At 70.2% G+C, this 51,799-nt stretch carries 45 protein-coding genes; 24 read left to right on the forward strand and 21 right to left on the reverse strand.

The window, feature by feature from the left end; translation table 11 throughout:
• Positions 1-272: 272 nt before the first annotated feature.
• A complete protein-coding gene (locus tag E1294_RS21515; RefSeq protein WP_132510805.1) occupies positions 273-1,679 on the forward strand; it encodes a dihydrolipoyl dehydrogenase family protein in 1,407 nt (468 codons plus the stop codon).
• 48 nt (positions 1,680-1,727) lie between these two features.
• Here the strand turns inward: E1294_RS21515 and E1294_RS21520 are convergent, their stop codons facing one another.
• The 3 genes from E1294_RS21520 to E1294_RS21530 form a co-directional block, all read right to left on the reverse strand.
• Positions 1,728-2,168 (reverse strand): STAS domain-containing protein, encoded by a 441-nt coding sequence (locus E1294_RS21520; protein WP_132510807.1) that lies wholly within the window; start codon positions 2,166-2,168, stop codon positions 1,728-1,730.
• A gap of 63 nt (positions 2,169-2,231) precedes the next feature.
• Positions 2,232-3,233 carry a hypothetical protein gene (locus E1294_RS21525; protein ID WP_132510809.1) on the reverse strand — a complete coding sequence of 334 codons (1,002 nt, stop codon included), beginning with the start codon at positions 3,231-3,233 and terminating at the stop codon, positions 2,232-2,234.
• A complete protein-coding gene (locus E1294_RS21530) occupies positions 3,230-4,441 on the reverse strand; it encodes a hypothetical protein (protein ID WP_132510811.1) in 1,212 nt (403 codons plus the stop codon). Before E1294_RS21530 ends, E1294_RS21525 begins: the two co-directional genes overlap by 4 nt.
• Positions 4,442-4,760: 319 nt before the next feature.
• Here E1294_RS21530 and E1294_RS21535 point away from each other — a divergent pair, with 319 nt between their 5' ends.
• From E1294_RS21535 to E1294_RS21555, 5 genes are all read left to right on the forward strand, one after another.
• Positions 4,761-6,908, forward strand: coding sequence for a transglycosylase domain-containing protein (locus E1294_RS21535; protein WP_132510813.1), 2,148 nt, complete (start codon positions 4,761-4,763; stop codon positions 6,906-6,908).
• Between the two features lie 214 nt (positions 6,909-7,122).
• Positions 7,123-8,094, forward strand: coding sequence for a LacI family DNA-binding transcriptional regulator (locus tag E1294_RS21540; RefSeq protein WP_132510815.1), 972 nt, complete (start codon positions 7,123-7,125; stop codon positions 8,092-8,094).
• Positions 8,095-8,104: 10 nt separating this feature from the next.
• Positions 8,105-9,325: a serine/threonine-protein kinase gene (locus E1294_RS21545; protein ID WP_220447859.1), complete on the forward strand. Its 1,221-nt coding sequence runs from the start codon at positions 8,105-8,107 to the stop codon at positions 9,323-9,325.
• Between the two features lie 480 nt (positions 9,326-9,805).
• Positions 9,806-10,870, forward strand: coding sequence for a lytic polysaccharide monooxygenase auxiliary activity family 9 protein (locus E1294_RS21550; RefSeq protein WP_132510819.1), 1,065 nt, complete (start codon positions 9,806-9,808; stop codon positions 10,868-10,870).
• Entirely contained in the window at positions 10,867-11,388 is a 522-nt protein-coding gene (locus tag E1294_RS21555) for a hypothetical protein (RefSeq protein ID WP_132510821.1), read from the forward strand. Before E1294_RS21550 ends, E1294_RS21555 begins: the two co-directional genes overlap by 4 nt.
• A gap of 167 nt (positions 11,389-11,555) precedes the next feature.
• Here E1294_RS21555 and E1294_RS21560 read toward each other — a convergent pair whose 3' ends face one another.
• Positions 11,556-14,060 carry a glycoside hydrolase family 9 protein gene (locus tag E1294_RS21560; protein ID WP_132510823.1) on the reverse strand — a complete coding sequence of 835 codons (2,505 nt, stop codon included), beginning with the start codon at positions 14,058-14,060 and terminating at the stop codon, positions 11,556-11,558.
• A complete protein-coding gene (locus E1294_RS21565) occupies positions 14,057-16,954 on the reverse strand; it encodes a glycoside hydrolase family 48 protein (RefSeq protein ID WP_246083172.1) in 2,898 nt (965 codons plus the stop codon). Before E1294_RS21565 ends, E1294_RS21560 begins: the two co-directional genes overlap by 4 nt.
• Before the next feature lie 319 nt (positions 16,955-17,273).
• On the opposite strand from E1294_RS21565, the gene E1294_RS21570 reads away from it, so the two are divergent.
• On the forward strand, positions 17,274-19,628 hold the full coding sequence (locus tag E1294_RS21570; protein WP_132510825.1) for a glycoside hydrolase family 6 protein: 2,355 nt from the start codon (positions 17,274-17,276) through the stop codon (positions 19,626-19,628).
• Between the two features lie 90 nt (positions 19,629-19,718).
• On the opposite strand, the gene E1294_RS21575 is transcribed toward E1294_RS21570, so the two are convergent.
• The 4 genes from E1294_RS21575 to E1294_RS21590 form a co-directional block, all read right to left on the reverse strand.
• Positions 19,719-20,126 carry a DnaJ family domain-containing protein gene (locus E1294_RS21575; RefSeq protein ID WP_132510827.1) on the reverse strand — a complete coding sequence of 136 codons (408 nt, stop codon included), beginning with the start codon at positions 20,124-20,126 and terminating at the stop codon, positions 19,719-19,721.
• 13 nt (positions 20,127-20,139) lie between these two features.
• Positions 20,140-21,039, reverse strand: a complete 900-nt coding sequence (gene folP / locus E1294_RS21580; RefSeq protein ID WP_220447861.1) for a dihydropteroate synthase — start codon at positions 21,037-21,039, stop codon at positions 20,140-20,142.
• A 28-nt stretch (positions 21,040-21,067) separates the two neighbouring features.
• Positions 21,068-21,574, reverse strand: coding sequence for an ATP-binding protein (locus tag E1294_RS21585; protein ID WP_132510829.1), 507 nt, complete (start codon positions 21,572-21,574; stop codon positions 21,068-21,070).
• Between the two features lie 101 nt (positions 21,575-21,675).
• Complete coding sequence (locus E1294_RS21590) at positions 21,676-22,725, reverse strand: NAD-dependent epimerase/dehydratase family protein (protein WP_132510831.1); 1,050 nt, start codon at positions 22,723-22,725, stop codon at positions 21,676-21,678.
• Between the two features lie 287 nt (positions 22,726-23,012).
• On the opposite strand from E1294_RS21590, the gene E1294_RS21595 reads away from it, so the two are divergent.
• From E1294_RS21595 to E1294_RS21615, 5 genes are read left to right on the forward strand one after another with little or no spacing between them, the layout of a single operon-like run.
• Positions 23,013-24,062: a polyprenyl synthetase family protein gene (locus E1294_RS21595; protein WP_132510833.1), complete on the forward strand. Its 1,050-nt coding sequence runs from the start codon at positions 23,013-23,015 to the stop codon at positions 24,060-24,062.
• A gap of 20 nt (positions 24,063-24,082) precedes the next feature.
• Entirely contained in the window at positions 24,083-25,021 is a 939-nt protein-coding gene (locus E1294_RS21600) for a 4-hydroxy-3-methylbut-2-enyl diphosphate reductase (protein ID WP_132510835.1), read from the forward strand.
• Positions 25,022-25,040: 19 nt separating this feature from the next.
• On the forward strand, positions 25,041-26,450 hold the full coding sequence (locus E1294_RS21605; RefSeq protein ID WP_132510837.1) for a family 2B encapsulin nanocompartment shell protein: 1,410 nt from the start codon (positions 25,041-25,043) through the stop codon (positions 26,448-26,450).
• Between the two features lie 35 nt (positions 26,451-26,485).
• Complete coding sequence (locus tag E1294_RS21610) at positions 26,486-27,847, forward strand: family 2B encapsulin nanocompartment shell protein (protein ID WP_132510885.1); 1,362 nt, start codon at positions 26,486-26,488, stop codon at positions 27,845-27,847.
• Positions 27,848-27,860: 13 nt separating this feature from the next.
• Entirely contained in the window at positions 27,861-30,038 is a 2,178-nt protein-coding gene (locus E1294_RS21615) for a terpene synthase family protein (protein ID WP_132510839.1), read from the forward strand.
• 5 nt (positions 30,039-30,043) lie between these two features.
• Here the strand turns inward: E1294_RS21615 and E1294_RS21620 are convergent, their stop codons facing one another.
• A complete protein-coding gene (locus E1294_RS21620) occupies positions 30,044-30,385 on the reverse strand; it encodes an STAS domain-containing protein (protein ID WP_132510841.1) in 342 nt (113 codons plus the stop codon).
• Positions 30,386-30,758: 373 nt separating this feature from the next.
• The gene (locus tag E1294_RS21625) at positions 30,759-31,022 is read right to left on the reverse strand and encodes a hypothetical protein (protein WP_132510843.1); all 264 of its coding nucleotides are present in this window, start codon (positions 31,020-31,022) and stop codon (positions 30,759-30,761) included.
• A 363-nt stretch (positions 31,023-31,385) separates the two neighbouring features.
• Here E1294_RS21625 and E1294_RS21630 point away from each other — a divergent pair, with 363 nt between their 5' ends.
• Positions 31,386-31,973, forward strand: a complete 588-nt coding sequence (locus E1294_RS21630) for a C40 family peptidase (RefSeq protein WP_165977409.1) — start codon at positions 31,386-31,388, stop codon at positions 31,971-31,973.
• Positions 31,974-32,229: 256 nt separating this feature from the next.
• Here E1294_RS21630 and E1294_RS21635 read toward each other — a convergent pair whose 3' ends face one another.
• Positions 32,230-32,493: a hypothetical protein gene (locus E1294_RS21635; protein WP_132510847.1), complete on the reverse strand. Its 264-nt coding sequence runs from the start codon at positions 32,491-32,493 to the stop codon at positions 32,230-32,232.
• A 409-nt stretch (positions 32,494-32,902) separates the two neighbouring features.
• Between E1294_RS21635 and E1294_RS21640 the strand changes: the two genes are divergently transcribed.
• Complete coding sequence (locus tag E1294_RS21640; protein WP_132510849.1) at positions 32,903-33,391, forward strand: hypothetical protein; 489 nt, start codon at positions 32,903-32,905, stop codon at positions 33,389-33,391.
• A 110-nt stretch (positions 33,392-33,501) separates the two neighbouring features.
• Here the strand turns inward: E1294_RS21640 and E1294_RS21645 are convergent, their stop codons facing one another.
• Positions 33,502-33,948 carry a MarR family winged helix-turn-helix transcriptional regulator gene (locus E1294_RS21645; protein ID WP_132510851.1) on the reverse strand — a complete coding sequence of 149 codons (447 nt, stop codon included), beginning with the start codon at positions 33,946-33,948 and terminating at the stop codon, positions 33,502-33,504.
• Entirely contained in the window at positions 33,945-34,562 is a 618-nt protein-coding gene (locus E1294_RS21650; RefSeq protein ID WP_220447862.1) for a type 1 glutamine amidotransferase family protein, read from the reverse strand. The genes E1294_RS21645 and E1294_RS21650 overlap by 4 nt, the downstream gene beginning before the upstream one ends.
• Positions 34,563-34,623: 61 nt before the next feature.
• Between E1294_RS21650 and mads6 the strand changes: the two genes are divergently transcribed.
• Both mads6 and E1294_RS54630 read left to right on the forward strand, forming a co-directional pair.
• Positions 34,624-35,970: a methylation-associated defense system protein kinase MAD6 gene (gene mads6, locus E1294_RS21655; RefSeq protein ID WP_132510853.1), complete on the forward strand. Its 1,347-nt coding sequence runs from the start codon at positions 34,624-34,626 to the stop codon at positions 35,968-35,970.
• A gap of 169 nt (positions 35,971-36,139) precedes the next feature.
• Positions 36,140-36,271: a GNAT family N-acetyltransferase gene (locus E1294_RS54630; RefSeq protein WP_220447863.1), complete on the forward strand. Its 132-nt coding sequence runs from the start codon at positions 36,140-36,142 to the stop codon at positions 36,269-36,271.
• A gap of 5 nt (positions 36,272-36,276) precedes the next feature.
• Here the strand turns inward: E1294_RS54630 and E1294_RS21665 are convergent, their stop codons facing one another.
• Positions 36,277-38,982: an AfsR/SARP family transcriptional regulator gene (locus E1294_RS21665; protein WP_246083173.1), complete on the reverse strand. Its 2,706-nt coding sequence runs from the start codon at positions 38,980-38,982 to the stop codon at positions 36,277-36,279.
• 110 nt (positions 38,983-39,092) lie between these two features.
• Between E1294_RS21665 and E1294_RS21670 the strand changes: the two genes are divergently transcribed.
• Positions 39,093-40,001 (forward strand): M23 family metallopeptidase, encoded by a 909-nt coding sequence (locus E1294_RS21670; RefSeq protein ID WP_132510857.1) that lies wholly within the window; start codon positions 39,093-39,095, stop codon positions 39,999-40,001.
• Positions 40,002-40,045: 44 nt separating this feature from the next.
• Here the strand turns inward: E1294_RS21670 and E1294_RS21675 are convergent, their stop codons facing one another.
• Positions 40,046-40,849 carry an FKBP-type peptidyl-prolyl cis-trans isomerase gene (locus E1294_RS21675; protein ID WP_132510859.1) on the reverse strand — a complete coding sequence of 268 codons (804 nt, stop codon included), beginning with the start codon at positions 40,847-40,849 and terminating at the stop codon, positions 40,046-40,048.
• A 106-nt stretch (positions 40,850-40,955) separates the two neighbouring features.
• Here E1294_RS21675 and E1294_RS21680 point away from each other — a divergent pair, with 106 nt between their 5' ends.
• Together E1294_RS21680 and E1294_RS21685 are read left to right on the forward strand one after the other, a co-directional pair.
• Positions 40,956-42,023, forward strand: coding sequence for a DUF2293 domain-containing protein (locus E1294_RS21680; RefSeq protein ID WP_246083174.1), 1,068 nt, complete (start codon positions 40,956-40,958; stop codon positions 42,021-42,023).
• Positions 42,020-42,391, forward strand: a complete 372-nt coding sequence (locus E1294_RS21685) for an MmcQ/YjbR family DNA-binding protein (RefSeq protein WP_132510863.1) — start codon at positions 42,020-42,022, stop codon at positions 42,389-42,391. The genes E1294_RS21680 and E1294_RS21685 overlap by 4 nt, the downstream gene beginning before the upstream one ends.
• Here the strand turns inward: E1294_RS21685 and kynU are convergent.
• Genes kynU through E1294_RS21700 form a run of 3 tightly spaced genes read right to left on the reverse strand, consistent with a single transcriptional unit; the run spans position 42,388 to position 45,819 of the window.
• Positions 42,388-43,623 carry a kynureninase gene (kynU, locus tag E1294_RS21690; protein WP_246083175.1) on the reverse strand — a complete coding sequence of 412 codons (1,236 nt, stop codon included), beginning with the start codon at positions 43,621-43,623 and terminating at the stop codon, positions 42,388-42,390. The genes E1294_RS21685 and kynU overlap by 4 nt on opposite strands.
• Positions 43,620-44,417: a 2-keto-4-pentenoate hydratase gene (locus E1294_RS21695; protein WP_132510865.1), complete on the reverse strand. Its 798-nt coding sequence runs from the start codon at positions 44,415-44,417 to the stop codon at positions 43,620-43,622. Before E1294_RS21695 ends, kynU begins: the two co-directional genes overlap by 4 nt.
• Positions 44,410-45,819, reverse strand: coding sequence for an aldehyde dehydrogenase family protein (locus tag E1294_RS21700; protein WP_132510867.1), 1,410 nt, complete (start codon positions 45,817-45,819; stop codon positions 44,410-44,412). The genes E1294_RS21695 and E1294_RS21700 overlap by 8 nt, the downstream gene beginning before the upstream one ends.
• A gap of 101 nt (positions 45,820-45,920) precedes the next feature.
• On the opposite strand from E1294_RS21700, the gene E1294_RS21705 reads away from it, so the two are divergent.
• The 3 genes from E1294_RS21705 to E1294_RS21715 all read left to right on the forward strand — a co-directional run bounded on the left by E1294_RS21705 (position 45,921) and on the right by E1294_RS21715 (position 47,734).
• Positions 45,921-46,463 (forward strand): VanZ family protein, encoded by a 543-nt coding sequence (locus tag E1294_RS21705; RefSeq protein WP_132510869.1) that lies wholly within the window; start codon positions 45,921-45,923, stop codon positions 46,461-46,463.
• A gap of 152 nt (positions 46,464-46,615) precedes the next feature.
• Positions 46,616-47,368 carry a GntR family transcriptional regulator gene (locus tag E1294_RS21710; protein ID WP_132510871.1) on the forward strand — a complete coding sequence of 251 codons (753 nt, stop codon included), beginning with the start codon at positions 46,616-46,618 and terminating at the stop codon, positions 47,366-47,368.
• A gap of 123 nt (positions 47,369-47,491) precedes the next feature.
• Complete coding sequence (locus tag E1294_RS21715; protein ID WP_132510873.1) at positions 47,492-47,734, forward strand: hypothetical protein; 243 nt, start codon at positions 47,492-47,494, stop codon at positions 47,732-47,734.
• Between the two features lie 179 nt (positions 47,735-47,913).
• On the opposite strand, the gene E1294_RS52845 is transcribed toward E1294_RS21715, so the two are convergent.
• Positions 47,914-48,942, reverse strand: coding sequence for a hypothetical protein (locus E1294_RS52845; protein ID WP_165977410.1), 1,029 nt, complete (start codon positions 48,940-48,942; stop codon positions 47,914-47,916).
• 150 nt (positions 48,943-49,092) lie between these two features.
• Here E1294_RS52845 and E1294_RS21725 point away from each other — a divergent pair, with 150 nt between their 5' ends.
• A complete protein-coding gene (locus E1294_RS21725) occupies positions 49,093-49,614 on the forward strand; it encodes a gamma carbonic anhydrase family protein (protein ID WP_132510875.1) in 522 nt (173 codons plus the stop codon).
• Here the strand turns inward: E1294_RS21725 and E1294_RS21730 are convergent.
• Positions 49,586-50,467: a DUF1349 domain-containing protein gene (locus E1294_RS21730; RefSeq protein ID WP_132510877.1), complete on the reverse strand. Its 882-nt coding sequence runs from the start codon at positions 50,465-50,467 to the stop codon at positions 49,586-49,588. The two genes, E1294_RS21725 and E1294_RS21730, sit on opposite strands and share 29 nt — an antisense overlap.
• Before the next feature lie 132 nt (positions 50,468-50,599).
• On the opposite strand from E1294_RS21730, the gene E1294_RS21735 reads away from it, so the two are divergent.
• The coding region (locus tag E1294_RS21735) for a hypothetical protein (protein ID WP_132510879.1) at positions 50,600-51,799 on the forward strand (1,200 nt) is incomplete at its 3' end.

Below are 51,799 nucleotides of genomic sequence, written 5' to 3' on the forward strand. Positions count from 1 at the left end.
ATAAGAGACAGCACGACGATCGTGCCGGCGCCCAGTCCGAGCGTGAGTGCGCTCGCGAGCAGCACCCGCCGTAATTCCTGAGCCATGGGAAAGCCTCCTGAAGTGCTCCCGCGGTTCCTCCGCGGCTGCGTTCAGGCTCTCGGCCGGCGGTTGGACCACCATGAGCACGAGATGAAAGGGCTCTCACCCGGCGACGGGCCGGGAGGTTCCCGGTAAAAGGCGCACGGGCGTGAAAGAGTTTCTCACGTCCGAACGAGTGCTTGGGAGGCAAGGTGGCTGACGAGTTCGACGTGGTCGTGATCGGCGCCGGTCCCACCGGTGAGAACGTCGTGGACCGGGCCGTGCGTGGCGGTCTGACGGCCGCGATCGTCGAGGAACGGCTGGCGGGCGGCGAATGCTCCTACTGGGCGTGCGTGCCGAGCAAGGCGCTGCTGCGGCCGGTCGATCTGGCGGGCGAGGTGGCGCGGGTGCCCGGCCTGGAGCTCGCGCCCATTGACGTGGCGGCGGTGCTGGCCCGTCGTGACGAAGCCGTCGGCCATTTCGACGACTCCGGCCAGGTGGGGTGGATCGAGAGCGTACCGGCCGAGTTCGTCCGCGGGCGCGGCAGGCTCGACGGTCCCAGGCGGGTGCGCGTCACCTTGGCGGACGGCGGCGAGCGGATGCTGACGGCCCACCAGGCCGTCGTCGTGGCGACGGGCAGCACGCCGGCCGTGCCTCCCGTGCCGGGGCTAACCGAGGCGAACGCGTGGACCAGCCACGAGGTGACCGCGACCAGCGTGGTCCCTGAGCGGCTCGTGGTGCTCGGTGGCGGGGTGGTGGCCTGTGAGATGGCGCAGGCCATGCACGGTCTGGGCACGCGGCAGACCACGATGCTGGTGCGCGGCGACGGGCTGCTGAGCAGGATGGAGCCGTTCGCCGGTGAGCTGCTCGCCCAGTCGTTCGCGGACGCGGGGATCGCCGTGCGCACCGGCACCCAGGTCAGCCGGGTCGAGCGGCCGGAGCCGGGCGGGAAGGTGACGGTGCACCTGCCCGAGGGGCCCGTGCTGGAGGCGGACGAGCTGCTGGTGGCCACGGGACGCCGGCCCGCCGTCCGCGATGTCGGGCTCGGCACGGTCGGCCTGCCCGACAACGTCCCGATCGAGGTCGACGACAGCATGCGGGCGACGGGGGTCTCCGGCGGCTGGCTGTACGCCGTGGGCGACGTCAACGGGCGCGCGCTGCTCACGCACATGGGCAAATACCAGGCCAGGGTCTGCGGCGACGTGATCGCCGCGCGGGCCCGCGGTGAGGAGCCGCCCGCGCTGCGCGACCTGGCCGATGGTTACGGTGCGCCGCAGGTGGTGTTCACCGATCCGCAGATCTGCGCGGTCGGCCGCACCGAGGCCGTGGCCCGCGCGGACGGCTTCCGGGTGCGCGTCGTCGACTACGACATGGGCGCGGTCACCGGGGCCTACCTCATGGGCGACGGCTACCGCGGCCGGGCCAGGGCCGTCGTCGACGAGGACAGGAAAGTGCTGCTCGGCGTCACGTTCGCCGGGCCGGGGACGGCCGAGCTGCTGCACTCCGCCACGATCGCCGTCACCGCCGAGGTGCCGCTCGACCGCCTCTGGCACGCCGTGCCGTCCTTCCCGACGGCCAGCGAGGTGTGGCTGCGGCTCCTGGAGACGTACGGGCTCTGACCGCGACGCATGAGGCGAGCTCTGCCGTCCGCGCGGAGCCCGTCGCGCTCAGCGGCGATCACCTCGCCTGCCGTCTTTTGTGATCACGCCTGACGGAGACCGCCCTGACCACTCGTCCTCCGCCTGCACCATCAGCTCCGCCACGACCTGCTCGACGCTGTCGCCCAGTTCCACGTGCGACAGCAGGTCCGTCAGCCGCAGCACCGATAGCAGGTGATGGTCCGGCTGGACGAGGATGATCCGGCCGCCGCTGCGCTCCTCCTCTATCCGCTGCATGGCCATCGCGAGCACCCCGATGACCGACGAGTCGTAGAAGTCCAGGTCGTGCAGGTCGAACACGAGCACGGGCCCCTGCGACCAGTCCCACACGGACGTGATGCAGGCACTGAACCTGACCCTGCCTTCGTGGTCGAGCTCACCGCTGGCGCGTATGACCGTGCAGTGCACATATCGTGTGGCTTCGATTCGCAATCCGCGCTCGGTCACCATCCATACAGACTGCCCTCAGCGCGGGGTTCTCACGGATGACCGCGGATTTTCCCGCTGGTCCGCTTAGTGCGAGGTGCCCGACTCCAGGGTCGCCAGCACGCCGCGGCCGGAGGCGACGAAGACCAGCAGCGGTGAGGTCGTCGGACTGGCCAGCTCCAGCTCCGTCACATTTCCGCGGGGCCGCTGGACGAACTCCACCGCCTCGCCGTCCCTGACGCTGAGCACCCGCTCCACCCTGGGCGCCGCCGTGCCGAGGAGCTTCTTGGTGGCGTGCCGCAGCCAGCGCAGCTCGCTGTTCACCCGCCGCCACGACGCGGGAATGAGGCTGGCCGGCTCCGCCTTGGTGCCGAGCCTCAGCGTGACGCGGCCGGTCGCGCCGAAGGTGTCCTTCAGCACGGGGTTGACGACGAACATGCCCGACCGCAGCGCGCGTACGCCCTGCCGGTTGAGGTTGGCCAGCCCGCCGGCGCTGATCAGCGTCGACAGCTCGCAGCGCGAGCCGTCGAGCGTGTCCGGATCGAAGTCCACCTCCGGCGGCTCGTCGAACACGACCTTGTCGAGGCGCACGCCGGCCACCCCGTCGGGGGCGACGCGCCCGGACACGATGCGGCGCACCTCCTCGCCGACGCCGTCGCCCTCCATGATGTCGAGCGCCTCGATGCAGACGAGGCCGTCGTCGGGGATCTCCTCGGCCGCGAGGTCGAAGGCCACCTTGGCGTGCGACCGCCGGCCTTTCAGCAGGAGGCACTGGCGCAGCCGCCCCTGGGAGCGGATCTGCACGAGCCGCGTCAGCGGGCCGCCTGGCGCGGGTCTTCCTGTGTGCCAGCCGCTCACCGACCGGTCGTCGGCCGACAGCGTCAGCAGTACCCGCAGCGGGCGTCCCTGCGCGGCCACCTTGAAACCGGCCAGCCCCGAGGTCTCGAATCTGCCGACGATGTGGCTGCCCCTGTGCAGCCGGTCGGTCACCTGAAGCGAGGGGACCTGCCCGCTGAGCAGGTGCACGGGTGGTATCGCGGGCAGGATCACCTGGTCGAGGTCGGTGTCGGATCCTGTGCTGCTGGTCATCGGATGCTCCTCTCGGGGGTGATGGTGGTGGCCAGCGCTGCCGGGTCGTGGAAGTCGAATCGGGTGAGCAGCGGCTCGCGCCGATCCCACATGCGGGCGACGGCGCGGTAGAGGGGGTCGCCGTCGCGCTCGACGTACCGGAGGTTGACGGCGAGGGAGCGCGCGTAGTCTTCCGTGCCGTGCTCCCAGTGCGGCAGGAGCTGGGTGGGGACGTCGGCGCCGCAGCGGCGCAGCCAGAGCCACAGGCGGGCGCGCTCGCGCTGCTCGGGGCCGAGGAACGACTCGCCCTTGGCGTGCCTGCCGATGGCCTCGTCCAGCAGGCCGCGGTGGTCCGCGGGCGAGCGGGCCAGGTAGGTGGCGCCGCAGGCGCTGCCCTCCGACCAGCCGGCCTGGATGACGGGGATGCCGAAGGCGGGCAGGTCGCTGTCCCTGAAGGTGACGCCCACGTCCGTCACGCTCCACAGAATGTTGGTGGACAGGGCGCCGGTCACGCATTTCATCCGGGAATGACCGTTCGCGACGGGGTCGAGGAACAACCAGTTCGCGGACTCGTCGGACGCGGCGAACTCCGCCGTCGCGTCGTACAGCTCGGTGTCCTGGCCGGGGGTGTGGCCGAACACGGCGATCGTCGGCCGGTCGGCGTCGATGCCCAGTCGGGCGCAGCCGTAGTAGCGGAGCTGGCGGCGCTCGGTGTCCGTACGGAGCTGGTATCCGCTTTTCGCCCGCCAGGCGACCCGCTCAGACCCTGGTCTGATCGTCTTCCTGTGCGGCCACACGTGCCGCTCGAAGAACGCGCCGACCCTGGCGGGCAACTCGTCGAAGAAGGAGCACGGGCCCTGGTCGGGGAACATCGTGTACGCCTTCAGCGATCCGGTGCCGTGGACGTGCACGACCGGGATCTCCCTGGGCACCGCGCGGTCCGCGCGGCTGGTGACGAGCGCGACGGGCGGCAGCTCCGGCTGGACGTCGCCGGCGGCGCCGAACGCCTCGGCGAGGCGCCGCCATTCGGGGCCGGCCAGCACGACCAGCCGCGCCGAGACCAGGTCGCACACGACCCTGGCGACCAGCAGCGTGCGCGCCACGACCCTGATGTCGTCGTCGTACGCCTCCGCCACGACGCAGCCGTCGCCGCCGGGAATGTCCCCCCAATATGATCTGGCGGCCGAGAGCAGACGGTCGAAGTCCGCGCCATGTCCGAGACCACGCATAAGACCCCTCCACCAAGGCCAGCAGGAAACGCCCTGGCCGACGTTGCCAGACGGGTGGCCGGGGACCCGCCAGACAACACGCTTCTTTGCCCTCGGCTGGGGGAAATCGGCCGATCGCGAGGAGAAAGATCGCCACAGCCCGCACAGGGGCCACATGCAGCACGAACGTCAGATATGCCTACAGACACGGGAAAACCGGCCGCCTCGCGCGAACAAACTCCCGTCGCAGGTGGTCCAAGTTTTTACAGAGAACAGGTCATGGCTGGGTCTAGGATGCACCCGAATGCCAAGAGGGGGAGGTATTACCAGCATGTCCCGTATGTCGAGTATCGCGCGCCTAACCGGTGCGGCGGTGGCTGCAGGCGTGGTGACGGCGGCCATCGCACTGCCCGCGGTCGGGGGGACGGGAGCGGTGTTCGTCTCGGCATCGGAGGAGCTCGGCATCAAACCTGAGCAGCTCAAGGAGCCCCCGCTCGCGGAGAAGACGACGGTGCTCGACGCCAAGGGCAACCAGATCGCGCAGTTCTACGAGGAATATCGCGAGAACGTCAAGCTCGCCGACGTGGCCGAGATCATGAAGACGGCCATCATCTCGATCGAGGACTACCGCTTCTACGAGCACGGCGCGATCGACATCGAGGGCACCATACGGGCGCTGGCCAAGAACCTCAGCTCGGGCGGCATCGCCCAGGGCGGCTCGTCCATCACCCAGCAGTACGTCAAGCAGGTGCTGCTCAACTCGGCGACCACCGAGAAGGAGAAGAACGCGGCGCTCGAGGCCAGCTACGCGCGCAAGCTCAGGGAGCTGCGCTACGCGATGGCGGTCGAGGAGAAGTACACCAAGAACGAGATCCTCGAGAAGTACCTCAACATCGCCTACTTCGGGGCCGGCGCCTACGGCGTCGAGGCGGCGGCCAAGCGCTTCTTCGGGGTCGACGCGGCCAGCCTGAACCTGGTGCAGTCCGCGACCCTGGCCGGCGCGGTGCAGGACCCCAACGCGACCGACCCCAACCTCGGCAGGGCGCAGCGGGACCGGCTGCTGCACCGGCGCAACGTGGTGCTCGACAGGATGGCCCAGCTGGGCAAGATCACCCCCGCGCAGGCCAAGGAGGCCAAGGCCGAGAAGCTCGGCTTCGACAAGGGCAAGCCGCTGCCCGGCGGCTGCGGGGCCAGCTCGTACCCGTACTTCTGCATGTACGTGCGCAACGAGATCCTCAGCAACAAGATCTTCGGTGCGACGAAGAAGGCCAGGACCCAGTTCCTCAACCGGGGCGGCCTGACGATCCAGACGACGCTCGACCCGAAGATGCAGAAGGCCGCAGAGCGGGCCATCAAGAAGCACGTGTACGCGTCGGACAAGGCGGTCGCCTCCGAAGCCCTGGTGGAGCCGGGCACGGGCGCGATCAAGGCCATGGCCGCCAGCCGCAAGTACGGCAACAACAAGCGCAAGAACGAGATGTCGTACAACGTGGTCGCCGACGCGGTGCACGGCGGCGGCACCGGCTTCCAGGCGGGCTCGACGTTCAAGGTCTTCACGCTGCTCACCGCGCTCAACGAGGGCATGAAGATCCACGACGGGGTCTCCACCGGCAGCGGTTACCGCGCGCCCTACTACTCCTCGTTCAAGAACTGCAAGGGCGAGAACATCGGCGACCCCTCCCACACCGTCACGAACGCCGAGGGGGGTGGCGGCGGCTTCAAGTCGCTGGCCACCGGCACCTGGGGCTCGGTGAACACCTTCTTCGTCGCGTTGGAGCAGAAGGTCGGGTTGTGCGACACGGTCAGGACGGCCAAGTCGCTGGGCATCAAGCGCTCCGACGGGCTGCCGCTGACGGAGTTCGAGACGTTCACGCTCGGCACCAACGAGATGGACCCGGTGACCGTGGCCACCGCCTACGCCGCGATCGGCGCCCGGGGCAAATACTGCAAGCCCATGGCCATCGACAAGATTACCGACCGTTACGGCAAGGTGAAGACGTACAAGCCCGAGTGCAAGCAGGCGTTCGATCCCGAGGTCGCGGACGCCGCTTCGTACATCCTGGAGGGGGTCTTCACCAAGGGCACGATGCGCGGCGTCGGCGGCATCGGCCGCCCCGCGGGCGGTAAGACCGGCACCACGGACGACCAGGCCGCCGCCTGGTTCGCCGGGTTCACCCCGGATCTGGCGGGTGCGGTCAGCATCGGCGACACGCGCGGCGCGCAGGATCACAAACTCAACGGCGTGACCATCGGCGGCCGCTATTACAGCTCGGTCTTCGGCGCCTCGATCCCGGGGCCGATCTGGAAGGACACCATGATCTCGGCGCTGAAGGGCGTGCCGGAGACCGATTTCCGCCCGTTGAACACCTCCCGCTTCGGCGGTTGTGGCTCAAGCTGCCAGCCCTCGCAGCCCGACCGGTCGGAGCCGGACGAGGCCGAGGCCGAGGCCGATCCGGAGCTGGAGGACTCGGACGTGGGCCTCGGGTGACAAAATCGGATAACCGGATATGCGGGATCGGGCCGAGGGAAAAAACTTGATCCATCCGCGGCCCGGAAGCATCTGACAACTACCGGCATCGCTAGCCTGAGCAAATTCGGAGTGCGTCCGTACAGCAGGACGCACTCCTTGCAAAGGCCCTATTAACAGCGACGAAACATTGGTAACGTGGGAGCGCTCCCAGGATCTTTCCGCGAGGTGCTCCATGACCGAGCAGCCCACACTGGCACAGGTGGCGGCCGCTGCAGGGGTTTCCCCCGCGACCGCATCACGAGTCCTCACTGGCTCGGTGCGGGTCAGTACCTCGACCCGCCGCCAAGTCTACGACGCCGTCTCCCGAATGGGCTACGTACGGCAACGCGCACCACGGGGAACGGCCGCCAAAACCCTGGCCGACGGCGTCACAGCGGTGATCTGTGACCACCTTCCCCGCCTCTTCTCCGAACCGTACTACGCCAGGCTCCTGTCCGCGGCAGGCAGCGTGATCGCCGAACACGGCACCCATCTCATGGTGACCACCGTCACCCCCACGTCGTCCACGCTGCCCGCCCTGTCCGGCGCGGTGCTCATCGTGGGCGCGAGAGAGCGCCACCCGCTGGCGATCAAGTTATCCACCGCGGGCATCCCGGTGCGCAACATCGGCCGCCCGCCGCACGACCTCAAACTCCCCTACGTCGACGTCGACAACATCGACGGCGGCCGCCAGGCGGCGGAGCACTTCCTGCTGACCGGCCGCCGCAACGTCGCCGCCATCGGCGGGCCGCCCTCGTTGCCCGCCGCGCGTGACCGATTAGACGGCCTGGTGCGCACCCTGCAGGCGGCGGGCGCACCCGACGTGCCCGTGGCCTACGGTGACTTCACCGCCGCGTCAGGCACCCACGCCATGCAGTGGTTGTTACGCCACGCCCCGGGCCTCGACGCCGTCTTCGTGGCCTCCGACCTGATGGCGGCGGGCGCGATCCAGGCGCTGCGCAGGGCCGGGCGCAAGGTGCCGACCGACGTGGCGGTGATCGGATTCGACGACGCCCCGGTCGCCAGGCACACCGTCCCCACGCTGACCACCGTCCGCCAGCCCGTCGAGGAGCTCGCCACGGTCGCCACCCGGCTGCTCCTGACGGGGGCCGCGGGCATCGACCCCGTTCTCCCCACGGAACTGGTCGTCCGTGAGTCGGCTTGAGCCTGGGGATGTGCTGGCCCGCCGGTATCTGCTGCTGGATCCGCTGGCCCGCGGGGGCATGTCGGTCATCTGGCGTGCCTTCGACCAGTCCCTGCACCGGATGGTCGCGGTCAAGGTGCTCACCTCGTCGCTCCACGCCGACCACGGCGAGCGCGTCAGCGTACGCAGCGAGGCACGCGCCGCGGCCCGGTTCATCCACCCCGACTCCATCGAGATCTACGACTACGGCGAGACCGTCACCACGAGCGGGGGCGTCGCGGCCTTCGTGGTGATGCCGCTGCTCGACGGCACGCCGCTGGCCGAGCGCGTCGAGCAGGGCCCGCTGCCGTGGACCGAGGCCGCGGCGATCGCGCTGCGGCTGGCCAGGGTCCTGATGGCCGGGCACGCCCGCGGCCTGGTCCACAGGGACGTCACGGCCGAGAACGTGCTGCTCACCGCCGATGGCCCGAAGCTGCTCGACTTCGGCATCGCGGCCTGGGCGGGCGACCCCGACGACGACCGCGGCACCCCGCCCTACGTCGCCCCCGAGCGGCTGCACGGCGCGCCGACCCATCCCGCGGTCGACGTGTACGCCCTGGGCGTGCTGCTGCACACCATGCTCACCGGGCGTACCCCGTACCCGGAGACGACGTGGGAGGAGATCGAGGCGGCCCGGAGGACGGCGCCGCCTCCCCGGGTGCCCGGCGTGCCCTACGCCGTCGCCACGCTGTGCCAGCGCTGCCTGGCGCACCGGCCGGAGGCGCGGCCGGGCGCGGCGGAGATCGTCTCGGCGCTGACCGCCGCGCTGGGCGCGGCCACCCTGGGCCGGCATGTCAGGCGCGCGCTCACGGTCGCGGGCTCCGCGACGGTCGCGCTGTCGATCCTGCTCTGGTTCCAGCAGTCGGGGCTCCAGGTACCGGAGCAGGCCGCGCAGCCGCGGCCGTTTCCCACGTCCCCGCTTGCCGAGAGCTCGCCGTCCACGGCGATCACCGTCGAGCAGGCGGTGGCCGGCTTCAGGACCACGCTGGAGGACAGAACGCCGTGCGGCGCGACGGACGCCGACGTCGTGCTCGACCTCAACCAGGTGCTGAACGCCATCGTCGCGCCGCACGGCCCCGCGGCGTCGAGCGGGACCGCGCGCCTGCGCGGCAAGCTCTCCGAGCGCATGCGGGAGGGCCGGCTGGCGCCGGCCTGCCTGAGCGAACTGGAGGCCAGGCTCGACGACATCGAGACCGCCCTCGGCCCGAACTGACCTGGCGCGGGGGAGGACATTGATGAGGGGTACGGCAGCACCAGCCGTACCCCTCCAACGCGCGGCCGCGCCCCTCGCAAAGCACGGCCGCGCGAGTCTCGTGCGCAGGTGCAACCCGCGGGCACCTGCGTGGTGGAGTTGTTGTGCCCCGCCCGCGCGATGGTGAAGCCGCCGCTCTGGCCGACGTCGACGCACTGCGCGGCGCCGGCGCCCCGACGTCGTTCCGCACGGTGTGGCTCCCGCTTCTCTGGTGGGCAAGTGTACTGGGAGCGCTCCCAAGATGGGAGCCTCCCGGCACGCCGGATGTACGGCAAACGCCTCCCGCTCCCCCGGAGCGGGCCATCGGCGGAGACCATGACCAAGATCGGCTGAAAGTTTCACGGCGCGTTGTCGGATCGGCCGGGCTCATGATTCAATGCGCTGGCCGGGCGGGCTGGTCATGGGCAGGTTCTCCTCTGTCGTCAGCGCAAGGGAATCCCCATGAGATTGTTCAAGTCGGCGGCGATCACCGCCGTCATGGTTCTGATCACGAGTGTCCTGATGGCGCCCTCACCGGCACAGGCCCACGGCGTGACGATGTTCCCCGGCAGCCGCACGTTCCTGTGCTGGCAGGACGGCCTCCGGGACAACGGCCAGATTCAGCCCTACAACCCCGCCTGCGCCGACGCGGTCGCGCAGAGCGGCACGACCCCTCTGTACAACTGGTTCGCCGTGCTGCGTTCCGACGGCGCGGGCCGGACCACCGGATTCATCCCCGACGGGCAGATCTGCAGCGGCGGCACCGGCGGGCCCTACGACTTCTCGGCCTACAACGCGGTCCGCTCCGACTGGCCGCTGACCCACTTGACCGCGGGCGCCAACATCCAGATGCGGCACAGCAACTGGGCCGAGCACCCGGGCGACTTCGACTACTACATCACCAAGAACGGCTGGAACCCGAACGGCCCGCTCAAGTGGTCCGACCTGGAGCCGTTCGGCAGCGTCACCAACCCGCCCAAGAACGGCGGACCCGGCGGGCTCGGCTACTACTACTGGAACGCCCAGCTCCCGTCCGGCAAGAGCGGGCGGCACATCATCTTCACCCACTGGATCCGCTCGGACAGCAACGAGAACTTCTACAGCTGCTCCGACGTCGTCTTCGACGGCGGCAACGGCGAAGTGACCGGAGTCGGCCCCGGCAGCGGCACGCCAGGCCCCGGTCCCACGGTCACGCCGACCGACCCGCCGCCCGGCGACAGCGGCTGCACCGCGACGTGGAAGGCCACCGACAACGGCTGGGCCGGCCACTTCCAGGGTGAGGTGACCGTGCGCAACACGGGCGACAGCGCGCTGAACGGCTGGACGGTCTCCTGGACCTACGGCGGCGGGCAGGCCTTCGACGGCACACCCTGGAACGGCGTCCTGTCCGGGCAACCGCCCAACGTGACCGTCAAGAACACCACCTACAACGGCCAGCTCGCGCCGAACGCGACCACCTCGTTCGGCTTCAACGCGACCGGCTCGATCCCCAACCCCGCACCCGCCCTGACCTGCACCAGCCCGTGATCAGAACGCGTCGCGGGCTTGTCGCGGCAATCGTCACCCTGGCCGGCCTGACCCTGGCCGGGGTGATGTTCTTCGCGGGCAGGCAGCCCTCCGCCCAGCTGAACGAAGAGCTCGCCGCCCAGGTGACCATGATCCTGGAACGGGCATCGGCCGGCGAGCACCACGCACACGGCCACCACTTCGAGTCGAACGTCGTGTGCGCCGTGGAGCCGTTCGGGACCGAACCGGCCGACGCGTCCTCCCTCGTCGAGGTGGAGTGGGTCTACGCCCGCCACCTGTGCGCCATCACCGGCGAGAGCAGCGAATGGCCGGTCTCCGTGCGCGCCTCGGGGCCCATCGCCGTACGCCTCGGCATCCCGCCCCTCGTCAAGGTGCCGGAGGCGGGAGCGGGTTACCCTGAGCGGGTCAGGCGGCTCATCCCCCCGCGCTATCACGAGGAGGCGTTCGCCGGTTTCTCGGACGACGCCGCCATCGAGGCGGCCAAGCAGCGCTTCGCTCAGGCAACCCCAGCCAGTTGACGGGGGCCAGGCAACAGGGGCCAGGTGACGGACACGAACGGACGCGGCGCCGACTGGAGGTATCGGGCCGCGTCCGTCCCATCCGGGCGGGATGTGTCACAAGGCAGGATTGTTGCTTCGCCTCACCTCCTCATACGCAGCCGGGGGCCGATGGGTTCGACCCGGGGTCAGGTGGTGGTGCAGGAGATCGGATCGGGTGTGGCGGGCGTTCCGTTCGCGATGAAGCCGAACGTGGTGCTGGCGCCGGGGGCGAGCGAGCCGTTCCACGCCTCGTTCGCGACGGTGACGGCGGAGCCGGAGACGGTGTGCCTGCCGCCCCAGAGCTGCGTGATCGAGCCCTGCGACGTCCAGGCGACCGTCCAGCCGCCGATCGCCTCCGTGCCGCCGTTGCGCACCGTCACCTCGGCCTGGTACGCGCCGCCCCACGTGTTCGTCACCTCGAACTCCGCCGCGCACCCGTTGGTGGGCGCGGGCGAGTCGGAGGTGGTGAACGTCGTGGCGTCCGACCGCGGCGAGGTGTTGCCCGCCGCGTCCCTGGCCACCACGTGGGCGGTGTATTCGGTGGCAGGGGTGAGCCCGGTCAGGTCGTAGGACGCGGTCGTGGCCGTGCCTACCTTGGTGGACCCCAGGTAGACGTCATAGCCGGCCACTCCCACGTTGTCCGTGGAGGACGTCCAGCCGAGCCTGGCGGTCGAACCCGTGATCGCGGAGACCGCGGGCGTGCCGGGCTTGCTGGGCGCAGTGTCGTCCTCCACGTCCGGACCCGGGGGCTCACCCCAGATCGTGGAGTCGCCGCTGTGAAGGGTGATGCGTTCCGTGCTCTCCGGCGTGGCGCCGGGCGTGGTGGGGATGCCCTGGTACGACCAGTCGTTGGCCGGGTCCCACGTGCCCGCGCTGGAGATCCTGAACTGCACCTCCCTGCGGTGCTGCGACTGTCCTGCCGGGGCGATGTCCTCGCCCGAGCAGTCGATGCGCACGTAGTACGTGGTGCCGCCCGCCGGGTGGAGCGTGGGCGCCGCGCACTGCGTGTAGGCCGACGACACGCTGATCTGCGAGGCCGTCGTCGAGCCGTCGAGGGTGAAGTAGTAGCGGAACGAGCCGTCGGACAGCACCCTGGCGGGCCAGGCCGACCGGTTGCGCACGATGGCCTTGATCTCCGTGAAGGTCGAGCCCGACGCGTTCACGCCCGCCTCGACGAGGATCTCCGGCCCGTCCGGGGTCTCCTCCTGCGGGAAGCCCGCCGCGGGAGCGCCCCCGTACTCCTGGTAGAGCCGGGCCAGCGCGCTGGTGAAGCCGGCGTTGTAGTCGGTGGCGACCTCGTTCATGACGTAGTCGTCCCGCTCGTCGGTGTAGGCGTCGTTCGGGTCGGGCGGGCCGCCGACGAGCGCCCCGTACAGGGTGTGGCGGGTCTGCTCGGGGTTGGTGATCTGGTCGGTCCACGAGCCGTGCGCCGTACGGTGATGCGGGTTCTCCGGCGGGTTGTTCCCGAAGCCGATCACGTACGACGAGTTGCGTGGGTTGTCGCCGAGCGCGTAGTCGATCTGGCTGACCGCGAAGTCGTGGTAACGGGCCTTGCGGGTCGCGTCGGTGATCGAGTCGCTGTGCACGAGCGCCGCGAACGCGGTGTTGGCCGCGTACCTCAGCGAGCCCCACCGGTCGAGCACGGCCTGGCCGCCGGGCGAGTAGGCGACCTTCGACCCGTTCACGCCGACCGTCCACCAGTCGAGCCAGCGGTTGGCGTCGTCGAGGTAACGCTGCTTGCCGGTGAGCTTGTGCAGCAGCACGTACGCGCCGTAGGACTTGTCGTCCCAGGCGATCGTCCACTTGTACGACTTGGTGCTGGTCTGCGGCTCGTTGCCGAGGTCGTCGTAGCCGGCCTCGGCCTTGGCCAGGTAGGAGTCGTCGTCCGTGGCCCGGTAGAGCCAGATCGCGCCCCACACCAGCTCGTCGTTGTAGCCGCTCCAGGAGTTGTAGTAGCTGGAGGCGTCGGTGATGCACTCGGTGTACTTCTTCCTGACCGTGTCGGCGAAGGAGTACAGCTGCTTGGCGTGCGTCACCAGCGTGTCGGCATACGACGGATTTGTCGGGCGGAAGACGATCGAAGAGGCCGCCATCGCCGCCGCCGTCTCCCCCGCCAGGTCCGACCCGCCGCACGAGGCGTCGATCTTGTACGCCGGCCGCTCCATCCCCATCGCCTCGGCGGGACCCCACCAGGCGTGGTCCGTGCCGCCGTTGCCGACCTGCCCGTAGAGCACGTTCGGCGACGGATGGGCCTTGATGAAGTAGTCGTTGACGAACTTGAGGTTGTCGAGCAGGTGGGTGAGCTGGCCGGAGTCCGCGTAGGCGTCGCGGTACTCCACCGCGCCCCAGGCCAGCATGGTGGCGGAGAACGCCATCGGGAAGCCGAACTTGACGTGGTCGCCCGCATCGTACCAGCCGCCCGTGAGGTCCACGCCCACGTCGTCGCCGTCGTTCACGGCCGAGTCGCCGCGCCAGGAGACGCGGTTCCATCCGGGCAGCTCGCCCGACTGCTGGGCCTCGTAGAACCACAGCGACTTCTGCAGCGCCTCACCGTAGGCGAAGGCGGGCTCGGCGGCGCGGGCCGCCGGCCCCACCCCTGTCACCAGGGGCAGGACCAGCGACGCCGCGGCTATGAGAGCTGCCTTTCTCATGGGAAGAGCCGCCCGTACTCGGCGAGCGCGACGGCGACGTCCACCTGCGCCCAGAACCGGTGGTAGTTGAAGACCGGCGCGTCTCCGCCGTTCAGGAAGGCCTCGACCTTCGGCCAGTCGGGGTCGTCCTCGTAGAAGGACCTGATCGACAGGAACGTGGAGTCCTCGTTGATCGGGTCGCCGTTGGGCATCTCGCCGCTCCAGCCCGGCGGCACGTACACCGGGTCGGCGATGCGGCGGTAGTCGGCCTTGGTCTCCGGCACCGACACGCCCGCCTCGTCGCGGTTCGCCCAGACGCCGTCGAGCAGCGCCTTGGCCGTGTCACGCGCCTCGGCGTGGTTCGCCCTGGCCGCGTAGTACATCAGCACCTTGGCGTACGCTCCGGCGACGCCCACGTCCTGCGTGTGGTCGAGGACGGTCACGTGCAGGCCGGGGTTGGCCGGCGGCATGCCGGACGTGGCGGAGAAGTCACCCGCGGGCGCGCCGCTCCACCGCAGCGTGGACGGGATCTCGTAGCTGCCGTCGGCGTTGACGGTGGTGTTGTCGAGCGCCCACTCCACCCACTTGTCGAGCAGCGCCTTGGCGTCGGCGTTGCCGGTGACGTTGTAAAGCTCGGCCACCCGCTCCATCGTCCACGCCTGGAAACCGAACCACTGGTTCGACGGCGGGTCGTGGTAGACCGGCTGCCAGTCGTAGGTCATGCCGTGGAACTTCGGCAGGTCGCTGGGCGGAGTGCCGTAGTGGCCCTCCCAGCTGTTGGTCGCGCCGCCGGCGATCGCTCCCTCGTCCGACTGCAGCCAGGTGTAGAACTGCAGCTGGCGGGTGAGGCTGGTGCTCCAGTCGGAGGAGCCGGTCGCGCTCTTGGGCTTGAGCTCGGCCACGTTGGCCAGCGCCCAGGCCGCGAACGGGTTCTGATAGCCGGCGTGGTTGTGGCTGGAGCCGATGCGCCAGGCCCAACCCGCGCTGGAGTCGGTCGCGCCGCCCCAGGCGTAATACCAGTTCAGCAGGTACGCGGCGGAGTTCTTGCCGGAGCCCGCCGGGCACGAGGGGCTGGTGCAGCCGGGCTGCTTGAAGTACTTGTCGTACATCGCGTAGCGCAGGTAGTCGCCCATCTTGGCGGCCTTGGCCACCGTCTCGGAGATCTCCGACTCCTTGTCCTGCTCCTTGGCCCAGGTCAGCGCCCAGTACGCGGCCTGCACGGCCCGCGCGTCGGCGTCGGGGGCGTTGGTGTACTTCCACTGCTTGGCGTAGGCGCTGTCCTCGATGAACAGGTCCAGGTAGCCGTTCGGGCCGCCGTGCTCGAACGTGTCGCAGGACGGCTGCGGGATCGTCTCGAAGACCGACTCCTCCGGGCCGCGCTGGTAGGTGTTGATGTAGGCGGGCTTGGTCGTGCCGTCGCCGCAGCGGCCGAAGCCGTAGGTGTTGTCGACGTCGAGCAGCCAGTGCATGCCGTAGATGTCGCGGGTGCCGTACGCGCTCTGCAGCTCACTGGCCAGCGGGTCGGAGCCCACGGTGACGCCGGTGTCCATCTCGGTCGGGTAGTTGCTGATGTCCAGGTGCTCGGCCGCGTACGTGGCCGGCTTGGACGGGTCGTAGAAGGAGTTCGTCGGCTGGTCATCCGTGGACGGGATGATGTACGTCTCCAGCGAGGTCCACGCGTCGTTGAACTTCGACCAGTCGCCGGTGACCTGCCCGTAGACCGCCTCCAGCCACAGGTAGTAGCTGTAGGCCTCGGACGTGGTCTCGTGCCCGTGGTCCGGCGCCTCGACCATGAACGTCTCGATCGAGTGGTACGGCACGCCCTCGGCAGAGAAGTAGCCGTTGTCCGGGTCGTGGAGCTCGTTGTAGAGCTCGACGAAGCGCTGGACGTACTCGTTGCCGCCGCCGACGTCGTCGTCCGCCTCGTTGGCGGTGACGTCGACGGGGTCGTAGCCGGTGGCGCCGACCCGGAAGACGGCCGAGCCGCTCGTCGTGTCGGAGTCGTCGGCCGCCGCCAGCGTGACGTTCTGCTCGGTGTCCCAGTTGGACGGCGTGAACGTCCTGGTGGCGCCGCTGGAGACGGTGAGGTCGGCGTCACCGCTCGCACGGGCGACGGAGACGGTCACGTTCGCCGAGGGCTCCTGCGACAGTTTCACGCCGAAGCTCGCGGTGCCTCCCTCGGGCACGGACAGGCTGGTGGGGCTGACGAGGAGGGCGGGCCCGGTGCTCTGCGAGACGGTGATCCCGACGGGCGACGAGGTCGTGGTCGCGCCGCCGTTGTCGGTGGCGCGGGCGGTGACGGAATAGCTGCCGGCCGCCACGCCGGTCCAGTTGTGGGTGTACGGCGCCGAGGTGTCGGTGCCGAGCAGGGTGGAGCCCTGGTAGAAGTCGACCTTCGAGATCGTGCCGTCGGAGTCGGCCGCGTTCGCCGCGATGGCCACGCTGGCCGGGGCGGTGTAGGTCTGGCCGGCCGAGGGGGAGGTCAGCGACACGGTGGGCGCCGCGTTGGCGCCCTCGCCGCCGCAGGTGGTGCCGTTGACGCTGAACGATGTCGGGTCGGGGTTGCTGCCCGACCAGGTGCCGTTGTAGCCGACGGAGATGGACGCGCCGGCGGCCAGGTTGCCGTTCCACGGCATGTTGGTGCCGGTGACGCGGGTGCCGGACTGGCTCCATTGGGCGCCCCACCCGCTCGGGGTGTACCTCTGGCTCGTGGTCGGGTAGTCGAAGGCCAGCGTCCACGAGCTGAGCGCGTCACCGGTGTTCCTCAGCGTGATGTTCGCGGTGAAGCCGCCCTGGCCGGGGCTGCTCGTCCATTGGTTGGCCGCATAGGTGACGTCACAGGCCACGGCCGCCTGGGCGGGGGCGGCGGCCACGGCCGCGGTCGCGCTCGCCACGAGGACGAGGGTCGTGGCCACGGCCAGTCGCCTCGATAAGCGCGTCAGGATGAGAGGAGGTCTGTACTTCACGGGGTCTCCATGGGAGTAGGGGGTGTGGGAGCGCTCCCACGATGGATTGTGGATGCACCCCGGCGTATGTCAACGGAATGGCTTCCGGGTAACCCCCGTGTTTCCTCTCACCAGGCTGCCCGGGATGAAAGTTTCATCCCCGCCCGATGGCATTCAGCGAGCATGCGGGGCGGCGGAGAGGTTGGCGGGAGCGGTCCTCTGTACACGGCTGCGAGTCCGGCTCACCATGGGAGCGCTCCCAGCCACCTAGCACTGGAGATGATCGCTCGTGAGACTCCAACGCGGCCTCCGCAAATGGGCCGTGACCATGACCGCCGTGAGCGTCGCGGCCTTAGGACTCGTCGTCGGCCAGAGCACGGCCGCGAGCGCCGCGGTCGCCTGCGACGTGACCTACTCCGCCAATTCGTGGACGAGCAGCCCTGGTCAGGGCGGTTTCACCGCGAACATCACGCTGAGGAACACCGGCGACGCGCTCAGCTCGTGGACGCTGGCCTTCGACTACCCGACCACGAGCCAGAGGTACACCCCGAGCGGCTGGGGCGCCAGCTGGAGCCAGTCCGGCACCCGCGTCACCGGCACCAACATGTCCTACAACGGCAACCTGGCCGCCGGCGCGTCCATCTCCGTCGGCTACAACGGCACCTGGTCGGGCAGCAACCCCGACCCGACATCGTTCAGCGTCAACGGCACCACCTGCGGCGACACGACCCCGGCCAACCCGTCGGTGGTCACCTCGTCCAGCACGGTCGCCGTGGACGAGGGCGGCACGGCCACGTTCACGGCCCGGCTCTCCGCGGCCCCCAGCTCTAACGTGACCGTCACCACCACCCGCACCAACGGTGACGCCGACCTGACCGTGAGCTCGGGCGGCTCGCTGACCTTCACCCCGTCCAACTGGGACACGCCGCAGACCGTGACCCTGGCCGCGGCCCAGGACAGCGACACCGCGGCGGGCACGGCGTCCTTCAGCGTCACCGGCACCGGCACCACCGGCACCACGGTCACCGCGACCGAGGTCGACGACGACGCCACCACGGAGCAGTCGATCATCGTCTCGCCGACGTCGGTGACCGTACCCGAGGGCTCCACCGGCACGTACACGGTGCGCCTGGCCGAGCAGCCCTCATCGAGCCTGACCGTCACCTCGACGGCGGGCAGCGGCGACGCCGACCTCACCGTCTCCTCCGGCGCCAGCCGCACGTTCACCACCTCGAACTGGAACACCCCGCAGACCGTGACCCTGGCCGCGGCCCAGGACTCCGACACCGCCAACGGCACCCGCACCTTCACCGTCGCCTCCGCCGGCCTGACCTCCAGGACGGTCACCGCCACCGAGGCCGACAACGACGGCGGCACCAACCCCGGCCCGCACGTCGAGAACCCGTACGCCGGCGCCACCGGCTACGTGAACCCCAACTGGTCGGCCAAGGCCGCGGCCGAGCCCGGCGGATCCGCGGTGGCCGACGTCTCGACCGCCGTGTGGATGGACAGGATCGCCGCCATCGGCGGCTCCGCCGACGCCATGAGCCTGCGCGAGCACCTCGACGAGGCCGTCAGCCAGGACGCCGCCAACGGCTCCGCGCCACTGACCATCCAGGTCGTCATCTACAACCTGCCCAACCGCGACTGCGCGGCCCTGGCCTCCAACGGCGAGCTGCGGATCTCGGAAAACGGGTTCAACCGCTACCAGAACGAGTACATCAACCCGATCGCCGACATCCTCGACGACCCGCAGTACGCCAACCTGCGCATCGTCACGATCATCGAGCCCGACTCGCTGCCGAACCTGGTCACCAACATCGACAGCTTCGAGGACTGCCGCGAGGCGAACGGCCCCGGCGGCTACCGTGACGGCGTCCGCTACGCGCTCGACCAGCTGCACGCCATCCCCAACGTCTACACCTACGTCGACGCCGCCCACCACGCCTGGCTGGGCTGGGACTCGAACTTCCAGCCCGCGGTCGACCTGTTCTACGAGACCGTCGCCGCCACCGAGGCCGGCGTGGACAGCGTGGACGGCTTCATCGTCAACACCGCCAACTACTCGATCACCACGGAACCCCACTTCACCATCAACACGACCGTGAACGGCACCTCCGTCCGCCAGTCGGACTGGGTGGACTGGAACTACTACATCGACGAGCTCACCTTCGCCCGTGACCTGCGCGACCGCCTGATCGCCAAGGGGTTCAGGAGCGGTCTCGGCATGCTGATCGACACCTCGCGCAACGGCTGGGGCGGCTCCGACCGCCCGGGCGGCCCGAGCTCGTCGACCAACGTCAACCAGTTCGTCGACGAGTCGCGGGCCGACCAGCGCATCCACGCCGGCAACTGGTGCAACCAGAGCGGCGCCGGCATGGGCGCGCGGCCGACCGCCAGCCCGGCGAGCGGCCTGGACGCCTACGTCTGGGTCAAGCCTCCCGGCGAGTCCGACGGCTCCAGTGAGGAGATCGACAACGACCAGGGCAAGAGGTTCGACCAGATGTGCGACCCGGCCTACACCGGCAACGACCTCAACGGCCACAACCTGACGGGCGCGCTGCCGGACGCGCCGATCTCGGGTCAGTGGTTCTCGGCGCAGTTCCGCGAGCTGCTGGCCAACGCCTACCCGCCGATCAACTGATGCCCGGCTGGCCGGTGGGACCCGCCTGACCCGGATCCCCCGCCCGCCCGACGGGGCCCGGGCGCACGAGAGTGCGGCCCGGGCCCCTGTTCAGGTCACCCCTCGTGCCCTGCGCCACTCGGACACGACCTCGTCGACGTCGTAGGGCATCAGATTGAGCGGCGGGCCCGACAGCCCCGTCCTGATCGCCTCGCGGATGCGGCCGTTGATGTCCTCGATGATGTTCCTGGCCTCGGCCTCGGTGCGTGCCCCCGCTGCCTCGGCCAGCGCCTGCTCGGCGTCCTTGCGCAGCGCCAGCGTGGGCGGCAGGGGCATCGACAGGCCCTCGCTCTCCACCTTCTGCTTGATCCACCACATGTCGCCGGGATCCCGGTCGAGGCCGGGCAGCGGCTTGCCCTTGCCCGGCAGGTCGTCGAACTCGCCGCGCGCCTCCGCTTCACGGATCTGCCGGTCGATCCAGCTCTCGTAAGGCATCCCCGGTGGCTTGCGCTCGGTCACGTGCGACTCTCCTTCAAGCCAGGTTGTGGGCGGGGGCGATCGGGCCGCGCCAGCCGAGCACGGCCTCGGTCATGCGTACGGACGCGACCGTCGCGGCCACGTCGTGCACGCGCAGGATGCGGGCGCCCTTGAGGATCGCGACGACGTTGGCCGCGATCGTGCCCTCGGCGCGCTCGCCCTGCGGGCGGTCGAGGGTCTCGCCGATGAAGTCCTTGTTGGACAGCGCCACCAGCGTGGGGTAGCCCATCGAGGCGATCTCGCCGAGCCTGCGCGTAAGCTCCAGCGAGTGGTAGGTGTTCTTGTTCAGGTCGTGGCCAGGATCGATGATGATCCGGTCGGCCGGGATGCCCGCCTTCAGCGCGAACTCGACCCGCTCGCGCAGGAAGCCGGCCACCTCCGTGACGACGTCCGCGTAGCTGGGCCTGGAGATCCGCCGGCCGGGGCCGCCGAGGCTGTGGGTGACGACCACGCTGGCGCCGGTCGCCGCCGCGGTCTCCGCGATGCCCGGCTCGCGCAGGCCGTTGGTGTCGTTGATGACGTCGGCGCCGGCCTTGATGGCCGCCCGCGCCACCTGGGGCCTGTGCGTGTCGACGGAGATCACGGCGTCGGTGACGGCTCTGACCTGCGCGATCACCGGGACGACGCGCTCGATCTCCTCCTCGGCCGGAATCTGCTCCTGGTCGGCGCTGAAGGCGAACCCGCCGACGTCGACCCAGTCGGCCCCGTCTGCGACGGCCTTGCGCGCCGCCGCGACGGCGCTGTCGAGCGCGAAGGTGCGGCCCCGGTCGTGAAAGGAGTTGGGTGTCCTGTTGACGATGGCCATGATGGCGACCTGGCGCTCGAAGTCGAACTCCCGCCGCCCGATGCGCCGGACCGGGGAGATGATCCCGAGCTTGGGTGTGTCGGCGCTCACGTGGTGGTCCCTTTCCGTCCCCCAGAGCCTACCCGGCCCTCCGCCAGGTCAGACGGCCCGGGATCACCACGTGGTCAGGCGCTGGAGCGGCAGGAGCACGGCCGGTCGGAGACCGTGATCCTGATCCGCTCCATGGCTCCGCGAACCTGCGCCTTAACCGCATGGTTAGCAGGACGGTGGTGCCGCACGGGCCGGTACGGAAGTCGGCCGCGTCGCACAACTCGCGGATCAGGAAGATCCCCCTGCCCGTCGCGGCGAAGTCCGCCGGCAGGCGGTGGCCGTCGACGTAGCGGTCGGGGATGCCCGTACCCCTGTCGGTGGTCTCCGCGCGGATGAATCCGTCGACCGTCCACAGCCTGAGGTGCCCGTGCCCGCCCGCGTGCTCGACGGCGTTGACCACGCTCTCATGCACGGCCAGCACGAAGTCCGCCAGCCGGGAGCCGCTCAGCCCCGAGAGCTCCGCGCAGCGGGCCACGGACCGGCGCAGCTCGGTCACGTCGTCGAGCGTGAAGGGCTGGGTCAAAAGGGTGCGCATGGCAGGCCTCCCACCTCGCCTGATCGCCGACGCGCAAAGTGATGGGGGGCACAACGTTTCGCTGACGGTCTGTTCTGATGCGGTCCGTACGGGTCATCGTTTCACGAACGTCCTCCTACGCCGGTGGCGAGTTCGCGCATCCGGCGAGCCGGCCCGCGGTCGGGGGCGAGTGGCCCGGTGTCCATGCCGGCCCCCTCACGCAGCCCGCGGAACAACTCCCGCATGGCCTCCTGCGATGAGTACTCCGGCGTCCAGCCCAGCACTTCCCTGGCTCGCCGCACGTCCATGACCGGGATGTGGAGGGCCAGCTCCAGCAGCCCCGGCGCCGCGGGCACGAGCCGCAGTCGCCAGCCCGCCGCGACGACCGCCCTGGCCACCTGCGGCGCCACCCGCACGGTGCGGGTGCCGAGGATCTCGGCGAGGTCGTGCGGGTCGAGCGCGGGCTCGGCGGCGAGGTTGAACGGGCCGCGCACCTCCTTGGTGACGGCCAGCCGGTAGGCCTCCGCCGCGTCCCGCGCGTGCAGCACCTGCAGTCGCAGCCCGGGGATGTCCGGCACGAACGGGATCAGCCCCGGCCTGATCAGCCGCCGGGGCACGAACGGACCGGCGAACAACCTGCGCTGCTCGGTCGCGGCGGCCCGCTGGAAGATGAAGCCGGGCCGCATCCGCACCACGCGGATGCCGGGATGATCGTGCTCGAAGACGTCGAGCACCCGCTCGACGTAGGCCTTCTCCCGTCCGTACGCCGCGCCCGGCCAGCCGTGTGTGGGCCAACTCTCGTCCACCGGCCGGTCCTTGGGCCCCGGTGAGTACGCCCCCACGGAGGAGGCGTGGACCAGCGTGGGCACGCCGGTCTCCGCCACCGCCCTGAACACCCGCATGCTGCCCAGCACGTTGGCCCGCCAGGTCGTCGCCGGATCCCTGGTCGGCTGGAACAACCACGCGAGGTGCACCACCGCGTCGGCGCCGTCGAAGATCCGCGCCAGGTCGTCGCGCGCCACGTCGGCCTGCCGCCAGTCGGTGCGGTCGATCCGCCATCCGGGCAACCGGCGGGCGACCCCGACGATCGAGGTCACGCCGCTGTCCGCGACGAGCGCGCGAACCACGCTGGTGCCGACGTTGCCTGTGGCTCCCACCACCACGACTCTCATGCGACCTCGCTGCCCCACGCCGGGAGCGCGAAACCCGCCTGAACCGCGCGCCGGAGGGCCGGCCGGGCAGGCGGCCCGCCGAGCGCGCCGGTCACTCGCGGCCCCGACAGAGTGGGCTGCGCGTAAGCGACCGGCAGGGGCCCGGCAGAGACCCGGCAGAGACCCGGCAGAGACCCGGTAGAGGCAGGGTCGATCGCAACGCCAGTACCAAAAGACACTTTACACCCTCTGTATTGGGTGAGTAACTATTGGTAGCGACTCGGTCGGAGCGATAAGGAGCCGTTCGCATGCCGGTGAGCTTCACCCAGCACCACCTCGCTGCACGCATTGATCAGAGATTGGCCGCCTTCCTTGACGATTGGCGCGCCCCCGTCTCCGACCCGGGTGTGGAGGCGGCCTACGGGCTGCTGACCGACTTCATCCTGACGGGCGGCAAGCGCATCAGACCGCAGCTGTGTTACTGGGGCTGGCGCGGCGGGGGCGGCGACGACTGCGACGAGATCGTCAGCGCCGCCGCGGCCCTGGAGTTGTGCCACGCGGGCCTGCTCATCCACGACGACATCATGGACGGCAGCCAGTTGCGCCGGGGCCGGGCGACCGTGCACAGAAACCTCGCGGAGCTGCACAGGGGCCCGGGCGCGGAGGCGTTCGGGCAGGCGGGCGGCATCCTGCTGGGCACGCTCAGCCTGGCGTGGTCCGACGCGCTGCTGTCGTCGTGCGGGGCCGAGCCGCCGCGGCTGCGCGCCGCGCACCACCTGTTCGACGCCATGCGCACCGAGGTGATCAGCGGCCAGTATCTCGACATCCTCGGCCAGCTCCGCTCGGGGGCGAGCGTGGACGAGGCGCTCACCATGATCCGCTACAAGACCGCCAAATACACCGTCGAGCGGCCGCTGCAGATCGGCGGCGCCCTGGCCGGCGCCTCGCCGGAACTGCTCGACTCCTACTCCGCCTTCGGGCTGCCGCTGGGCGAGGCGTTCCAGCTCCGCGACGACATGCTGGGCACCTTCGGCACGTCGTCGGAGACGGGCAAGTCGGCACTCGACGACCTGCGCGAGGGCAAGCACACGGTGATGTACGCGCACGCCGTGCAGCACGCCTCACCGGCGCAGCTGGCCCATCTCAGACGCTGGCACGGCGACCCGGAGCTGTCCGAGGAACGCGCAACGGAGCTACGCCAGATCCTGGCCGACACGGGGGCGCCGGCCAAGGTCGAGTCGATGATCGAGGAGCGCGTGGGCCTGGCCATGGCGGCGCTGACCGCGGCGCAGATCAAGCCGGAGGCGGCGCAGGCGCTGACCGTCCTGGCGGATCAGCTCGCACACCGTACCAAGTGACGATTTGAAGGGGCATCCCGATGGGACGGGTACTTCTCGCTGCCCCGCGCGGCTTCTGCGCGGGCGTCGAACGCGCGATCACCACCGTCGAAGAGGCGCTTGATCGCTTCGGACCACCCGTTTACGTGCGCAAGCAGATCGTGCACAACACGTCCGTGATCCGCGACCTGACCGGGCGCGGCGCGGTCTTCGTCGACGAGCTCGACGAGGTCCCCGACGGCGCGCTCGTCGTCTTCTCCGCCCACGGCGTCGCGCCCGCGGTCAAGGAGGAGGCGCGGCGGCGCGGGCTCGCGACGATCGACGCGACGTGCCCGCTGGTCACGAAGGTGCACAAGGAGGCCGTGCGCATGGCCGAGGAGGGCTACGAGATCGTGCTCATCGGCCACGCCGAGCACGAGGAGGTCGAGGGCACGGTCGGCGAGGCGCCCGGCCGCATCCACGTCGTCGACCCGGCCCGCACGGACGACGTGACCGCCGACGGCTCGGCGCCGGTGAGCTGGCTGTCGCAGACCACGCTGGCCGTGGACGAGACCATGCGCGCCGTCGCCGAGCTGCGCGGGCGTTTCCCCGGCCTGGCAGACCCGCCCAGCGACGACATCTGCTACGCCAGCCAGAACCGCCAGGAGGCCGTCACCAGCATCGCCTCCAGGTGCGACCTGGTCATCGTCGTCGGCTCGGCCAACTCCTCCAACTCCCGCCGGCTGGTGGAGGTCGCCGTCAACGCGGGCGCCGGTGCGGCCTACCTGGTCGACCGGGCCTCCGACGCCGACGAGCGGTGGCTGGCGGGCGTGCGGACCGTCGGGGTCAGCTCCGGCGCGTCCGTGCCGGAGGGGCTGGTCGAGGAATTACTCGGCTGGCTCGCCGCCCGCGGATACGCCGACGTCGAGCAGGTGACCTTGACGGAGGAGACCCTCACGTTCTCGCTTCCGCCCGAGCTCAGATCCGCCCGCGAACCCTAACCAGATTGGTGGTGCAACGATGACAGAAACGACCCAGTCCCCCGCCCCGGAGGACGGCGCCGGGCAGCTCAGCCTCAGCACCGACGCCGCAAGGCAGCTCTCCACCACGACCAAGACGCCTCCGCAGATGCAGGAGATCACCTCGCGGTGGCTGCTGCGGCTGCTGCCATGGGTGCAGTGCTCCGGGGGCGTGTTCCGGGTCAACCGGCGGCTGACCTACACCCTCGGAGACGGCCGCATCACGTTCAGCACGACCGGATCCAACGTCCGGGTCATCCCGGCCGAGCTCACCGAATTGCCCGTCCTCCGCGGTTTCGACGACATGGAGGTGCTCCAAGCGCTGGCCGATCGCTTCGCGCACCAGGAGATCGAGGCCGGCGAGAAGATCGTGACCGAGGGCGGTCAGATCGACCGGCTCGTGCTGATCGCCCACGGCCGGGTGGGCAAGGTCAGCCGCGGCGCCTACGGCGACGAGCAGAACCTCGGCGTCCTGGCCGACGGCGACCACCTCGGCGAACAGGCCCTGACGGGCGGCGGCGAGTTCGGGTTCACCGCCAGGGCCAAGACCGCCACCACCGTGCTGACGCTTTCCCGCCAGGACTACGAGCAGATCCTCGAACGCTCGCCCGAGCTGCGCGCCCACGTGGAGAGCCGGCGCACCAGCGTCGACCGCGCCCAGAACGACTACGGCGAGGCCGCGATCGACATGTCGGCCGGCCACACCGGCGAGGCCGTGTTGCCCGGCACCTTCGTCGACTACGAGCAGAGCCCGCGCGAATACGAGCTGAGCGTGGCGCAGACGGTCCTGCGCGTGCACAGCCGGGTCTCCGACCTGTACAACCAGCCGATGAACCAGCTCGACCAACAGCTCCGCCTGACGATCGAGGCGCTGCGCGAGCGCCAGGAGCACGAGCTGGTCAACAACCGCGACTTCGGCCTGCTCCACAACGCCGACTTCGGCCAGCGCATCCGCACCCGCTCAGGCCCGCCCACCCCCGACGACCTCGACGACCTGCTGTCCGTCGTGTGGAAGGAGCCCGCGTTCTTCCTGGCCCATCCGCAGGCCATCGCCGCCTTCGGCAGGGAGTGCAGCAAGCGCGGCGTCTACCCGCAGGCGAGCGAGGTCAACGGGCACCGGGTGCCGGCCTGGCGAGGCGTGCCGATCTTCCCGTGCAACAAGATCCCGGTCACCGGCGCCCGCACCACGTCGATCATGCTCATGCGCACCGGCCAGGAGAACCAGGGCATCATCGGCCTGCACCAGACCGGCATCCCCGACGAATACCAGCCCAGCCTCTCGGTGCGCTTCATGAACATCAACGAGAAGGCCGTCATCTCCTACCTGGTCAGCGTCTACTACTCGGCCGCCGTGCTGGTGCCGGACGCGCTCGGGCTCCTGGAGGACGTCGAGCTCGGCAGGAACGGCTGACCCGCTCCGGGTCCCAGTGATTGGTGGTGATCGTGTTGACGGAGACCGACCAGCAGCTGAGCCTCGACACGGCGGCGGCCCGCAGGCTCGCGACGACGACCAAGACGCCTCCGCAGACGCGGGAGATCTCTCCCCGCTGGCTGCTGCGGGCGCTCCCGTGGGTGGACGTCGCGGCCGGCGTCTATCGGGTGAACCGGCGGCTGACGTACGCGGTCGGCGGCGGCCGGGTCGGCTTCGTCACCACGGGCGCCCGCTTCCGCGTCGTCCCGCCGAGCCTGGCAGAGCTTCCGCTCCTGCGCGGGCTCGCGGACGACCCCGCGCTCGACGACCTCGCGGGGCGCTTCGAGCAGCGGGAATACGCGCAGGGCGAGACGATCGTACGCGCCGGACGGCCGGCCGACGAGCTGCTGCTGATCGCGTACGGAAAGGCGGCGAAGGTCGGCAGGGGCCCGTACGGCGACCCGGTCACGCTCGGCACGCTGTCCGGCGGCGAGCACACCGGGAGCGAAGACGGGCCGTGGGGGTTCACGCTGGAGGCGGCGACGGCGTGCACGGTGCTCGCCCTGCCCTGGGCCGAGCTGCGCGCGCTGGCCGACCGGTGGCCGGCAGTGAGCGCGCAGCTCGCCCGCCACCGGATCAGGCAGGCCAGACCCCAGAACAAGTGGGGCGAAGCCGAGATCGCCGTCGCCGCCGGCCACCGGGGCGAGCCCACGCTGCCCGGCACGTTCGCCGACTACGACCCGGGCCCGCGCGAATACGAGCTCGGCGTGTCGCAGACCGTGCTGCGCGTGCACACCCGGGTCTCCGACCTGTTCAACCAGCCGATGGACCAGACCGAGGAGCAACTGCGGCTGACGGTCGAGGCCGTACGCGAGTCGCAGGAGCACGAGCTGGTCAACAACCGTGACTTCGGCCTGCTGCACAACGCCGACCCGGCGCAGCGCATCCACACCCGCACCGGCCCACCGGGGCCTGACGACCTGGACGAGCTGCTCTGCCGCAGGAAGAAGTCCCGCTATTTCCTCGCCCACCCGAGGGCCATCGCCGCCTTCCACCGCGAATGCACCGCCAGAGGCGTCTACCCCGGCAGCACCGAGCTGGAGGGCGCCCGGCTGACCGTGTGGCGCGGCGTGCCCATCCTGCCGTGCGACAAGATCCCGATCAGCCGGGCGGGCACCACCTCGATCCTCGTCATGCGCACGGGCGAGGAGGACCAGGGAGTCGTCGGCCTGCGCCAGAGCGGCGTTCCCGACGAGCGCGAGCCGGGGCTCAGCGTGCGGTGCACCGGCATCGACTCGCGGGCCCTTGCCTCCTACCTGGTCAGCGCCTACTACTCGGCGGCGGTCCTGGTGCCCGACGCGCTCGGCGTGCTGGAGAACGTCGAGGTGGCCCGTTGATGAAGGAGTGACCATGAGCCAGCCGTTCGAACTGCCGGACTTCTACATGCCGTATCCCGCCCGGCTCAACCAGCATCTTGAGGAGGCCCGCGACCACTCCAAACGGTGGGCGCGCGACATGGGCATGGTCGAAGGCTCGGGTGTCTGGGAGGAGGCCGACCTCGACGCCCACGACTATCCGCTGATGTGCGCCTATACCCACCCTGACTGCGACGGCGCCGAGCTCTGCCTGATCACCGACTGGTACGTGTGGGTCTTCTTCTTCGACGACCACTTCCTTGAGGTGTTCAAACGCACCGGCGACCTGGCGGGCGGCCGGGCCTATCTCGACCGGTTGCCGCTTTTCATGCCGATGGGCGCCGACCTGACCGTGCCCGAGCCGACCAACCCGGTCGAGGCGGGGCTGGCCGACCTGTGGGTCCGCACGGTGCCCGGCATGTCCGCCGACTGGCGGTCCCGATTCGCCGAGAGCACGCGCAACCTGCTCAACGAGTCGCTGTGGGAGCTGGCCAACATCAACACGGGCCGGGTGGCCAACCCGGTCGAGTACATCGAGATGCGGCGCAAGGTCGGCGGCGCGCCCTGGTCGGCCGGGCTGGTCGAGCACGCGGTCGGGGCCGAGGTGCCGGCGCGGATCGCCGCGTCGCGGCCGATGCGGGTGTTGCGCGACGCCTTCTCCGACGCCGTCCACCTGCGCAACGACCTGTTCTCGTACGAGCGGGAGGTCAGGGACGAAGGCGAGCTGAGCAACGGGGTGCTGGTGCTGGAGAAGTTTCTCGGCTGCACCACGCAGGAGGCCGCCGGCGCGGTCAACGACCTGCTGACCTCGCGGCTGCACCAGTTCGAGCACACCACGTGCACCGAGCTCGGTCCGCTGTTCGTGGAGCACGCCATCGACCCGCTGAGCGCGGCCGGCGTGCTGGCGTACGTCAAGGGGCTGCAGGACTGGCAGTCGGGCGGGCACGAGTGGCACATGCGCTCCAGCAGGTACATGAACAAGCGGGCGACGGCGAGCCGGCCGCTGGGCATGTCGTCGCTCGTGGACCTGCTGGGCGCCAAGCGGCTGCGGAACTTCACGCACGTGCCGCATCAGCAGGTGGGCCCGTCGATCGTGCCCGAGCTCTACGTGCCGTTCGAGCTCCGGTTGTCGCCGCACCTCGACGCCTCCCGGCGCAACACCGTGGCGTGGTGCGCGGAGATGGGCATGCTGGAGGCCCAGCCGGGCGTGGTGGGCTCGGCGGTGTGGGACGAGGAGAAGCTGGTCGACTACGACCTGCCGCTCTGCGCGGCGGGCCTGCATCCCGACGCCTCGCCCGAGGAGCTGGACCTGGCCTCGTTCTGGCTGGCCTGGGGCACGTACGGCGACGACTACTTCCCCGTCGTCTTCGGCAGGTCGCGCAATCTCGCGGCCGCCAGGGTGGCGGTGGCCAGGTTCGGGGCGTTCATGCCGCTCGACGGCGCGCCGACGACGCCGCCCGTGAACGCGCTGGAGCGCTCGCTGGCCGACCTGTGGGCGCGCACGACGGCGCCGATGCCGCCGGCCGACCGGCGCAAGCTGCGTACGGCGATCGAGTGCATGTGCGACGGCTGGTTGTGGGAGCTGGCCAACGAGCTGGCCCACCACATCCCCGACCCGGTCGACTACATCGAGATGCGCAGGCTGACCTTCGGCTCCGACCTGACGATGAGCCTGTGCCGGTTGCGGCACACCAAGGGCATCCCGGAGGAGGTCTATGCCAGCGGCTCGATGGTGGCCCTGGAGAACGCCATGATGGACGCGGGGTGCCTGCTCAACGACATCTTCTCCTACCAGAAGGAGATCGAGTTCGAGGGTGAGGTGCACAACTGCGTCCTCGTGGTGCAGAACTTCTTCGGCTGCGGCTACCCGGAGGCGGTGGCCATCGTCAACGACCTGATGGCGTCTCGGGTGCGGCAGTTCGAGCACATCGTGGAGCACGAGCTGCCGATCGTGTGCGATGACTTCGGCCTCGACGCGGAGGCCAGGCGGGATCTCGACGGGTTCGTGGCCGAGCTGCGTGACTGGCTGGCCGGCATTCTCCACTGGCATCGTGGGTGTTTCCGCTACGACGAGAAGTCTCTGCGCCGACACACCCAGCCGCCGCGGTGGCGGCTCGGCGGTCCCACGGGGCTGGGCACCTCGGCGGCCGTCGTCACCGCCGTCCGCGGGTGAGGGCGCTAGGTGGGAGCGTGGATGCGCGGCTGGTAATACCACCCCATCATGCGCATCAGCCGCTGCTGGTATGGCGTGACGTTGTGCAGGCGGATCCACCGTTGCGAGGGCGGCACGGTGGGCATGAGGAGCACGCGCAGGCCTGAGACGTCGATGAAGGTGAGTTCGCCGGTGTCGACGACGACGTAGGGGCCCCGGCGGTAGCGGGCCAGGGCGCCGGCCACAGCGGAGCTGTTGGTGGCGTCGATCTCGCCGACCAGCGAGACGCCCGGCGCTCCTGCCGCCGCGCGCACCACCATGCTCAGCTGCTCGTCCTGATAGAGCAGCAGCTCTTCGACGCCGCTCACGCTCCCCGCACCCCCCAACACGAACTCGGGGGTTGTATACCGAAATGCTCCCTGCGAGGTATGACCGCCAGGGCGTCTGGCGGTTAACCAGATCCAAGGTTACACGAGGTTTGTGGGGCTATGTAAATTTCGCTGTAAAAATACCGAATCACGGGGAAATTATGACGGCTAACGCTTTCCGGACAGGCCGGGCGTGCCCGCGCCGGCTGCGGGCATGACGGACCGGCCCGTCCGGAAGCGATGAGGTGGGCGGAGGGCTCTCTCACGCCGCGCCTACCAGGGGCTTTGCCGGCAAGGTGCCGCCACGGCTTCGTGGCTACCGGTGCGCCCCCATGTCAGACGGACGCGGGGAGCCGCCACCACCTCGGACGACTCAGTTGTCGTCGCCGACGTTCTCCTGGTTGCTGAGGAGGCTGAGGTCGATGTCCTGCAGGTGACCCGCGGTGAGGACGTCGATGTACTTCACGGAGTCGTTGCCGACGTCGTTGAGCAGGGTGAGGTCGTCGGCGAGGCTCAGCTGGCTCAGGATCTGCTTGCCCTTGTTGTAGGGGTTGGGAACGTCGGCCGAGGCGCTCGTGGCCGAGAAGCCCAGCATGAAGCCCGCGATGGCTGCACCGGCAAGAATGCGACGCATCATTTCTCTACTTCTCCTTCGTCGGAATCGGCGCAGAATGCGCGTCTTCGGATTCGCTCGCACAGGGTCGCGAGATTTTCGTGGATAACGATCTCGCGCCCACCGGCACGCCGCAACCGGGCTTAGCTAAGTCGAAGTCAAATGCGCGCCCCATTTCCTTGGCCGCCCTTCACGGCCAGTTCGGGCAGATCCTGATTTATCCCGATTTATGCGGAGTGAGACGCGCGCGATTTTTCATCTTATCGCCATACGTGCGCCCCGCATGCCTCAAAGGCGTTTCATCCCCACAGGAATGGCGGAATGCTCCCGACGAAACGCCCTGGTGTGCACTGGGCACGGGCGAGTCACGGGAGCGCTGAATATGCCATGAAAAGAACACCGCCGCCGCCGACCGTGCTGGCCCTGACCATTCTGGGCGCCATGTATTCCGCGCCCGCCCTGGCCGCCCATAGGTGCGGCGCACATTCGCCGGGCCATTGCAGGATGGTGGGGGAAACGGCCGTCACAGCACGCTCCCCGGCCGGCGCCATCGCCGTCCGGGCGGCGATAGAGATGATCGGCGTCCCGTACTCATGGGGCGGCGGCGGGGTGCACGGGCCCGGCTACGGGGTCGGGAGAGGGGCCGGGATCAGGGGATTCGACTGCTCGGGACTCACGGAGTACGCGTGGGCGCGGGCCGGTGTGCGGATCGGCACGACGACGTCCGAGCAGTGGCGGTCGGGCGTGCGGGTCGCCAGGGAGGACGTGCAACCCGGCGACCTGGTCTTCTACGACAGCGACCGGAGCAGTTCCGGGCCCGAGCACGTGGCCGTGGCGGTGGACGCGACGCGGATGGTGCATGCGCCGTACACCGGCGCTCTCGTACGGATCGATCCGCTCGACCGGCGCACCTTCCTCGGGATCGTGCGACCGAGCGAGAGCGCGGCCAACGTCGCCGGCGGGAAACGCGCGTAGACGCTCAGAAGGGCTCAGAGGGGCTCAGAGGGGCTCAGAAGCGGCCGCGCGGCCCTGATCGTCCTGCAGTGATCGACCCGAGCCGCGCGGCGCTGAAAGCCTGGTGGCCACCAAGCCCGTGCCGTGGACTCGCGAATATCCACGGCCCGTTTTCCGGTTTCACCTCAAGGCATCAGGAAGTCGACCTTGGCCGGGCGGGCTCCCTTATGCGGAACGGGAGTCGCCGATCGGCCTCCTGGCTACGCACGAGGAGCCGTCAGTTGTCGTCGCCGACGTTCTTCTGGTTGCTCAGGACGCTGGCGTCGATGTCGTTCAGGTGGAGCAGGGTGAGGACGTCGACGTACTTGACCGAGTCGTTGAGCACGTCGTTCAGCGCGGTCAGGTCGTCGAGGGCGCTCAGCTGGCTGAGAATGTTCTGCCCCTCATTGTGCGGGTTGGGAACGTCGGCGGAGGCTCCGGCGGCGGAGAAGCCGAGCGCGGCGGCCGCGATCGCTGCACCTGCCAGAATGCGACGGATCATGTTTGGTTTCCTCCATGGATAGGCGCGGAATTTCCGGCGCCATAGTCGTTTTTGCAGGGCTGTGAGGTGCCGCCCATAACGATCGCGGCAGGCAGCGGAAACCGCAACTCGGAATCCCCTCGCGGAGGTCAAGGGGAAACCTCGGTTTCTTGGCGTCGGATTTTCCCGCTCTTCGCCGACGCGCCACATATATGCGCCGCCGGCAGACCGCCCATGGATATTCGTTGTGGCTGTCCGCGCGGCCGATGGCCCTCTCATTCACTTCCGTTTAGGCAACCATCACCCGAAACTTGAGAATCGCGGTACGCCGCTCGGCGTACCGCGATCGCCGCCTCCGGACGGACGTGCGGCGCGGGCCAAGCGGCGACGATGGTCATCGAGTTTCCGAATGCCGAGGCAGGTGAGATCGATGCGGCCACCTATCCGCAAGACGGTCCTGGTCATCCACATCATCGTGTCGGTCGCACTGCTCGGTGAGGTGTGGGGCCTGGTGGTGCTGAATACCGCGGCGACGCTGACAAATGATCTGGGGCTGGCACACGCCGCCTACCGGCTGATGCCGAACCTGGTGTTCGCGGGCGGTATACCGCTCAGCCTCACCGCACTGGTCACCGGCATCACGCTGGGCCTGACCAGCCATTGGGGGCTGTTTCGCTATTACTGGGTGACGGTCAAGCTCGGGCTGCTGGTGGCCGTGATCTGCGTGGGCATGTTCCTGTTCGATCCCGAGGGAATGGCGGCCGCCACCGAGGGGGGCGCGGCGGCCGCCGCCTCGGGCCAGTGGAGCCAGGTGACGGCGCTGGGCGCGCAGATCGTCATGCTCATCGCGTCGACGGTGTTGTCGGTGTTCAAACCGCGCTGGAAACTGCGGGTGACGCCGGTTCCGGCGGCGCGATGAGGCGTGACCGTGGCGACAGCCGCCCGCAGGGACGACCTGTCAGCACCGCTCACCGAGCCGATGGGGAAGCAGGCCCGCGAGGCCGCCAGCCGAAGTGGCCGGGGTGTGCGTCAGGGGTCTTCGTTGAGGTGGTGGAGGGCGGTAGAGAGCCGGCGCAGGGCCGCCAGGCATTCGCGGGCGGTTTCCTGGCCCAGATCTGCCACGAGGCGGTCGGCGAGCTCCTGGTGCGCGGGGATGATCTTGGCAATGGACTCGCGGCCCTCCGCCGTGGGCTGGAGCAGCTTGGCCCGGCGATGCGCGGGGTTGGGCCGGTATTCGGCCAGCCCACGCTCCACCAGCAGGTCGGCGATGCGCTGCACGCCCTGCCTGCTCATCCCCATGACCCGGGCGATCCCGGCGACGGGCAGCGGCTCGCGCAGCACGGCTCCCAGCACCTGCCACCATGCCGCCGTCATCCCCGCCGGCCGGGCGAGCCCCTCGGCCACCTGGAGGAACTGGCCGTTGAGCCGGAACGCCCCGAGCGCCAGGCCCGAGAGCAGGTCGGCCGATTCGGTCATGCCGCCATCAACACCTCGAAGGCCGAAGCGTCGCTCCTGGCGAACAACCGGAACCACGCGTCGAGCACCTCGGGCCGGTAGATGTCGAGCCGCCGGAAGATCTCCCTGGCGAACGCCACCGGCTCCGTCGGACCGGCCGTGATGAGGTCGCCGTCGAGCACCGCGTCACGGTCGAGGTAGTGCTCGGCGCCCGCGTAGCCCTGCTGGCTCTGCAGATAGTGCACCACCGCGCCGGTGTGGTCGCGGTCGTCCAGCAGCCCTTCGCGGGCGAGCCCGGCCGTGGCGCCGCAGATGGCGGCGACCGGCACGCCCGCGTCGAGGAACTCCCTGGCCTTGCGCGCGAACGGCGCCAGCGCGTCGCCGGAGTCCCACAGATCCGCGCCGGGCAGGATGAGCAGCGAGCTGTCCTCGGGGGTGAGCCGGTCGAGCGCGAGGTCGGGTGTGATGCGCAGCCCGCCCATGCTGACCACGGGCTCGGCCGACGGGCCCACCGTGACGATCTCGTAGCCTCCGGGCTGGCGGTGGAACCGCCCGCTGCGCAGGTGGGCGGTGGCGTGACCGGTCTCCCAGTCGGCGAAGGTGTCGTACACGGCGTGGTGGATGACGTTCATCATGACAATATGCTGTCATTAGGGCAATATGCTGTCAAGTGGTTCCCATGGGAGTATGGTCCGCATGGCAGAGATCGTCGGCGGGGGACGTCCAGTCAACGACGCCGAACGGCGGGTGATCGCCTACCTGCGAGATCACGCACCCGCCGACTGGTTGCTGCTGCACAACATCGAGCTTCCGCGCGGCCACGACGTCTTCGAGGTCGACCTGATCGTGCTGACCGGCCACTCGCTGGTGGTCGTCGACGTCAAGGGCACCCGGGGGCGCATCGAGGTGTCCGGCACCCGCTGGTTCCCGCCGCGCAGGGAGGCGTTCGGTTCCCCCGTGGCCAAGCTGCGCGGCACCGCGAAGGCGCTGAAGGGGCTGCTGGTGTCGCAGGCCACGCAGCTGGAGCGGGTCTATGTGGACTGCCTGGTCGTGCTCACCTCACCCGACGCCGAGCTGGTCGATCCCGCGAGGCGCGACGCGGCCAACGTCACCGACCTGCCGGGGTTGCTGGCCACGTTGAGTGACGTCTCGCGGGTCAGGCGCGGGTGTAGCCCCGACGCGAGTCCCTATATGACGGCGATCCTCGACGCGCTCAACCAGACCGTGCGCCGCAGCACCGCGCCGCCCAGGTTCGGCAACTGGGAGGTCGAGGAACAACTCGGCGGCGACGCCAAGGTCACCGAATATCGGGCGTTCAACGTGACGCTGCCCGGCAGCGAGACCGTGCTGCTCCGGGTCTACCAGGCCGATCCGCTGGCCGACCACGAGGCGCGGGGGGCCGAGCGGCAGCGCATCGCCAACGCCTACCAGACCCTGGCCCGCATCCCGCCACACCCGTGCGTGGTGCGCCCGCGCGACTTCTTCGCCATCGACGACGAGAGCCGCTTCGTGCTGGTGCTCGACGACGTGCACGGCGAGGCCCTGCACCTGTCGCTGGGCCGGGGCGCCCGGCTCGGCGTGATCAAGGATCTGCTGAGCGGGCTGGCGCACGCGCACGCCAACGGCGTCGTCCACCGGGCGCTGACGCCGGCGTCCGTGCTGGTCACCGACGACGGGCACGCGGTGCTGACCGGGTTCGACCACGCCAAGCCGGGTCCGCGCAACTACACCGTGGCCCACGAGCTGGGCAACGTGCTCGACGCCCACTACGTGGCGCCGGAGTGCCAGGAGCGCCCCGACCGGATGACGACCGCCTCCGACGTCTACGCCGCCGGAGCCATCGCCTACCAGCTCCTCACCGGCCAGTTCCCGACGAGCGCCGATGCCCACGGGCCCGACGTGCCCGAGGTGGTGCGCAGGATGCTCGATCACTCCCCCGCCAAGCGGCCGTCCGCCGCCGAGGCGCTCGACGCCCTGACGGCGTCGCCGCTCCAGGAGTCGCGGCTCAGACGTCTCGTACGCCGCATAGTGTCCCGTTCATGACCATCAGCCTGCGCCCGGTCGGAGAAAGTGACCTGCCCTTCCTGCACCGGCTCGTGAGCGACCCTGACAGCACGGGCGAGTGCCAGGTACGGCTTCCAGAACTCCCACCACCTGCGCCGGCGCTGGGAGGAGCACGGGATGCTCGGCGACGTCCACCGAGATCACCAACGTGGCCGAGCAGCGGGCGCTGGAGAAGGCCGGGTTCACCCGGGAGGGCGTCCTGCGCGGCAGCGGCTTCCGCGCCGGCCGGTGGCATGACAGCGTGCTCTACAGCATGATCCGCGCCGACCTGGAGCCATGACCCGCTCAGGCGGGCAGGCTGCGGCGGAGTGCCTTGGCGTGCCGGAGGTAGTCGAGCGCCAGCCCGGTACGCCCGGCCGAACGGTGCAGCTCCCCGAGCAGCTCGGTGGTCGAGGCCTCGCCGCTGCGGTCGCCGAGCTTCTGGAAGATCTCCAGCGAGCGTTCGAGCCCTGTGGAGGCCCGTGCCAGGTCCCCGCGTTCGGCCTGGAGCCCGGCCAGGCTCTGCAGCGCGTACGCCCCGCAGTGCCGGTCCCCCAGCGACTCGAAGATCTCCAGCGCGTGCCGGTGGAACGACATCGCGTGGTGCAGGTGCCCCATCTGGACGCACACGCAGCCCTCCCGGTGGGCGTCCCCGAGTTCCTGGGCCAGCCGCATGGCCTGGGCCAGCGATTGCGATGCCTGCGCCAGGTCGCCGGATTTGAGGCAGACCCGGCCGATGGCCTGGCGGGCGTACGCCTCGCCCTGTTGGTCGCCGGTGGCCAGGAAGATGGCCAGGGCGTGCCGGAAGTGTCCGAAGGAGCGGGCGTACCGACCGCGGAACTGGCTCACCGCGCCGAGGCCGCAGATGGAGGTGGCCTCGGCCCGGCTGTCGCCTAAGTCGTGAAATATCTGAAGTGATCGAGTGAAGCCCTCCGCGGATTCCTCGTACCGGTCCTGGTAGAGGCTGACCTGGGCCAGGCCCCTCAGCATGGCGGCCTCGCCGTACGTGTCGCCGGCGGCGCGTGCGGCGGCCAGCGCGGAGGCGTGGGTGCGCCGCCAGGTGCCGAGGTGGCAGCGCAGGTCGAGGCAGGGGACCATGGCCGCGGCCAGCCCCCAGGCCGACTCGGCCAGCCCCAGCTCGGCCGCCACGTCCACCGCGCCCGCCAGCGCCTCGTGCTCGGCCTCGAACCAGGTGACCGGGTCGGCGGTCAGCCGTTCGAGCGTGCGCTCCGGCAGCCGCCAGCGCGGCGCCCTGGCAGCGGTGAGACTGAACACGGTGGTCGGCAACCGCGCCATGGCGTGCTCGGTGGTCGCCGTCCACGCGGCCAGCACCCTGACCACGGCGTCGAGCCCGCCGCGTTCCCCCGGGCCGCCGGAGGGCAGCAGCGCGGGGCCGCGTTCGAGCGCGTGCCGGCCGATGAGGTCGGGCACCCGGTAGCGCGGCTGGCCCACCGGATCGGTGCCGACCAGGTCGAGCAGGTTGACGTCCACCAGCAGGTCGGTGACGTCGTGCGCGCCGTGCCTGCCGAGCGCGGCGTCGATCACCCACCCCGGCTGGGCGGGCGCGCCGAGCCTGCCGAGCGTGCCGAGGATGCGGGCGGCCTCGTCGGGCAGGCGCGCGTAACCGCCGTCCAGGGTGGCCCGTACGTCTCCCAGCTCGCCGATGCAGTCGTCCTCCAGGCGCTGCCTGAGCACTGCCAGCGACCAGCCGGGCCGGCCGGCCAGCCGAGCGCCGGCGTTCCTGACCGCCAGCGGCAACCGCCCGCACGCGGCCACAATCGCCTGCGCGGCCTTCAGCTCGCGGGCCACTCGGTCCCCGCCCACGATGCTGCCGAGCAGCGACAGCGCCTCCTTCGGGCCGAGCCGGCCGAGCTGGATCCGCACCGCGCCCGGCAACTCGGTGATCCGGCGCCGGCTCGTGACGATCACCGCGCTGCCGTTGCCGGGCAGCAGCGGCCGCACCTGGCCGGCGTCGCGGGCGTCGTCCAGCACCACCAGCATCGGCCGCTCGGCCAGCAGCGACCTGAACAGCGCCGAGCGCTCGCGCAGCGTGGGCGGCGCCGCCTCCACGCCGAGCGCTCTGAGCGCCTCGGCCAGCAGGTCGCCCGGCTCCCTGCCGTCCAGCTCCAGGTAGAGCTGCCCGCCGGGGAAGGACGCGCACAGCGCGTGCGCGGCGTGCACGGCCAGCGCCGACTTGCCCGCGCCGGGCGGCCCCGAGATCACCGCGACGGAGAACGGCTCCGCGAGCTCGGCCAGGGCGCCGGCCCTGCCGGTGAAGTCGGGCAGATCAGGCGGAAGTTGCCGGGGGGCGGCGGGCAGCGCGTCGTCCGCCAGGATCAGCTCGTACGCCCCGCGCAGCTCCGCACCCGGCTCGACGCCGAGCTCGTCCACGAGCCTGCCCCTGACCGTGGCGTAGGCGCGCAAAGCCTCGGCCTTCCTGCCGCCCCTGTGCAGGGTCAGCACCAGACGCCCCCACAAGTCCTCCCGGTAGGGGTGCTCGGCCAGCAGCCCGCGCAGCTCGGAGATCGCGCCCTCGTGGTCGCCCCGCTCGAGACGGCGGTCGATCAGGGCTTCCGCGGCGCGCAGGCGTCCCTGATGAAGGAGTTCGAGACGGCGGTCCCAGAGCGGGCTGCCCGGCAGATCGCACAGCGGCGCGCCGCGCCAGAGCGCGAGCGCCTCCGCGTACTCGCCCCGGTCCACCAGGTCCTCGAAGAGCAGCAGGTCGAGCGCGCCGTCGGCCACGTCGATCGCGTAGCCGGAGCCGTCGGCGCGTAAGTGCCCCTGGCCCAGCTCCGATCTGAGAACGCTCACATACGTGCGCACGTTGGCCTGCGCGGAACGCGGTGGGCGATGCGGCCAGAGAACCTCGGCGAGCTGGTCGGCGCCGACCACCCGGCCCGCGTCCAGCAGCAGCGTGGCCAGCAGCAGCCGGGGCTTCCTGCCGGAGATCCGGACGGGACGTCCGGCGGACCGGACTTCGAGCGGCCCGAGCACGTGGAAGGTGATCGACATCCGCATCAGCTCCTCTGCAGAGGCCTGACAGCTCTTGTATCGGTTCTGGACGATTTATGTGCGGCCGATGCAGACCCTTGTCTCAGAGATCCCACGGAAAGGATCACCCCATGAAGCTCAGCGGAGCAATGGCCGCCGGCGTCGCACTCTTATTCAGCCTCGGAACGACGTCAGCCGCCGCGGCCGACCCGGCGCCGGAGTCGGAGGAGGCGCAGATCCTCGCGACCAACTTCCAGCTGCCGTTCCCCTGCGGCCAGTCCTGGACGGGCAACTCCAGCGCCAGCAGCGCGCACAGGTCGTACGAGATCGACTTCAACCGCGGCAGCACCGCGGACGCCGACCTCGGCGACACCGTGGTGGCCGCCGCGGCCGGCACCGTGGTGATCTCGGCCCACCAGGGCTCGACGAACGGCTTCGGCAACCTGGTCAAGATCGACCACGGGTCCGGCTGGTCCACGTATTACGCCCATCTGAACGCCCGCTCGGTCAGCCAGGGACAGTCGGTCTCGCAGGGCCAGAAGATCGGTACGGTGGGCAACACCAGCAAGCCGGGAAACGCCATCAAGCCTCACCTCCACTACGAGGTACGCAAGGGAAGCAGCTATCCGTCCAACATCCAGCGGGCTGTTTTCGACGGGACGACCTTCGGCTACCCCCAGCAGACGCTGACCTCCAGGAACTGCGGCGGCTCCAGCAACCCGTACAGCCCGCAGGAGGTCTGCGGCTCGGGCTTCAACGTGATCGACTCGGCCGCGCTCGGGAGCAACGGCACCGTCTACCTGCTCTACAACAGCGGCAACCGCAGCAACTGCGTCGTCACGCTGAAGTCGAAGTCGCTCGGCACCGCCACCGCCACCAGCGCCTACCTGGAAGTGCAGGGCAGTGCGAGGAAGACCGACTCAGGCAACTTCTCCTACTACGCGGGACCGGTGACCGCTTCCGCGCCCAGCACCTGCGTCAAGTGGGGCGGCGCGGCCGGCGGCACCACGTACGACAGCCCGTGGGAACACTGCGACTAGGGCCGACGAGCAGGACCGGGCCGGGTGGTGGCGCGCCGCCCGGCCTACCCCTGCGTGATCGTGTCGAGGATGTCGACGACGTAGAGCATGGGCGCGGGCCCTGGGGAGGGCACGGCCACCCGGCTGCCGACGCGCAGGCCGTCCAGCGCGGCCGTCCAGCCCGCGGGCACGGAGCCCTCCTCCAGGGTGAACGCGCTGGGCCCGCCCCTCCGGTACGACGAGTCCACGACCGTGCGTGACGGCCAGGAGGCGGCCACGTACTGGACCACGACCTTCGCGCCGGCCACGACCTCCGGCCCGGAGCCGTCGATGAGGACGCGCGGCTGCGCGGCCGGCGTCAGGCCGGCGGGGACGACCGGCAGGGGACGACCGACCAGCCGGGCGTCGGGCGGGTAGCCGCCCAGGATGTCGAAGACCAGCACCAGCGTGTCCGCCGGGGAGAGGCCGGTCAGCGGCATGTGAGGGCCGAGGGCGTCCGCCGCCGGGCTGATCAGCATGACCCTGCTGCCCGCCGACCGGCCGATGAGCGACTGCCGCCACGTCTCCGACACCAGCCTGCCGTCGAAGACCACCGTCGTGGGCTGGTGCCCGTCGTGGGTGCTGAGGTAGGGCTGGTTGCCGGACCAGCGCCGGATGTCGACGTCGGTGAGCACCACGTCACCGGGGACCGTACGCCGGCCGCTGCCCACGGACAACACCGTGATGCGCGGCGTGTGGCCCGGGTTTCCCTTGGGAATGGCGACGACCGGTTTGCTGCCGAACGCGCCCGAGACGACGGGCTGCGTGCCCTCCTCAGCCGCGCCACACGAGGTGGCCAGCATGAACAGGGCGGGCCAGATCAGACGCACGATTCTCCTCCAGGGCCAGGTCCGAAGGAGTTACTTGCCGCTATGGCGAAAAGGAATGCTGCGGCTCTCGCCATCTCACGACAAAGGGCGCGGGACACTGGGGTACGTGAGCCGAACCGATGGGGCGAGCAGGCCCAAGCTGGCGCGGAGGGTCGCCGACGCGGCCGAGATCGCGCTGACCGCCAGGAAATACGTGACCTTCATCGACGTGGTGACGGGCCTGCGCTGGTTGCACACCAGGCACGTCGACGTCTGGCGGCAGGGCAGGGCGGCCACGCTGGCCGAGTTGTCCGACGTCGGCGAGGACCGCCTGCTCACCGCAGCCGCCCTGCTGCGGGAGTGGGCCATGGCCAGGGGGTTGCGACCGGTCGACACGCCCTACGTGGCCGGCACCCGCGACCGCCGCGAGCTGCGCTTCACGTCGAAGGACGGGCAGGAGGCGTTCCGCGTGCACTGGCTCTCGCCCGATCTCAGCGAGGCCCGCGTGCGCCGGCTCACCGAGGCGCAGAGCAAGCCGCCCGACCTGGTGGCGGTGGCCCCGCTCGACGCCTGGACGTGCGCGGCATGCGGCGACACCGGCCCCTACCTGATCATGGAGGACGACCGGCCGCACTGCCTGACCTGCGCGGACCTCGACCACCTGGCGTTCCTGCCCGCGGGCGACGCGGCGCTCAGCCGGCGGGCCAAGCAGGAGAGCGGCCTGTCCGCGGTGGTCGTCCGGTACAACCGGCGGCGCAAGGTCTACCAGCGCATGGGCCTGCTGGTGGAGGAGGCCGCGCTGGCCGCCGCCGAGGAGCGTTGCCTGGCGGACGAGGAGGTGCGACTGCGCCGCAGGGAACGCGACCGCGTACGCAGGGCGGAGCAGGACGTCGAGTTCCAGACCAGGATGGCGACCGAGATCGCCCGGTTGTTTCCCGGCTGCCCTGAGCCGCGGGCGCGGGAGATCGCCGAGCACGCGGGCCAGCGCGGCAGCGGCCGGGTGGGCAGGTCGGCGGCGGCCAGGGCGCTGGACGAGAATGCCATCACGCTCGCCGTGATCGCCTCCATCCGGCATCTCGACACTGACTACGACCGGCTGCTGATGTCGGGCGTGCCGCGGATGGAGGCCCGCGACCTGGTCAGGGAGCGCATCGAACACAAGCTCGACGAGTTCCGGGGTAACGTGCGGGCATGAGCGACTGGCAGGACGTACGTGAGAAGCTGCGCGCGTTCGCCCTCGGGCTGCCCGAGAGCCACGAGGATCATCCGTGGGGCGAGACGGTGGTCAAGGTGAACAAGAAGGTGTTCCTCTTCCTCGGCCTGGAGGAGCAGACCGAGAAGTGGGACCCGACGTTCGGCGTGAAACTGCTGTCGGAGGCGCACGGCCACGCGCTGACCGTCGAGGGCGCGCAGCCCAGCGGCTACGGGCTGGGCAGGGCGGGCTGGGTGACCGTGCCGTTCCTGTCGGAGCTGCCCGAGACCGAGGTGCTGCTCGACTGGGTGGAGGAGAGCTACCGGGCGATCGCCCCCAAACGCGCGATCAAGCTGCTGGACGAGGCTTAGGTGACGGCCAGCCGCCCGGCATACTTCTCGTCCCGCCACAGCTCCTTGTCCAGCACCTCCAGCAGCGTGGCGGCGGCGTCGTAGACGTCGGCGTAGCCGACGTAGAGCGGCGCGAAGCCGAACCTGAGGATGTCGGGCGCGCGGAAGTCACCGTGCACGCGGCGGTCGATCAGCGCCCGCATCACCGGATAGCCGTCGGGGTGGCTGAAGCTCACCTGGCTGCCGCGCGCGGCGGCGTCCGCCGGCGAGGCGAGCTTCAGCGCGTCGCCGACGAGGTCGACGAAGAGCGAGGTCAGCGCCATGCTCTTGGCCCGCACCTGCGCCATCGGCACCTCTGCCCACAGGTCGAGCGCGGCGTCGAGCGCGGCGAACGACAACACGTGCGGAGTGCCCACCGCGAACCGCCTGACGCCCTCGGCCGGCCGGTAGCCGGGCTCGAACGCGAACGGCTCGGCGTGGCCGTGCCAGCCGGACAACACGTTCGCGGCGGCGGCGTGGTGGCGCGGGTTGACGTAGAGGAAGGCGGGCGCGCCGGGCCCGGCGTTCAGATACTTGTACGTGCACCCGAGCGCGAAGTCGGCCGCCGAGACGTCCACCTCCATGGCCCCCACGCTGTGGCACACGTCCCAGACCATGAGCGCCCCCGCCGCCTGCACCTCGGCGGTGACCGCGGGCACGTCGTGGCGGGCGCCGGTGCGGTAGTCGACCTCCGCCAGCAGCACCACGGCCGCGTCGTCGAAGCGCCCCTCCGCGAAGTCGCGCACCTCGTAGCCGCCGAGCAGCCCGGCCAGCCCCTGCACCATGTAGTGGTCGGTGGGGAAGTTGCGTACGTCGGAGACGATCACCCGGCGGCCGGGGCGCAGCCGCAGCGCGGCCGCCACCGCCTGGAAGACCGCGATGGAGGTGGTGTTGCCCACCACGACCTGTCCAGGGCCGGCGCCGATCAGCGGGGCCAGCCGGTCGCCGGCCGCCATCGGCTGCTCGTACCACCCGGCGTGGTTCCAGCCGCCGACGAGTTGCCCGCCCCACTCGTCCTCGACCGCCCGGCGCACCCGCTCGGCGGCACGACGGGGCAGCGCGCCCAGCGAGTTGCCGACGAGGTAGACGACTCCCTCCGGCAACACGAACTCGTCCTTGAAACGCCGCAGCGGGTCGCCGGCGTCGAGTGCGAGGCACCGCTCGCGGGAGACGGCTCGACCCGGCACGCGCTCGGCCTCGTCGCGCGCGCTCACGCCGAGAACACCGCGCGTACGGAGCCGAGCCCGTCGATGCGGGCCTCGAACTCGTCGCCCGCCTCGACGGGCGCCACGGGGCCGAGCGCGCCGGTCAGCACGACGTCGCCGGCGCGCAGCGCGTACTCGGTGCGGCCGAGCCGCGTGGCCAGCCAGACGGCGGCGTTGAGCGGGTGGCCCAGGCACTCGGCGCCGGAGCCGGTCGAGACCACATCGCCGCCCCGGGTCATCGTCATCGCGGCCGAGCGCAGGTCGAGCCCTGTCAGGGGCACGGGCGTGCCGCCCAGCACGTACGCCCCCGCGGAGGCGTTGTCGGCGACCGTGTCGGCCAGCGTGATGTCCCAGTCGGCGATGCGCGAGTCGGCGATCTCGATCGCGGGCAACACGAACTCCACCGCCCTGATCACGTCGGCCACCGTGAACGGCCCGCCGCTCAGGTCACGGCCGAGCACCAGCGCGACCTCGGCCTCGGCGCGCGGCTGCAGGAACCTGTGCACGGGCACGGGCTGCCCGTCGCCGTACGACGTGTCCGCGAAGAGCATGCCGAAGTCGGGCTGGTCGATGCCGAAGCGCTGCTGCAGCACCTTGTTGGTCACGCCGACCTTCCTGCCCGCCGGCCGCCGCCCCTCGCCGATCGCCCGCCGGGTGTTGATCTCCTGTACGGCGTAGCCGTCGGCGGCCGTACTGACCAGGTCCCTGATGGGCGGGCACGGCTTGCCCGTACGCGCGGCCTCCAGCAGCCGGTCGGCGGCCTGGGTTCGCGCGTCCACGGCTTGGGACCATTCGTCATGCATCGGGTTGCTCCAGTTTGATGGTGACAGTGGTGGGTTCAGAGTAGAAGTCGAGCGACTGTATGCCTCCTTCCCTGCCGATGCCCGACAGTTTCACACCGCCGAACGGGGTCCGCAGGTCGCGCAGATACCAGGTGTTGACCCAGACGAGCCCGGCCTCCAGGCGCTGGGCCACCCGGTGGGCCCGGTCGAGACCGGTGGTCCAGAGCGTGGCCGCCAGGCCGTAGTCGCTGCTGTTGGCCAGGTCGATCGCCTCGGTCTCGCTGTCGAAGGGCGCGACGTGGCAGACCGGCCCGAAGATCTCTTCCCTGTTGAACCTCGACCATTCCGACAAGCCTGTCACTACTGTCGGTTCTACAAAATATCCGGAATCACGGTGGTCGTTGAAGGCGGGGACGCCGCCCCCGGTGAGCACCTTGGCTCCCTCCGAGCGGGCCAGGGCGTAGTAGGAGAGCACCTTCTCGCGGTGCTCCAGCGAGATCATCGGCTGCGGCTCGACCTCCTGGGCCCGGCTCGCCAGCCGGGCACAGAACTCCTCGAAGATCGAGCGCTGCACGTAGAGCCGCTCGGTGCACAGGCAGACCTGGCCGCCGTTGGTGAAGACCGACTGCACGGCGCCGTCGATCGCCCGGTCGAGATCGCAGTCGTCGAAGACGAGTCCGGCGTTCTTGCCGCCCAGCTCGAACGAGATCGGCTTGACCCGGTCGGCCACCGTCTTCATGATCGTGCTGGCCGTCCTGGTCGAGCCGGTGAACGTCACGCCGTCGACGCCGGGGTGCTCGACCAGGAGCTGGCCCGATGCGCCGTGGCCGAAGATGATGTTGACCACGCCCGGGGGCAGCCCGGCTTCGGCGCAGATCCCGGCGAACACCGCAGCCGAGCCCGGCGTGCTCTCCGAGGGCTTGACCACCACCGTGTTGCCCGCGACGAGCGCCGGGGCCAGCTTCCAGGTCATCAGCAGGAACGGCAGGTTCCACGGGACGATCACCGCGACGACCCCGAGCGGCCTGCGCACGGTGTAGCTGAGCACGCCGGACAGGTGGAAAGCGTCGTCGGGACGCTGGGCGGCGATCTCGGCGAAGGCGCGGAAGTTGGCGATGCCGTGCGGGATGTCGAGCGTGCGGGTCTGGTCGAACGGCTTGCCCGTGTCGGCGATCTCGGCCGCCACCACGTCGTCGAAGCGGGACTCGATGCCCTCGGCCAGGCGGCGCATCCACCCGGCGCGCTCGCCGACGGGCATCGCCGCCCAGTCGCGCGCCGCCTCCCTGGCCGCCCGGACCGCCCGGTCGACCACCTCGGGGTCGGCCTCGTGCGCCTGCCGCACCACCGCGCCCGTCACCGGATCATGGACGGGGAACGGATGGCCTGCGGCCACCGGCAGGCCACCGATGAAATGGGTCAGCACAACACTCTCCTCTATCTCTCTGTATAGATCGCGGTCTGGTGGCTGACCCTGTCCGGACGGACATCTTCCGGTACCCCTTGATCGCTCGCCATCATGGTCGGATGGCGCGAACGTGGGAATTGTGGGGAACAGTCATTATTGCTGGTACGTTTGCGCTGCCCCTGGCCTTGCTAGCAATCTTGCTCCTCTCCCGCCACCGCGCCCGTGCCGGGCGTCCCGCGGCCCTGCGCACCTCCATCGCCGACGTCGGCATCGTGGCCGGGACCACGCCGTGGATCTGGATGATCCTCACCCCGTCCACCGGTCGGACAGGTGTCGGCCTCGTCCCGTTCACCGACCTCGCGGACCTGGCCGCGGCACCGTGGGAGGCGGTGTTGGTCCAGGTCGGAGGCAATCTGCTGGTGTTCGCGGCGCTCGGCGCGCTGCTGCCGGTGCGCAGCCGGGCGATGTCCTCGACCGTCCGTGTTGCGGCCGTCGCGGCGGCCTTTTCGGTCCTGGTCGAGGTGCTCCAGCACGCTCTGCGACTGGGCCGTTTCTCCTCTGTGGACGACGTCATTCTCAACACGACGGGTGCCGTGATCTTTGCTTTGGTTACTCGCCGCTGGTGGGCCGGCCGAATACCGGCTGTGACCGTTTCACGGTAACGGTCCGCTAAAACATCGCCGAATTCACCACACGGGCACGATCCGCTCAAAAGAAGCTCGCGACCAACCTGTGTATCTGTGCGATCGTGGACAAGACGGGGCAAGTTCTCTGGAGACGCCACAACCTGGTTGGTGACAGAGGGTGATCAAACGTGTCTGAATCCCCGGTACCCCACGAGCCCCCTATCTATCGCCGCATCGCCGACGGCCTCCGCGCCCGGATTCTGTCCGGCGAACTGCGCGACGGGGACCGACTACCGGGCGAGAACGCGCTGATGGCCGAATACGCAATCGCACGGGCAACCGCCAGGCAAGCGCTTGCCGTACTGATCAATGAAGGGTTGGTAGTGCCCAAACGAGGTTCGGGGGTTTACGTGCGGCTGTTCAAACCGATACGCAGGCACGGCTCACGCCGCCTGTCACGAGAGCAATGGGGTCAGGGACGCGCCATCTGGGAGGCCGACGCGCGCGGCCGTCCCTTCGAGGTCGACCGGGTGGAGGTGGTGCTGGAGCGGGCGTCCGACGAGGTGGCGAGCGTCCTCGACAGCCGGGAGGTCTGGGTGCGCAGGCGGCGTTACTCCGTCGACGACAGACCCGTGCAACTGTCCACCTCCTTCTTCCCCGCCCACCTGGTGGAGGGCAGCGCGATCACCCTCCCCGACACCGGTCCCGGCGGGGCCTACGCCAGGCTGGGCGACCTGGGCGTGCCACCGGCCCACTTCACCGAGGAGGTGCGCGCCCGCATGCCGGCGCCGCGCGAGAGCGCCCTGCTGGAATTGCCCGGAGGCACACCCGTGATCGTGATCGCACGCACCGCGTACACGTCGGGAGGGTTGCCCGTCGAGGTCAACGAGATGGTGCTGGACTCCGCCGCGTATGTACTCCAGTACGACTTCGACGCGTAGGTCAAGGCGATCTGTCAAGCGATAGGTTGACCTGACCGTCACGATCATAGAATTCTCTAGAGAGGTAGCGCATCTTCTAGAGAGATGGAACCTCGCCTGGGGGCCCGGGAAAGGTGGACGGAGATGTCCTTTGATCGGCATCTTGCGGAAATAGCCCGGGAGTTCCCCCACTGGACCATCTGGCGGAGCGATGCGGGCCGCTGGTGGGCCACGAGACACCATCCGATCAGCGCGGCGCAGCGCGAGGCCGGATGCGCGATGACCATCGACGCGGACGACCCGGACGGCCTGCGCGACCAGCTCCGGGACCAGGAGAGAAGGGCCGGCGAGCAACACTCGTGGCGGGCCGGCCCCGCACCTCCCTGACGCCGGCCGGGCAACGGCCGGCGACACACGAGCAGCCCGGTGCCGGGTCCAGCGTCTCGGCGGCCCCGGCACCGGGCCACCACGCATGGAGGGGCCACGAGCGCGGAAGCCTCCGACCCTATCGGGGGCGGGGGCTTCCGCTCCGCACCGTCGTCCTCCCGCCCCGGCGGGGAGAGGACCTACTTGTTCGCCTCGGAGAGGCGGATGACGTTGACCTCGGTGTCGTCGGAGACCTTGACCTTCCGGGTCTTGTCCGAATCGTCCTCGTCGAGGATGACCCGCACGTCCTCCTGCGGCGCGGCGGGCGCGGGGGTGGCGCCGGGCGACGGCACGGACGTCTCGCCCGGCGACGGCGCGGGCATCGCGCCCGGCGCGGACGGCATGGCGGCGTCGGGGATCAGCGGCCCGGCGGCCGACTCGCTGCGCATGAGGTCGCCGAGCACGGTGCTGATCTCGGTCAGCCGCCGCACGACCTCGGTGTGCGTGTTGGTCAGATAGTCGACCCGGCGGCCCGCCTGCTCGTCCAGCACGGCGCTGCGCTGCCTGGCCGTCTCCAGCATCGACTCGGCCTCGTCGCGCGCACTCGTCACCTGCCGCTCGGCCTTCGCGTTGGCGTTCTGCAGCAGCTGGTCTGACTGCGCCTGGGCCGCCGCGAGCACCCGCTCCGACTCGGCCTTCGCCTCCCTGAGCGCCTCTTCGGCCTCGGTGCGGGCCGCCGTGAGCTGCTCCTCCGCGTCGGCTCCCGCCTGGGCCAGCATCCGCTCCGCCGACTGCGTCGCCTCGTTCACCCGGCGCTCGGCCTCTGCCTGGGCGGAGGAGAGGATCTTGTCGGCGGTCCCGCGGGACGTCGTCACCAGACGCTCGGCCTCCGTCTTGGCCGCGTCTCGCACGCTGGCGGCCTCGGTCTCGGCGTCTTCACGCTTCGCCGCGGCCTCCTCCTCGCCGAGCCGCAGGATCTGCGCCAGGCGAGGGCTGAGATCCTCATAGCTCTGCGGCGTCTCGACCATGCGCCGCCTGGCCTCTGCCAGCTCGATGCGGCCCTGCTCGGCCTGGTCGATCGCTCGTGCCAGCCGCTCTTCAAGATCACGTACCTGGTTACGGATCCGGATCATGTAGTCGTGGACCTGACGGCGGTTGTAACCGCGCATCACGACTTCGAAGGTGTCCTCTTGCATCAGATCGGGGAGGCTCTCGTGCTGGTTTGTCATGGGGGTTACCTAAGGGTGGTTTGCGTGAGGCGGGGGAAAACTGCGGGTTGTGAGGGTCTGACGACGAGACGTCAGGAAACGACTTTCCTGCCATCTGCCCACGTCCGCAACCCGAACGCCATACCCGGAGCAGGAATTACCATGTGACGGATGTACATAGCAGCGTTGGACAACGGAGCAACTCCGGACATTCATCCCGAGGCGTACATCGCGCCTGGTGCCGTGGTGGTCGGCAGCGTGCGGGTGGGCCAGGCGTCCAGCATCTGGTACGGCTCCGTTCTCCGAGGGGACGACGAGCGGATCGAGATCGGCGAAAAGTGCAACGTACAGGATCTGTGCTGCCTGCACGCCGACCCGGGCGAGCCGGCGATCCTCGAAGACCGGGTGAGCCTGGGCCACAAGGCCATGGTCCACGGCGCCCACATCGAGTCGGGCACGCTGATCGGCATCGGCGCGATCGTGCTGGGCGGTGCCCGCGTCGGGGCGGGCACCCTGGTGGCCGCGGGAGCGCTCGTCGGGCCCGGCAAGAAGATCCCGTCGGGCGTGCTGGTCGCCGGCGTGCCCGGGAAGATCGTGCGCGAGCTCACCGATGGCGACCGCGACTCCTTCGCTCGCACGCCGGACAACTACGCGGCCAAGGCGCTCAGGCACCGGCGGGCGTCATCGCTTTGATCAGCACCTCGTCCGTCACCGAGGCATTGTTGAGCGGGTCGGCGTAGTCGGGCAGCTCCGGCCGCAGGAAACGCACATAGTCGACGGTCAGCTTGAGGTCGGGCTGGCCCTTGATCTGCTTGGCGTTGCCCTTGTCGGCGTCCTTCTTCAGCGTGCTGTAGCTGTCCCAGTCGGTGTAGCCGGTGATGCCCCACTGCAACACGTCGGGGAGGGTGGACGGCCACCGCTGCCCCACCTTCCACTTGCCCTTCTCCTCCTTGTAGAGCCCGACGAAGACGCGGCCCACCCGGGCGAGCACGAGCTCCACCCAGCCTTCCTTGACCGCCAGCTCCTGCGGCTTGGAACTGCCGTCCTTGGTGTACTTCACCTCGACCTGGCCGGGCTTCTCGATGGTGCCAGTGGTGATCGAGACCCAGTTGGGCTTGGCGTACGAGCCGGGCTGGCGGGCCATCAGGCCGCCGAGCGAGAACTTCCGCTTCGGCTGGTCGTCCTCCTTGCCCTCGACCTTGACCCGGGCGTGCATGACGATGTCGCCGGCCAGCTCCTGATAGACGAAGGGGCCGCGGAAGCCGTCGAACCAGGCCGAGGTCTTGGGCTCCATGTAGAGAGCGCCCTTCGCGGTCTTGTTGACGTCGAGCTTGGCGATCCGGTCGATGTCCTTCTCGGTCTCGCTCAGTTTGGTCCACATCGACAGGTCGGCGGCGTCGCCGAACTCCGTCGTGGCCTCGCCCACCTCACCGCCCTTCGCCGGCGGCGTGGCGTTCTCCAGTGTGAGCACGCCGGGCCCGGTCGGCGACGGTGGCGCCGCCGTGCCCGTGCCGCAGCCGGAGAGCACGCTTACGACCGCCAGCACGCCTGCTACCTTCGCCCTCATAGTGGAACATTCTGCCGTGAAAAGCCGATGGATGATCCGGGTACGGCAAGTACGATGACGGCCGTGCGACCTTGGGATGTGTTCACCTCAGCGGAGGCGGGGATTCGGGCCATGGTCGCAGACCCGCACTGGCAGGCTCTTTCACCGCCCGACCGCGCCCACGTCCTGGCCGCCAAGATCCTCGTGACTTCCGAGGGCGACAGGTGGCTCTTCGGCGCCCACGCCCGCTGGCACCTGCACGATCCCGCCGACGGCCGCTGGCACCTGGCGCCGCCGCCGCGGGGCACCCGGGCGCGCCAGGTGCACCATCCCGCGGCGGTGCTGCCCGACGAGGTGATCCCTCGGGGCTCCGACTTCCGCGCCGAGCCGGGCTCGACCCAGGCGTTCATCGGCCCCGACGTGGCCGAGAGCCTCACGGAACGGGTGAGGGTGCTGTTGCGGGCCAGCGGGCGCAAGTCGGAGCTCGACTACCCGATGACGGCCTTCGACGAGATCTTCGCCTCCGACGTGCCGAGCACCGTCGCCGCCGTCTGGGGCACGATCATGTGGTGCGCGTACGCGCCGGCGTTCGACGGCAACGAGCGGCTGATCACGGTGTTCGGCGAATATCTGTGCCGTCCGCTGCCGGGTGACGAGTGGGTGCGCTGGCTGCCCGCCCCGCCGCTGCTCGACCTCGCCACGCTCGTGGCCGGGCGGCTACGGGCGGGAAAGCCGAAGGCGGCGCTCAGGCTGGCGGCCGTGATGGCCGACACGGCCCAGATCCTGCTCTCCGACCCCCGGTTCAGGCCAAGGGCGCTCGCCCTGCTCACGATGGTCGAGCCCATGCTGCGCCACCCGGGCATCGACGACGCCCACGTGGACGAGGAGACCCTGCGCCAGGCGTGGCTGCGGCGCTGCCCGGCGCGGTTGTGCCGGGCGACGTTCGTGGAGAGCGACCCGGCGGCGCACTTCTCGCACTCGGTCTACGACCTCGTGGACGCGCTGCAGTTCACGCCCGAGCCGCCGAGGGCCGCGGCCGTGCTCCTCGCCGACCTGTCCGACTCCAAGGGCGCGCTGCCCGCGCTGCTGGACCACCGGCTCAGGAAGGCGTACGAGGAGTTGGAGCGGGCCGGGCTCACCGGCACCTCGGCCAGGGAGCCGACCGAGCCCGACGGCTTCCCCGTGCAGGGCCGGCCTGGCGGGGTGTCGACCGCGCCCGCGCCGGCGCTGGAGATCGCGCCGCCCGACCGCGGGAGCACGGCGGCGGTGCTCGGAGCCGCGTACGCCATGGGGCTGGCGTGGGGCAGGCTGACGGGGGCCAAGGTGCCGGAG

Source organism: Nonomuraea diastatica (assembly GCF_004349015.1).
GTDB classification, from domain to species: domain Bacteria; phylum Actinomycetota; class Actinomycetes; order Streptosporangiales; family Streptosporangiaceae; genus Nonomuraea; species Nonomuraea diastatica.

What these genes read in the sequence shown, in the direction of transcription:
- E1294_RS21520 (WP_132510807.1), bottom strand. Translation starts at nt 2,168, where the DNA reads ATGGTGACCGAGCGCGGATTGCGAATCGAAGCCACACGATATGTGCAC.
- E1294_RS21525 (WP_132510809.1), bottom strand. Translation starts at nt 3,233, where the DNA reads ATGACCAGCAGCACAGGATCCGACACCGACCTCGACCAGGTGATCCTG.
- E1294_RS21530 (WP_132510811.1), bottom strand. Translation starts at nt 4,441, where the DNA reads ATGCGTGGTCTCGGACATGGCGCGGACTTCGACCGTCTGCTCTCGGCC.
- E1294_RS21535 (WP_132510813.1), top strand. Translation starts at nt 4,761, where the DNA reads ATGTCGAGTATCGCGCGCCTAACCGGTGCGGCGGTGGCTGCAGGCGTG.
- E1294_RS21540 (WP_132510815.1), top strand. Translation starts at nt 7,123, where the DNA reads ATGACCGAGCAGCCCACACTGGCACAGGTGGCGGCCGCTGCAGGGGTT.
- E1294_RS21550 (WP_132510819.1), top strand. Translation starts at nt 9,806, where the DNA reads ATGAGATTGTTCAAGTCGGCGGCGATCACCGCCGTCATGGTTCTGATC.
- E1294_RS21560 (WP_132510823.1), bottom strand. Translation starts at nt 14,060, where the DNA reads ATGAGAAAGGCAGCTCTCATAGCCGCGGCGTCGCTGGTCCTGCCCCTG.
- E1294_RS21585 (WP_132510829.1), bottom strand. Translation starts at nt 21,574, where the DNA reads ATGCGCACCCTTTTGACCCAGCCCTTCACGCTCGACGACGTGACCGAG.
- E1294_RS21590 (WP_132510831.1), bottom strand. Translation starts at nt 22,725, where the DNA reads ATGAGAGTCGTGGTGGTGGGAGCCACAGGCAACGTCGGCACCAGCGTG.
- E1294_RS21595 (WP_132510833.1), top strand. Translation starts at nt 23,013, where the DNA reads ATGCCGGTGAGCTTCACCCAGCACCACCTCGCTGCACGCATTGATCAG.
- E1294_RS21600 (WP_132510835.1), top strand. Translation starts at nt 24,083, where the DNA reads ATGGGACGGGTACTTCTCGCTGCCCCGCGCGGCTTCTGCGCGGGCGTC.
- E1294_RS21605 (WP_132510837.1), top strand. Translation starts at nt 25,041, where the DNA reads ATGACAGAAACGACCCAGTCCCCCGCCCCGGAGGACGGCGCCGGGCAG.
- E1294_RS21615 (WP_132510839.1), top strand. Translation starts at nt 27,861, where the DNA reads ATGAGCCAGCCGTTCGAACTGCCGGACTTCTACATGCCGTATCCCGCC.
- E1294_RS21625 (WP_132510843.1), bottom strand. Translation starts at nt 31,022, where the DNA reads ATGATGCGTCGCATTCTTGCCGGTGCAGCCATCGCGGGCTTCATGCTG.
- E1294_RS21630 (WP_165977409.1), top strand. Translation starts at nt 31,386, where the DNA reads ATGAAAAGAACACCGCCGCCGCCGACCGTGCTGGCCCTGACCATTCTG.
- E1294_RS21635 (WP_132510847.1), bottom strand. Translation starts at nt 32,493, where the DNA reads ATGATCCGTCGCATTCTGGCAGGTGCAGCGATCGCGGCCGCCGCGCTC.
- E1294_RS21640 (WP_132510849.1), top strand. Translation starts at nt 32,903, where the DNA reads ATGCGGCCACCTATCCGCAAGACGGTCCTGGTCATCCACATCATCGTG.
- E1294_RS21645 (WP_132510851.1), bottom strand. Translation starts at nt 33,948, where the DNA reads ATGACCGAATCGGCCGACCTGCTCTCGGGCCTGGCGCTCGGGGCGTTC.
- E1294_RS21650 (WP_220447862.1), bottom strand. Translation starts at nt 34,562, where the DNA reads ATGATGAACGTCATCCACCACGCCGTGTACGACACCTTCGCCGACTGG.
- mads6 (WP_132510853.1), top strand. Translation starts at nt 34,624, where the DNA reads ATGGCAGAGATCGTCGGCGGGGGACGTCCAGTCAACGACGCCGAACGG.
- E1294_RS21665 (WP_246083173.1), bottom strand. Translation starts at nt 38,982, where the DNA reads ATGTCGATCACCTTCCACGTGCTCGGGCCGCTCGAAGTCCGGTCCGCC.
- E1294_RS21670 (WP_132510857.1), top strand. Translation starts at nt 39,093, where the DNA reads ATGAAGCTCAGCGGAGCAATGGCCGCCGGCGTCGCACTCTTATTCAGC.
- E1294_RS21685 (WP_132510863.1), top strand. Translation starts at nt 42,020, where the DNA reads ATGAGCGACTGGCAGGACGTACGTGAGAAGCTGCGCGCGTTCGCCCTC.
- E1294_RS21695 (WP_132510865.1), bottom strand. Translation starts at nt 44,417, where the DNA reads ATGCATGACGAATGGTCCCAAGCCGTGGACGCGCGAACCCAGGCCGCC.
- E1294_RS21705 (WP_132510869.1), top strand. Translation starts at nt 45,921, where the DNA reads ATGGCGCGAACGTGGGAATTGTGGGGAACAGTCATTATTGCTGGTACG.
- E1294_RS21715 (WP_132510873.1), top strand. Translation starts at nt 47,492, where the DNA reads ATGTCCTTTGATCGGCATCTTGCGGAAATAGCCCGGGAGTTCCCCCAC.
- E1294_RS52845 (WP_165977410.1), bottom strand. Translation starts at nt 48,942, where the DNA reads ATGACAAACCAGCACGAGAGCCTCCCCGATCTGATGCAAGAGGACACC.
- E1294_RS21725 (WP_132510875.1), top strand. Translation starts at nt 49,093, where the DNA reads ATGTACATAGCAGCGTTGGACAACGGAGCAACTCCGGACATTCATCCC.